The organism is Bacillus sp. 005/A4HT-01/001 (assembly GCF_004634445.1).
GTDB classification, from domain to species: Bacteria; Bacillota; Bacilli; order Bacillales; family Bacillaceae; genus Bacillus; species Bacillus altitudinis.
In genome coordinates, this window is record NZ_SEIZ01000003.1 from 57672 (window position 1) to 115342 (window position 57671).

Consider the following 57671-nt stretch of genomic DNA (forward strand, 5'->3'; position numbering starts at 1 on the left):
GATTTGCTGTGTTTGCTTTTGAATGATGCCATACATTTGTGAAGCGCTGTTTTGATAGTCATACATATGCATACACCTCCGGGGATTGCAGATGAACTTATGTTGTTGGTGACTGAAGCGGTACAAAAGGTGCCGTGCTTGCGCCTTGAGACTCTTCAATTCCTTGTGTGCCTGCTGCGGCAGGTGCTGCTTCTACGTAGCTACCAGTGTTATACAGATTGGAGAGTGCTTTGATTGATCCAGCACTGCCGATTTGCAGAACGGATGAGTTACTCACAGACTCCACACGTAAGTAATTAATTTGTATCGCTTGATTAATATAGAAGTTCAACGGATTCTCACTCCTTACAAGTTACCAACAAGCGGTTGATCAATGACATCACTATCATACGTATTTGTCACACTTTTATAGTTGCTAATGCGTAATTGATCACCAGTGTTAAAACTGCCTGCGCCAGCAAACGTTTTAACCTGACTATTTGGAGAAATGGTGATGCAATCTCCAACATGAACGACTCCGCTCGTTCCGACGGCATTTACTTTAAAGGCTCCAACAATAGCCGGCATAGCGGTGCACATCCTTTAGAAAAATAGGGCACTTCGTTTTTGGGCGTTTCACCATAGCTTATGATGGGTCTTTTAATATGTGATTGTCTTTTTGAAGAACTTTGATGAGAGGAATGAAGTGTATGGTTTACCCTTTATTCGAGCATTCTTTAGAGGTGGTTTTGATGCCTTTATTTAAGAGTGTGTCAAGCTCTTGACTGCACCTGATGGTTTCTTCGGCATTCATTCCGAATTTTTTTGCGGTCTCAATTAAATGTAATCTTTTTTGTTCAATTTCATAATTGATCATAACGGACGCCAACTCTCACATTTTTTATCAAATAGAAGGATATGGTTAGTATACCCTATTTTTCTATAAAAAAAGCTCTTTCGTCAATATGAGAACTAAAGTGACAAAATTCGAAAGTGTCTTTACAGGCGCGATGTCTCTTTTTTAATCTCAGTTTGTAAATAACGTCGTCTTTTGTTGATATACTGTCGGATTAATTCTCGCTCTGAACGCAGCATGTCTTGTCGGTTTTTCGTATATGGATCATCTCCAATTCGCTGATCAATCGAAGCATGCCATGTCTCAATGATGGGGAGAAGCCGGTTTTCTAAAAAATGTGTATCTAGTACGTGCTGGAAAAGGGCATAATAGTCTCTTTTAAATGCAGGGATGTCTAGTAATCTAGCGGTTAATGTATTGAAACCGCTGACTGGAATATAATCAAACGCCATTTCTTCTCCGTGAATATCACGACCCCAAGTCGCATCATAATCCCAAGGCATTACTTGAAACCTTCCTTGATCATTCACATAAAGCGCATAGTTATGAACAAAGCCATCAAAATTTTGGGTACACACGACACCAATGAGCCAGCGAAAATATTGTGTCACATCAAGGTACTGCTCAATCTTATTTGCAAACGTGTCGTCCCTTGCGGTGTTCAAAAAGTAAATAAATTCACTCAGCTGCTTGTCGTGTTCAGGAGTTCCCGTTTTTTTCTCATAACCGAGAAGAAGATGTTTTTTTGGCTTTTTATCAAATGAACTTAAAAGAGAGAAGTTGGCGTCATCATCTACAGCATAATAAATGCCGCCTCCATGCAGCTGTCGTTTTTGGAGGAACAGCTCATCTACAGATTCTATTTTTAAATAAATGCCTTCTTTTCTTCCATTAATGGTCAGAAACACATGAGAAGCGGAGGGGCTGAAGACACCCATTTGTTCAAAGAAATAAAAAGACAGCCTGTTGCGAATGAAAGAAGGATCATTGTACTCTGCATTTAAGTGAAAAAGGGATTCGCCCTGTCTTTGCTTTGGTTTTCGATATTCAATTTGATATGATTTTTTCTTGAGCTTTCGAATGTGTGATCCTCGGTATGAGGCATAAATATGTGACTTGGTTTGGCCGGTTTTCAGAATGGCCTCAACGGGTTCATCGTTCCATACGTCCTTTTTTAATTCCATGAGATCTTTTGGATGAATCCAGATATCCAGTTGTTTTAAAGGTTCTGTGTCCATGCGTTCATCACCCTCCTATATCTCCTCCACTATATGAAAATGAAGGAATGTCCTGTACCTGCTGATAGGTATTCATGGAGTTTTATAAGAAAGAGGCATTCGCCAAGAACACTTGTCTATCGAGTCTCGTAACATAAAGCAGAGAAGATAAACAGCTTTGTCTGTTTGTTTTGTCAGCACAGATTGGGAGGGGAATTGTTCGTGAGCACATTTGATCATTCTCATATTGAGCATGCAGTTGATTCACTTCGAAGTGAGGGGCGTGATCATCACTTAGATCGTGAACCTGAATCGGGACATTCGCACAAATCATCTCGTTCTCGTCATTCAAATCGCCGTCACTGGTTCTTTGGTGGAGGCGGCTGCCGTAAGTCACATCGCAGCAAAAAAAGCCATAAAAGCTATCGTTCTAAAAAAAGTCGCTGCTCAAAGAAAAGTGTAAAGAGCGAGAAACCATGCAAAAGTAAAAAGTCGTATAAAAGCAAAAAGTCTTGCCGTAGCAAAAAGAGTGAACCAAAAAAATCATGCCGCAGCAAACACAGATCACATCATAAGAAAAGCTGCCGCAAATCACACCGTAGCCATCGATCTAAACGTTCTCATCACAAACGGAGTCACTCTTGCCGAAGATGCGGGAAGAAAAAACATCATTCCCGCCATCAAGGAAATGTTGATCGTAAATGGGATCAAGGGAATATGTGGGAGTATCGACGCTACCGCTAAATGTCAGGTCTTCATTTTTGAAACCCTTTTTAAAAGAGAGTATGATAAAAAAGGGTTTTTTTTATTTCGTAGAGAAATAAAAATGAGACATCATAATGTATTGAAATGAAGATTGTGAGGGGAAAACATGAAGTTTTTTACAGGTGAGATACATAACAGATTGTTTATCGGGGTCGTCATTGATGATGAATGGGTGATGGACGTCAAAAAGGCAGAAGCAAAACTATTTGAGCTAGAAACATTGCCAAACTCTTTATCTGAATGCATCAACATGGGGGACAAGTTTGTCGAACACGTCAAACAGCTTCTTGATTGGGCGGAGAAAAAAGAAGAAGACCGCGGCTCTTATGTCTATCCGCTTTCGGACGTGACACTCCATGCACCGATTCCAAAACCAACGAAAAACATCATGTGTGTTGGGAAAAACTATCAAGATCACGTCATGGAAATGGGAAGTGCGGCAGATATTCCTAAAGACGTGATGATCTTTACAAAGGCGCCTACCTCTGTTGTAGGGCATGAAGCGGACATTCTTCTCCATGAAGATGTGACAAGTGAATTGGATTACGAAGGGGAGCTTGCCATTGTCATTGGCAAAACAGGAAAGAATATTGCTCCAGAAGAGGTCCAAGATTACATTTTCGGTTACACCATTTTAAATGATATAACGGCAAGAGATTTGCAGAAAAAACACAAACAATTTTTCATCGGAAAAAGCTTAGATACAACTTGTCCAATGGGACCTTATATCGTTCACAAGTCAGTGATCGAGGATCATGGAGCACTCCATGTGGAAACAAAGGTAAACGGAGAGGTTCGTCAGTCTGCCAGTACGGAATTAATGATCTTCCCAATTGAAGACATTGTGTCAACTCTTTCAAAAGGGATGACGCTGGAAGCGGGAGACATCATTGCAACAGGTACACCCTCTGGAGTCGGCAAAGGTTTTGAACCGCCAAAATTTTTAGCCTCAGGCGATCAGATTGAAGTAACAATTGAACCAATTGGGACGTTATCAAATCGCGTCAAATAAAGGCGTGTTGACACAGGATTGTCGCTTTGTGTTCGACTTATTTCGTGGTACGATGAGAAGGTAATTGTTCTGATAAAGGGGGAAATCACAAATGGGAACACATTTACATATTACAGCGTGGGTGCTAGGTATTATTTTATTTTTCGTTGCCTTTGCATTAGCAGGTAAAAACGATAAAGGCGCTAAAATTGTGCATATGATCGTACGCCTATTTTACTTGATTATTATTGCAACGGGTGTAGAGTTGTATGTTCGCACAGGAATGAAAATCCCGGGTTACGGGGGCGAGTATGTTGGAAAAATGATACTTGGTATTCTTGTGATTGGTTTCATGGAAATGGTCCTGGTACGCAAGAAAAAAGGAAAATCGGTGACGGGTGTATTCATTGGTTTTATCGTGGTTGCCATTGTGACCATTCTTCTCGGCTTACGTCTGCCGATCGGTTTCCATATCTTTTAAGATAAAAAGGGCATTGCTTATCAAAAGCAGTGCCCTTTTTATGTGAGATCAAACTGAGACATCAGCCGGTGACCGTCAGATGTCGTCCATTCCAAGTGAACTTGATTTGCGTCCGAATGATGGTGGCATTGAAGGGCAAGTGATTGCATGTCTCCTGAAAACTGAAAAAAAGACACGCGATGAGAAGGATGGAAGGAAGAGAAGACACAATCATAGACGGAAAAGCCAAGCTGTTCTACATGGTCAATGATCTGATAAAAGACGCTTTCTGGTACGAACATGAGCAAATCAAGCCACCCTTTAGAAAGAGACGCTGGATATTGAATGCGTTCACCGCCTTTTACCTCCATCAACTTCCCATTCTCACAAAGAACGACAGACCCGAGCAATTCTCCTTTTGTCCATCGATCCTTTTCTTTCAAACAGATCATAGAACTTTGAAGGCTTTCAGGCAGCATGATATCTCCTTCTTCGTCTTCAATCAGACAATGACCGTTTTCCATCAGTAAGTACCCGTTACACCATTTTGGGTGGTTTTGCTGAAGATAGGTCATGCGGTTCTCCATTCGCAAAACCTCCTTTCCTCTTTCTTTTCTTACCAAATGAAGCTTGTCCTATACACAGGCGGAAAAAAGGACAAATCAACTATCAAGGAGACGATGCATAAACTAAGAAAGGCTAAATGAGAACACTTGATGAAAAACGGATGGGAGCTGATGATGATGTGTGGAATAACAGGCTGGGCAGACTTTAAAAAGCAGCTCATCCAACAGGATCATGTAATCAATCAAATGACAGATACATTATCTAAACGAGGGCCGGATGATACAAATACGTGGAAAAGTGAGCACGTTCTTTTCGGCCATAAACGGTTAGCCGTTGTCGATGTTGAAGGCGGAAAGCAGCCGATGACATATACCCATCAACACCATGATTATACGGTGGTATACAATGGAGAACTCTATAACACGGAGGATATACGAAAAGAATTATTCAAAAGGGGGCACCGCTTTCTTGGGCATTCTGATACAGAGGTTCTTCTTCACGCCTATACAGAATGGAAGGAAGAGTGTGTGACCCATTTTAATGGAATTTTTGCATTTGTCATTTGGGATAGTGAGCGTGAATTATTATTTGCAGCGAGAGACCGGCTGGGTGTCAAGCCATTTTTCTATACAGAACGTCATCATTCCTTTTTGTTTGGCTCAGAAATCAAAGCACTTCTGGCTCATCCTGAAATGAAAGCCAAAGTGGATCATGAAGGGTTATCAGAAATCTTTGGTTTAGGGCCGTCTAGAACACCAGGGCAAGGCGTATTTAAAGGGGTGAAAGAACTGAGACCTGCTCATGCTTTAACCTTCTCAAAAGATGGTTTGCGTGTGTGGAGGTACTGGAATGTCAAAAGCAAGCAGCATACAGACTCGCTTGATGACACCGCTCAGCACGTGAAGGAACTCTTTACGGATGCCGTTACAAGACAGCTCGTCTCTGATGTGCCTGTATGTACGTTTTTATCGGGCGGCGTGGATTCTAGTGCCATTACGGCCATTGCCGCCAAGCACTTTGAGAAAATAGGGAAAGCCCCGCTGCATACGTATTCCGTTGATTACGACGGAAATGATCAATTCTTTGAAGCAAGTCAATTTCAGCCCAATGCTGACGGGCCGTGGATTGATCGAATGACCAAAGCGTTTCAAACGAATCATCACAGCTGTATCATCGGGCAAAAAGAGCTGGCTTCTTATTTGAAAGAAGCGGTTGAAGTGCGAGATTTGCCGGGGATGGCAGATATTGATTCTTCCTTACTATGGTTCTGCCGAGAAATTAAAAAGGATTTTGTTGTTGGTTTATCAGGTGAATGTGCAGATGAAATTTTTGGAGGTTACCCATGGTTTCACATGGCAAGCGAAACCAATGGATTTCCGTGGATGAGATCAACGGAAGCACGCATTCAGCTTCTTCAAGACTCATGGCAAAAGAAATTATCACTGAAGGAATATGCGCAAAGCAAATATGAAGAAACCGTGGCAGAAACCCCTCTTTTAGATGGGGAAACTGGAGTAGATAAAGCCCGAAGAGAACTTTTTTACTTAAATATGATTTGGTTTATGACAACACTGCTGGATCGAAAAGATCGTATGAGCATGGGGGCGAGCCTTGAGGTACGTGTACCATTCGCAGATCATCGTCTTGTTGAGTATGTATGGAATATTCCTTGGGAAATGAAAATGTATGGAAATCGAGAAAAAGGGGTTTTGAGAAAAGCATTAGAGGGAATTTTACCGAATGAAGTGCTTTATCGCAAGAAGAGCCCTTATCCGAAAACACATCATCCTGCTTATACTCAGGCGGTAAAAGAGATGTTAACAGATTGTCTCGCGCAAAAAGATTCTGTGCTTCATGAATTTTTAGATCCACATCAATTAAAACAGCTGATTGAAACAGAAGGGGCTTCTTTCCAGGTTCCTTGGTATGGTCAGTTAATGAAAGGCCCACAGCTCATTGCCCATTTGGCACAGATTCATCATTGGTTTGAAACATATCGAATTGATATAGAAGCATAACAAAGGGTCGGCTTTCTTGCACTTGTTGAAAGGAAGTCGGCTTTTTTGATACATAACATGAGACTTTTAGAGCACATCAAAAGTTGATCTAACCGCTCCAATTTGTATAATTAACTTAAAGTGAATTAATTTGGAGGAAAAAGGATAATGAAAATCATTGTGATCGGAGCAGGACCAGGGGGACTTGCAGCAGCTATGATGTTGCAAAGCAAAGGACATGATGTTCATATATATGAAAAACAGTCCTTTGTTGGCGGACGTAACTCTAAGTTTCAACTTGGTGATTTCACGTTTGATACAGGTCCTACTTTTCTCAGTATGATTCATATTGCAGAGGAACTATTCACCTTTGCCGGTAAAAATCTCTATGATTATATAGATGTGATTGAATTAAAAGAAATGTATAGGTTAATCTTTCAAGATGAGAAGCTTGATATGATTCGAGATCGAGACGAAATGTACAAACGACTAGAAGCCTTTGCACCTGGTGAGGGCGAGGGGTATGTACGTTTTATGAATGATACAAAACGAAAAATGGACCGCCTAACGCCGATTCTACAAAGTAAAATGGATCGTTTCCATCATTATTTGCGTCCAAAAGTCATCAAAGCACTTCCTCAGCTCTCATTAAATAAAAGCTTATATGATGTGCTGTCGGATTATTTCTCAAATGAATCAGTGAAATATGCCTTTACATTCCAATCAAAATATTTAGGGATGTCACCTTGGGAATGCCCAGGAGCGTTCTCAATTCTTTCCTTTATGGAGCATGACACAGGCGTTTATCATCCGAAAGGCGGAGTGAATCAGCTGTCAGAAGCGATGGCAAAGGCAGCTGTTGAATCTGGGGCTACCCTTCATCTATCAACTGGAGTTGAGAAGTTGCTGACGGAGGGCAGGAAAGTGAAGGGCATTCGCTTAGAAACTGGTGAAGAAATACAGGCAGATGAGGTCGTCGTAAATGGTGATTTTGCACACGTGATGACAAAGCTTGTAGAGCCGGGTCTTTTAAAGAAATATAGCGAGAAGAAACTGAAAAAGAAAAAATTCTCATGCTCCACCTTTATGCTGTACCTAGGTTTAGATACGATATATGATGAGCCGCATCATACCATCGTTTTTTCCGATGACTATGCGAAGTTCGTCAAAGAGATTACGAAAACCTTTGAGCTGCCGGATGATCCGTCCATTTATATTCAAAATGCAAGTGTGACAGATGATTCGCTTGCGCCAAAAGGCAAGTCCGCTCTTTATGTGTTAGCACCCGTTGCCAATAATCAAAGCGGTATTGACTGGGAAGCGTATCAAGAAGAATTTAGAGAGCTTGTGCTGGATACACTGGAGCGGAAAACGGGCTTTAAGAATATCAGGCAGCATATTGAAGTCGAGCGGATGATCACGCCGAAGCATTGGGAAGAAGAGCTGTACGTGTATGAAGGAGCTACATTTAATCTTGGTCATCAGTTGACGCAGATGATGGTACTCAGGCCGCATAATGAATTTGATGAGTTGAAACACTGCTGGCTCGTTGGTGGAGGAACCCACCCGGGCAGCGGATTGCCAACCATTTTAGAATCAGCGCGTATTACGACAAATGCGATTTTGTCAAAAGAGAAACATACGCATAAAAGAGTGCCACATCAAGAAAAGGGGAGCGCCTCATGAAAAAACATATATTGATTGCTGGCGGCGGTATTGGCGGAATGATCTCAGCCCTCTATTTAAAAAAAGCTGGACATGATGTCACCCTTGTTGAAAAAAATGAACGGCTCGGCGGGAGACTTGCTTTTGTACGTGAGAAAGGATATAAAGTAGATGAAGGTCCGACCATTGTCCTACTTCCTGATATGTTAAAAGGCATTTTACATGACGTAGGCATTGATGAAACATCTCTTGATCTCTTGCAGCTCGATCCGCTGTATACGATCCACTATCAAGATGGAACCTCCTATACGAAATACTCTGATACACTGCGACAACTAGAAGAAATCAAACGTGTATTTCCAAAGGAAGAACAGGGATATTTAACATTTATGCAAGAAATGACGGATCGGTTTCAAGAAGGGCAGGAAGCTTTTCTAGAAAAATCATTTCATGAAAAACGAACCTTTTTTACAAAAGCGAACATGAAGATTTTAATGAAATTAAAAGCATATCGAACCGTTCAAAGTTCTCTCAAAAAATATTTTTCAGATGAGCGCCTCCGAGATGCATATGCACTTCAAACCCTCTATGTCGGAGGAAATCCGTATGAAGCATCCGCCATTTATTCGCTTGTTTCATATAGTGAGCACGCACACGGAATTTACTATTTAAAAGGCGGATATGCGAGTTTAGTAGATATATTGGAGAGACAGCTCTTAAAGACGGGTGTACGCATAAGAAAAAGTGAAGAAGTCGCACAATTTGAGTTTGAGGGGAAACGTGTGGTCAAGGCAAAAATAAATGATGAACACATAGCAGCTGATGCATTTGTGATGAACGGAGATTATCCAGCGGCGTTAAAACAGCTTGGTTTAGGTGAACAAGACCGGCGTAAATACGTTCCATCCTCCGGCTGCGTGATGGTGTATCTAGGGTTAAACAAAGTATACGATGAAGCACCTGTTCATCAATTTTTCATGGGAGAACACTTTGATCAGCATATGAGAGAGGTGTTCCAAACGAAAACGATACCTCAAGATCCATCATTTTATACTTTTAATCCATCGACCATCGATCCATCCCTTGCCCCAGAAGGCAGCAGTGTCCTATATATGCTCATTCCTGTTCCATCAGGAGATCACATCAATTGGGAACAAGAGACAGACTTTGTGGATAAAATGGTGGAGCGTCTTGAGAAAAGAGGCTTTCCACAGCTGCGAGAGGCGGTTGTCTGGAAAAAGGTGAGAACACCGAATGATTCAATGCGAGAAGGATTGTTTGAAGGCGGCAGCTTTGGCCTCGCTCCTAATTTGTTTCAATCAGGTGTGTTTCGCCCACAAGTAAAGGTTGCAGATGTAGACAATCTATATGCGGTAGGTGCATCCATCCATCCCGGCGGCGGGGTACCGATCGTGATGCAAAGTGCAAAGCTCATGGCTTCTGTACTGCTTAAAGAGCTGAACAACAGAAAGGAAGTGAAGCTAAGTGGTTGATGTGCAAACAGCATTGAAAATATGTGAAGAGACCATTCAAACCCATTCAAAAACGTTTTATCGTGCCTTTTCCATGCTGCCTAAAAAGAAAAGACAGGCTGTTTGGGCCGTATATTCTTTTTGTAGGAGAGCGGATGACATTGTAGATGAGTCTCCTTCACCAAAGGAAGAACTGGCGTCTTTTCAGGAGGCATTTAATCGTTTCTTGCAAGGAGAAGTAGATCGTGATGATCCAATGTGGGTGGCGCTGGAGTATACATTTCAACAGTTTCGTATGGATGAATCCCCATTCCGTGACCTGCTGCGAGGACAGGAGATGGATTTAGAGCAACATCGATATGAAACGTTAGATGAACTGCTCATCTATTCCTATCATGTCGCAAGTACAGTTGGATTAATGCTGCTTCCGATCATTGCACCGCGTAAAAAAGAACAGCTAAAAGAAGCAGCGATTTCCCTTGGGATTGGCATGCAGTTGACCAATATTCTTCGAGACATTGGTGAGGATAAGGCGGAAAGGAACCGCATTTATTTGCCAAAACAAGTCATGGATCAATTTGGGTATACAGAGCAAGAATTACAAGAAGGGATCGTCAATCAAGCCTTCCAGCATGTATGGGAATATATTGCTTTTGAGGCAGAGGCGTACTATGAGGAATTTTTTGACCATCTCCATGAATTCCCACTTTATTCAAGGATATCAGTGAAAGCAGCTGCTCACTTTTATAAGGCTATTTTAGATAAAACTAGAGAAAACGAATACTGCGTCTTTACGAAGCGGTCATATATTTCAACACAAGAAAAAGCACTTATTTTAGAAGATATTACGTAATGAGAAGAAGACAAAGGGGTAAAATAAAGTTCATTTTAGCCCTTTGTCAACAATATGAAAGGACTGCACCCGCAGTCTTTTTTATGTGGAAGTAAATCGATACTCCGTCCACACCCTTGAACGCCACCGCCTATACATGAAGATACCTCTTACCCATTCATCCACGATAAAAGAAATCCAAACCCCGATAAGGCCCATTTCAAGTTGAATGCCTAATAAATAAGCGATCGGAAGGCCGATGCCCCACATTGAAATCATCGCCATATAGACTGGAAACTTCGCGTCACCAGCTGCCCGCAAGGAGTTGATGATGACCATATTAAAAGAACGTCCAGGCTCTAAAATAATCGTCAATATGAGGAGGAGACTCGCTATTTGAATGATCTCACTGTTGCTAGTGAAAAAAGTAAGTAAATGCGTCGATGATAAAGATAAAGCAGTAGAAGAAAGAAGCGAGATGGCAATGGCCCAGTATAAGCTTTTCATGCATCTTCGATAGGCCGCATCAAATTCTTTCGCCCCGATCAGGCGCCCAATTAAGATTTGTGTTCCTTGGCTAATGGCAGCACCAAATAACATAATGAACATCATCAAATTCTGGGTATAGACTTTTGCTGCCAGTGCTTGCGTGCCCATAAATGTGATAAACAGCGTAATAATCATTTGCGAGCCATTATAAGAAAGTTGTTCTCCAGCAGAAGGAATGCCGATTTTTAGCAGTTTTTTTAAATGCGTTCGCTGGATGTAAAACATTCGCTTGAATGAAAACCGCAATCCAATGCGGTGTCGAACAATGAGTATCATGGCTGTAAGACCGATCAACCGTGCAAATGATGTGGAAAGAGCGACACCCATGACACCTAATACAGGGAAGCCAAATGGTCCGAAGATCACCAAATAATTACCAGCAACATTTAACAGGTTCATACCGATGGTGACATACATCGTATCTCTCGTGAATCCATAGCTTTTTAAAATAGCACTATAGGTCATAATGAGCGCCTGAATAAAAGAAAGCAGGCCGACAATCTGTAAAAAGACGGTTGCATCTGGCATGAGCTCGCTTGATAATCCCATCATATGCAGGATAGGCACAGCTAACACAAACATAAGAAGACTGATCACAAAGCTAATGAGGAAGTTGGTGCCTAGTGATACATAGGCAACTTGGGTCGCTTCCTGCTTGCGGCTCGCTCCTAAAAGCTGCGCAATGACAATCGTCGTCCCAGTCGTAATGAAGCTGAACATCACAATCAATAGATTTAATAGCTGATTGCTTACCCCTACTGCGGCAACACTATTGTCAGAATACTGGCTGAGCATCAGTGTATCTGCGCTCCCCATCAGCATATATAAAGAGATTTCGATAAAAATAGGCCAAGTTAATGCAAATAATGAAGGGTGGGATTTTTCACTTTTGGCTTGAACCTTTTGTATTGTCAGTGCTTGTGGTTTCATCACATCACCTTCTTTCGTATAAATCCGATTTATAGTGTACCTTGCATCGACTATAATAAGAAGAGATGAAACCGAAACTTATTGGAGAAATCCGACTTCATAAGGGGATGAATATGGGTCCGTTTATTACATTTACTGTACCGCCATTTCCAGTCTATATTGCTTCAGGCAAAGGTGTATTCCACCCAGGAGAACGACATATCTCCAGAATTTTCACCGTATTTGATCTTCTTTATGTCACGAAAGGTGAACTGTGGATCACAGAAGACGAGGTGCCTCATCACGTAAAAGAAGGAGAATATATCATCTTATCACCGGGACTTGCCCATGGTGGACATCTGCCATGCAAAGAAGAAACACTTTATGAGTGGCTGCATTTTTCAATTGATTCATTTGAGTTTACAGATCGGCCGAGAGAACACTGGTTTGACATGAAGCAAAATCAAGCCACTTTTGAAAAAGCAGCAAGCTATGAATTTCGTCTGCCCCGAAAAGGAAAAGTGAAAGGGGAAAGCGTGCTACAGAAGCATCTTTCAGCGATGCGCGCTTTAAATGATGATGCGTCTGAACTTCAGCTCAAAAAGCAGCTTCAATTTGAGGAAATGCTCATTCATTTACAAAAAGAAGCATTTCATATTCCAAGTGCAAAGGAGACTGTCGCTTCAGAAGTGGTTCACTATCTTGAACGTCATTTTACACAAAAATTACAGATGGAGAAGCTGGCAGAGATTCTTCATTATCATCCTGATTACATGACAAGGTGCATGCAGACCGTGTACGGACTGACGCCGAGCCAGTACATCAATCGACTCAAAATTGAAAAAGCCAAAAGCCTGCTTGCTTCAACGAATGAAAAAATAGCTCTCATTGCAGAACATGTAGGCATTGATGACCCAACGTATTTTTCAAAGCTGTTTCGGCAAAATGAAGGCATGACGCCTATCGAGTATCGTCATCTTGCTAAAAGAACGACAAAGTAAAGGAACGTGAACAGATGAAAGGAAAAAAAGAAGAGATTGTGAGCATACGTCCATTAGACGAAACCGATTTAGAAGTGGTATGGCATTTAAGGTTTAAAGCACCAGACCAGGCCTATCGAAAGTGGAATGCACCGTATTTTATTGAACATGACATATCGCTTGCTGCATTTAAAAAACGCTATTTACAGGATGATTCTGTCCTGCCAAAACTATTTGGCATTGATGTCGGAGGTGAATTAAAGGGCACAGTTTCTTATTATTGGGAGAATGAGCGCACACGTTGGCTGGAGTGCGGGATTCTTATTTATGACTCACGTTTTTGGAATGGGGGCGTTGGAACGAAGGCATTGCGTCTATGGATCGATGAACTCTTTTCACACATTGATATTCCACGCATCGGTCTGACCACCTGGTCTGGAAATGAACGCATGATGCGTTGCGCAGAGAAATGCGGGTTTATCCTTGAGGGAAGACTGCGTAAGGTTCGTTACTATCAAGGGGAATATTATGATTCGATGCGGTATGGGATGCTGAGAGAAGAATGGCAAAGCCTTCCGAATCATTCATTTGAATAGTTGTTTTTAAGATTAGGAAAAAAGTATAGTAAGATTCAATAAATTGAAAAAGAAGGGTGGCGGATGAATGTGAAATGGATTACAGGTTGGTTTGTATCCATCTTAGTCGCAATCTACCTATTCGTTGATGCACCAAAACACGGGAAAAATAAATGGTTATGGGCTATCTTAGGTCTTTTACTCGGGCTCTTCACACTTGGAATATATCTCATTCAAACAGGAAGAAAAGGGTTGGGCTGGACAGTACTGATTGTGTCCATTTTCATCTATGCGATTGCCATCCTCGTCTTTGTCTTGTACTTTCTCATGCTGGTCTTCGGGTACTCCAACGCAAATTAGAGAGTACGGCTGTGGCGATTTGTTTCACTTCAAGTTGCTACCGATTGATGGTTTGATTGCGCCAAAGCATCTTAGGATAAATGGTGATGGGGCTCGGGCAGGATGATCCTCATGTTTATCCATCTTATTTTATCTCATGTGGCTCACTGCTTTGGTCAAGTAAGTCCTTCATAAAGAAGGGCTTTTTTCTTTTATTTTTTGAGCAGGGACACCTGCAATGACAATCCGCTCTTCATGAAAGGAGCGATTCACTACTGCATTTGCTCCGATGGAAATATGATTCGCAATATAAATATTTCCAAACAGTTTAGCGCCAGGGCCGATCCATACATGATCTCCAATGACGGGCACATCTTTTTCATGATGGTTTTGACCGATATTCACGCCTTGATGAATATCACAAAACGATCCGATTTTGGCGTGCTTGTTCACAATCAACAGCCCAGTATGGTTGATTCTGAGCCCAGGTCCAAATACACCAATTGGGATATCAAAGCCAAGCTGCATGCCTTTCTTTTTATGTAAGTAACGATAAAACCATTTGCGTAACGTAGCACCGCTATTCGTATAGTACTCATATTTTCGTAAATATCTTTGATATTTCCAAATATCATCCCCAAGCCACTTTGGTCTTTTTCGATTGATGGCAAGTGCTTTCTGATCTTGTGCCAAGTAGTGGTGAAGGTCATGCTTCGTTAAAATCATCAGATCTCCCTCGATTCCCTTTCGTTTCAGAGAAATTATACCATCATAACCATTTATATCAAGATAAAATAACGTTCATTTTTTGTTTTACTGCATTCATTTCATTCGGCCGTCGCGTATCAAGCAAGGGAGCTACAACGCATAGAGCAAAAGAACCAGGAGAATTGTTTTGTAATTTTTTTCAATATTTTTCATACTCAAACGTTACATCGCCCTTATGGCTGTAGATGTTTGTAAAAAATACACGAAATTACTCGTTAAAAAGAGAATATAGCATTCATATGCTTTTAGAATCATCTTTTTGAATACAATTGACTTTCGTATCTTACATCCTCTAGGCTAGTAAATGAAAATGATAATCTTTATCAATTGGAGGAGTGTTTTATTATGTCCATCAAAACCGTTTCTAAAAATCAGCAATTTTTAGAGCAACAAAGTCAAAGAGAATCTAATGCAAGGTCTTACCCGAGACGGTTCCCATTAGCCATGCAAAAAGCCGAAGGTATGATCGTGACAGATGCAGATGGTAGAGAATTTTATGACTGCCTAGCAGGTGCAGGAACACTTGCCCTTGGTCACAATCACCCGGTTGTTATAGATGCTATTGAACGTATGCTTCATGAAAAAAGACCGTTGCATACGCTGGACATCACTTCAGAGATTAAAGAAGAATTTGTGAATGAGATTTTTTCTCACTTGCCAGAAGAGTTTGCAAAAAGAGCAAAAATTCAATTTTGTGGACCAACTGGTGGTGATGCTATAGAAGCAGCAATTAAATTAGTCAAGACAGCGACGGGAAATCGTTCCATTCTATCATTCCACGGAGCATATCATGGTGCTACACATGGCACGATGTCATTAAGCGGCAACTTATCGCCAAAAGAAAAAGTACAAGGATTAATGCCAGATGTTCACTTCCTGCCTTATCCATATGAATACCGCTGCCCATTTGGAATCGGCGGTAAAGACTCACATCGCATTTCCAGTTCTTATATTGAGCGTGTATTAAATGATCCTGAGAGTGGAATTCTCCCGCCAGCAGGCATGATCTTTGAAGCGGTGCAAGGGGAGGGCGGCTCCATCCCGGCATCAATTGAATGGATACAAGAAATGAGACGAATCACAAAAGAAAAAGGAATTCCACTTATTATTGATGAGGTTCAATCAGGCATCGGCCGAACTGGTAAGATGTTTGCCTTTGAACATGCTGGTATTGTGCCAGATGTCATTGTGTTATCAAAAGCAATTGGGGGAAGCCTGCCACTATCCGTTGTGATTTATGACAAAGACTTAGATCAATGGAATCCAGGTGCACACATTGGCACGTTTAGAGGAAATCAAATGGCGATGGCAGCTGGAACTGCTACGCTTAAATATATAAAAGAAACCAATCTGCTTGATCATGTAGAAGCGCTTGGTCAGCGTATGCAGGCCAATCTAAAAGACATTCAAAAACAAGTGCCTGCTCTCGGTGATGTGCGAGGAAGAGGATTAATGATTGGTGTTGAAGTTGTGAATCCAGATGAGAAACAGGATGTGGACGGCAGTTATCCAGCAAATCCAGAGCTAGCCAGTCTCATTCAAAAGAATTGTTTTGATAAAGGCTTAATTGTGGAGACAGGAGGCCGTTTTGGAAGTGTGATTCGATTCTTACCGCCTTTGACCATGACAGAAGAACAGCTTGAAAAAGTCATCACGATTTTTAAAGAGGCAGTTTACGATGCAGTCAACTAAACCATCTGTCGATTCATTATTTATTCAACAAAGCCAGCTTGGGAGGGAGTCCTTCCAAGCGGCTCTCTACACATCCATCGACAGCTTACTGGCAGAGTGGCAAACAAGCAGAGGACCGTATAGCGGAATATTGCCTGGGAAATTAGCGACTCATGTCGAATCGTTATTCCAGATTCAACCGGCTGGTGAATCCATTGAGTCTGTTTTTCAAGATATAAAAAATCACCTTTTACCGCATTTGGTTGATGTGTCACATCCTAAATGCCTGGCACATTTGCATTGCCCACCTCTTATCCCTGCTCTGGCAGCAGAGGTGATCGTAAGTTCCTTTAACCAATCAATGGATTCCTTTGATCAAAGCGGCATTGCATCTTTGGTTGAGGAGGAAATCCTCAAGTGGTTATGTGAAAAGTTTTCTTATGGAGAACGAGCAGATGGGACCTTTACGAGCGGTGGAACCCAATCTAACTACATGGGACTGCTTTTAGCAAGAGATGCATTTTGTGAAAACACTTGGCAATGGAATGTACAGCAGAAAGGGTTGCCGAGCGAGGCAAATCGTATGCGGATTCTTTGCTCCAAGAATGCCCACTTCACTGTAAAAAAATCAGCATCTCAGCTAGGTTTAGGTGAACAGGCTGTTGTGTTAGTTGAGACAGACGAACATCACCGAATGGACCTGCATGATTTGCAGAAGAAGCTTATGGAGCTTAAGGAGCAGGATTTGCTTCCATTTGCAGTCGTGGCGACTTGCGGGACAACTGATTTTGGCAGTATTGATCCTGTATGTGACATATATGACATGGTGAAGCCTTTTGGTTTGTGGATTCATGCAGATGCTGCTTATGGAGGAGCGCTTGTATTAAGCAAAACCTTCCGAGGAAAATTAGATGGCATCGAGCTTGCTGATTCGATCACAATCGACTTTCATAAGCAATTTTATCAGCCGATCTCCTGCGGGGCATTTCTACTAAAGGATAAAAGACATTTTGGTTTGATTGATTACCATGCAGATTATCTCAATCCAAAGGAAGATGAACTGGAAGGCATTCTGCATCTCGTGAATAAATCTGTTCAGACGACGCGCCGGTTTGATGCGCTAAAACTCCTTCTCTCTCTGCGTATGATTGGAGAAGAAGGATTTGCAAGTATCATTGACCATACCATCCATTTTGCGAAAGATGTGGCTACGTTGATTGAGAAAAATGATCATCTTGAGGTGATCAATCCTGATCCAGAAATCAATGCAGTCGTGTTTCGTTTTATAGATGATCATCAAGCAGAGGACATCAATAAAATCATTCATCGCACACTTTTCCAAACAGGAACGGCTGTCGTAGCAAAAACAGTAGCCGATGGTCAAACTTGCTTAAAATTCACTTTGTTAAATCCGAGAACGACTATTACACATATTGAGGAAATCCTTTCTGACATTGTTGATATCGGGATCGCTCATATTCAATCCGGGAGGGTACTACGTTGAGTCAATATAAACAAATGGCTGAAAATGCAACGATGCAAAGCTTTTTAAACTGTTTTTTACGTGAAACAGGAATTGATCGATCTGCAAAGAAAGAGACAAAAGCAGACGGCTCACTTGTATTTGTAGCAGCATTAGCAAAACAAGATCTTGAGCTTGTCATTCCGATTCGATATTTTTCGCCTGTAGGCCGTCATCTCTTTGATTTTCCCGTTCGCTTTCGCCCGCAAGGCAGTGAGCAACAGGGAACGATCGTCGATTACACCACACTTGTTGCTTTATGTTCAAAGGAACTTCTCATTGAATACGGCCGCACAGATGCAGAGGATGAGTTCATGCTTCGCATCATTTTAAGCTGCCGGAATATTGAACGATTCATCAGAGAGAGAGAAAGTGATCGAGCAGCTCTTTCTTCAGCTGATTTTGAATATATCGAAGCGGAGCAGTCACTTCTTCTTGGGCATTTAACGCATCCTACACCAAAAAGCAGACAAGGAATGACAGAAGAGGAGGAAGCGATTTATTCTCCTGAGCTGAAAGGCTCTTTCCAGCTTCATTACTTTAAAGCGCATCCGTCAATTGTGCTTCAGGATTCTTCTCTTTCAGAATCTGCGGCAAGTCTCATGTTTGAGGAGCTCATGCGCCAGATGCCGGAAGAAAAAGAGAGACTGACGACGTTAACAGAAGGCGGTGAATATGTCCTGATTCCGATTCATCCGCTACAAGTCCAAGTGGTCATGGAGAAAGCGTTCGTCAAGCGTTATATAGAGGACGGGATGCTGACGTATTTAGGGCCACTAGGGTCTGAATACACAGCGACATCTTCCTTTAGAACGGTCTATCAAAAAGACTCTGCGTACATGCTCAAATTCTCTGTCCCTGTAAAGATCACAAACTCTTTACGCGTTAACAAACAAAAGGAACTTGATCGCGGAGTTGAGATGTCTCGTATCTTAAAAACAGAATTAGGCGTTTCTTTATATGACAAATTCTCTGGATTCCGTGTGATTGAAGATCCTGCGTATCTATCTATTCAAGGGGATGAGACGGAATCTGGCTTTGAAGTCGTCATTCGTCAAAATCCATTTTTGCATCATGAAAAAGGGGCAAGCTTAATTGCAGGGCTATGTCAGGATCATGCATATGGAGAAAAATCACGCCTTTCAGGCATTATTCATGAACTAGCAGACGCTGAAGGCAGATCAACAGAAGATGTCAGCCGTGATTGGTTCACACAATATTTATCGATTGCGTTAGAGCCGATGCTTTGGCTGTTTGAAACGTATGGTCTTGCCCTTGAAGCCCATCAGCAAAATGCTGTCGTACAGCTAAAGAATGGATATCCGCACACATTCTATTATCGTGACAATCAAGGCTACTATTATAGTGAATCGAAAAAGGATCAGCTTGCGAAGCTTGTTCAAAACTTAAGCGTCAGAAGTGAAACCATTTGTGCAGACGATGTAGCAGTTGAGAGACTGCGTTACTATTTCTTCTTTAATCATTTGTTTGGTCTTGTGAATGGTTTTGGTACAGAGGGGCTTGCACAAGAAGAAGATTTATTAGCCCTGATTAGAGACACACTGCTTGCGCATGAAGAGACATATGGTGCATCTGAGCTGACGAACAGTCTTCTCCGGTCACAGGAGCTGCCTTCAAAAGCGAACTTACTCACTCGGTTTGAAGATATGGATGAGCTGACGGGTTCTTTAGAAACGCAATCCAGGTACACGCCTGTATTGAATCCCCTCTTTTTACATAAGGAGGCGCTGATTGGATGAGGCATCGAATTGGGTTCATTCGCGCTGAATATGAACGGGACGTCCAGCTTGTCCACAAGTGGATGCAAGAAGAGTATGTCCACCCATTTTGGCATTTGAATATTCCATTTCCTGCTTTTGAAAAGCACTTTTATCAGGCCATTCATGATCCGCATCAAACCCTTTATTTAGGAACCATTGATGGCACGCCGATGAGCTATTTTGAAGCATACAATGTGAAAGGGGATATCATTGAATCGTACTATGAGCCTTCTCCGCATGATCAAGGCATTCACCTGTTAATTGGAGAGCCAGATTATGTAGGGAAAGGATTTGCGGCTCCGCTGCTTCAAGCCATGACAGCATTTCAGTTTGAGCAGAACAAACGAACAGAAAAAATCGTGGCTGAGCCAGATATTCGGAACGAAAAAATGATTCATGTCTTTGAAAAGTGTGGATTCGAACGTGTGAAACCAGTCACTTTACCAGATAAAACAGGTCTTTTGATGTTTTGTCATCGAGATCGATTTGAAAGGAAGTATAACCATGACGCGGTTCAACAAGCAAAATAATGTAGTGGATGTCATTGGGATTGGCATTGGACCATTTAACCTAGGGCTTGCTGCATTATCTGAAGAAGTAGATGAAATTGACGCTTTGTTTTTTGAAAGAAGTGAAGCGTTCCACTGGCATCCAGGTATGCTCATTGAAGGGACAACACTTCAAGTCCCCTTTTTAGCGGATCTTGTCAGTATGGCAGATGTGAAAAGCAAATATAGCTTTCTCAACTATTTGCAGGAACAAAACCGTTTGTATTCATTTTACTTTCTAGAAGACTTCCATATCCCGCGCAAGGAATATAGTCATTATTGCCGCTGGGTCGCGGATCAATTAGATTCTTGCCGATTTGGCATGAATGTCGAATCTGTCTCCATCGTTGAAAAAGCTGGAGAAAAACGATATGAAGTGCATGTCCGTCATGTGAAAGATCAAACGGTAGAGGTGTTTGAAAGTAAGCATCTTGTTTTAGGTATCGGTACACAGCCTGCGGTACCAGCATCTCTTCAGCCAGCTTTAGGGGATCGGGTGTTTCATTCTGCTGATTACTTGAAACGAAAGAAAGAAGGCTGTTTTAAAGGAAAATCCGTGACGGTCATCGGTTCTGGTCAAAGTGCGGCAGAAGTATTCTATGACATTTTATCAGACGATGAGGCGAAGGATATTCATTGGTTTACACGCTCTAAAGGGTTTTTCCCAATGGAATATTCAAATTTGGGTCTTGAGTATTTCTCTCCAGACTATATTGATTTCTTTTATGAGCTTCCGCAGCCTAAAAAAGATGCGCTATTAAAGCAGCAAGATTTGCTGTATAAAGGCATCAGCTCAGCGATGATCCGAGATATTTATCACTTGCTTTATGAACGTTCTGCTTGCGGAGAGCAGCTGAACACCGTGCTGCAGGCGATGACGGAAGTCAATTTGATTGAGGAAACGAGGGACGGCTTATCGCTTTCATGCAATCAATGGGTCAAAGAGGAATCCTTTACGCATGAGACAGACATTGTCGTCTTGGCAACGGGCTATCAATCTGTATTACCGCCATTTATTGATCCGATTTCCCATCATATTCAGTGGGATCATCAAGGACGCTTCCAGGTTGAACGTGAATATCGATTGAAAACAAACACATTAGGTGAAAATGATATTTTTGTACAAAATGCAGAGCTTCATACACATGGAGTAGGCGCACCAGATTTAGGGCTAGGGGCGTACCGAAACAGTGTCATTATCAATGAACTGGCTCGTCGACCTGTGTATCCACTTTATCAAAAGCATGTTTTCCAGACATTCGGTACACATAAACACGCAAATACATTTGAAGAAATCAAAGGGTAAGGAGGATGAACCGATGAGTGTACAAGATGAATTGAAAAAAGCGGTCAATCCTGCTGCTTGGAAAAAAGCAAACCAACGAATGGTGGCAAAAATGCTGTCCGAATATATGTATGAGGATATGCTTCATCCCGTTCAGCTAGATCATCAGGATGGCATCGCCCAATATGAATTAATCATTCACGAACAGAAGAAATATCGTTATCTCGCAAAACCTCGTTTGTTTGATAGTTTTGATACGATTGCTGAATCGATCGAGTGCTGTCAAGACGGAACATGGACAAAGGATGTTAGTGCCATTGTGTTTTTACTAGACATTCAGCCAATCATCCCAATGTCTTCTGAAACAACTGGCCATCTGATCAAAGAGCTTCACCATACCTTGTTAGCGGATGTTCATTTGCTGTCGAAAAAAGCACTTCGTGCAGATGAGCTGACGGATACAGATTACGCATGGATTGAAGGCGAGATGACTGGTCATCCGTGGATCGTCTATAACAAAGGCCGTATTGGGTTCAGCTACGAAGATTACTTAGCCTATGCACCTGAAAGGCAGGAAAGTGTGCAGCTGTCTTGGATTGCTGTTCACCGAGAACTTGCGACATTCCATGCGGTCGATCATGAGAACTATGAGCACATCATTGCCAAAGAATTAGACGAAGTCACGATTCGTCAATTCCAACGTGTGTTAAAAGATGAAGGGCTGAATGCGGCTGATTATTATATGATGCCTGTTCATAAATGGCAGTGGACGCATATGATCATCCAGCATTTCCCCGAAGATTTGGCCATGCGCCGTATTGTGTATTTAGGAGAAGGGCTGGATCAATATATTCCACAGCAATCGATCAGAACCTTTACAAACATCTCAAATAAAGGCAAGCATCATATTAAACTGCCAATGAGTATTTTAAATACGCTAGTGTACCGGGGACTCCCATCAGAACGTACGGTGATTGCACCTCGTATTACAGCACATATTAAAGGAATCGCCGATCAAGACGCCTTTTTATCCGATGTATGCCGTTTGATTTTACCAGGTGAGAATGCGAGTATCAATGTTGATCATCCTTATTACAGCAAGCTACCTGGTGCGCCATATCAATACCTTGAAATGCTTGGGGTCATTTTTAGAGAAAGCATTTATACGTATTTAGATGAAGGGGAGAGCCCTGTTACGCTGGCGGCACTGACGTATGAAGATCATGAAGGCGAGCCTTATCTGAAGCAGCTCATTGAAAAATCGGGTCTGTCAGCAAAAGAATGGATGGCGTCATTCTTCCATGTTGTCATGCCGCCGCTTCTGCACTTTATGTATCAATATGGCACGGTGTTTTCACCGCACGGACAAAATACAATTCTTGTATTAAAAGATCACAAGCCGCATCGTTTGGCCATCAAAGATTTTGTTGATGATGTGAACATTAGTGATCAACCGCTGCCTGAATTGGCTTCATTAGAAGAAGATCTAAAGGAAGTGCTGCGTAGTGAGCCGCCTGAGGGTCTTGTACAATTTATTTTTACGGGTCTGTTTATTTGCAATCTTCGTTACGTGTCAAATGTGTTAGACAATCACAATCTGTTAGATGAAACGACGCTTTGGCGCTTGCTTGCAGAAGAAATTCAGCAGTATCAAAAGCAATTTCCACAGCTAAAAGATCGTTTTGCTTTATTTGATCTATTCCAGCCTCAGCTGACAAAGCTTTGCTTAAACCGTAATCGCATGATTGATTATGGCTATGGAGATGGAGATGACCGGCCGCATGCATCAGAGCATGGCAAGGTCACAAATGCACTCGCTCAAGTTCTTTCATCCGTAGGCGAAAAATAAAAAAGAAAAGCTGTAGACAACATCTGTCTACAGCTTTTTAATTTTTTATGAAAATGCTTGTGAGGCCAGGAAATAGAGAAGCGCCGGATCATTCTGCTTTTCGTTCCCGCGAATCATCATAAAATGTGCGACGTTTGTTTTCGTAAATCCTGCTTCTACAAGTGATGCATGCAGGCGTTCAGCTGTTTCTTCCTGCATATCTATACGAAAGGCGCCAGAATAAGACGTGAGAAGTGATTGAATGAGTGATAGCGCCGTTTGTTCATCGTTTGCTGCAAGCGGGCCAATCATCAGATTAGCTGGTGTTTCCACACCAAACGCGAAGCCGGTGATTTCGTGGTGTTCATCCTTTGCGATCAGTTTAAATGCTGCTCGCTCCATTCGTTTTATTAAGAAGTTTGATCGATTGGTTCCTGCGCCTTTTTCATCCAGTCTTTCAATAGACGGGAGGTGCGTTTCATCAGCGGGAAAAAGATGAATCTGATGTGACACGTGAAGCGCACTAGGATTTGTTTTTTGTGCTTTGTATGTATGAATATAACCGGCTGTCTGAAAGCCGATTTTTTCATAGACTGGCTGTCCTTGTACAGTAGCCGTTAAAACGACAGGGACACTTGGATCACTATGACGAAGCAGTGTGTCAATCATTTGACGGGCAAGACCGAGGCCTCGATGTGTCTCAGATACAATGACCGCTCCAATTGATGCCACACTGTCATACTGAAAAAGTCCAGCGCATGAAATGACTTGTCCGTCAGTTGTTGTAAAACCGGTAAAATGTCCATTTGTTAAAAGAGATGTGAGCTCTTCCGCATTGTAATCAGGCCAATCGACCTCTTTTGACAATGCGACAAGGTCTGGTATGTCATCAAGGGTTAAAGATCGTTGAATAACGTTTGGCAATACACGCAACTCCTTCTTAGCTGATTTCTCTCTATGTATCGTACCATAAGAACGCATAAGAAAAAGGAAAAGGGGATACCTTTTCCTTTTGTCTAGTTTAATAATTGAGGTCACGGTTGTATTCATATTCAAAGGTGAGCTGTAAGTTCTTAATTGAGACAACGCCTACTTTGATTAACCGTCCACCGATCAATTGAGGAACCTCGGTTGCATTAAAAGAAACAAAAAAGCGGTCTTTTGCTGGCACTTGACTTGTTTTATAAGAAGAGATGTCAACTTTTTGACCGTTCCAAGGTACGTTCACTGTTCCGCCTTTTAAGGAAGAGACGGTGAATACATAATTATATGCATTTGTACTACCTTTTTCAGCTTCTAATGACAGTCCAGTGACAACGGCATCCTGCGGCAAGCTGCTTAAATCAAAAGAAGAGTTGGGAGATCCGGCTTCATTGAAACTATTCAATGTGGCAGGTGATCCATATCGTTTCGTTGTGCCTTTTTCAATACTTTTATCAAAGACAATACGATACATGTTGTCCTCTTCATTTAATAATTGCTTTGGTTTGACGGCTAAATAGTAGTCAGTACTGGCGGCAATTTTCGGCATATGGATGATTTCATTTTGGTTGTTTGTCCGCACAGAGGAAGACACGAGTGACCCGCTCTGATTGTAAAGATAAAGATCGAAATCATTTCCAGCTTTCACATTGACGAGTTTGATAGAAAAGCGGCCATCTGCTCCATCAAATTTAGAGCTGGTGAACCGATAAAAATCAATGTCATTCATAGAAGAGATACTGCCTTCGTGATATAAATAGGTCTTGTTTAGATGAAGAGAGTGCTGTAAAAATTGAGCTTTTTCCATCGTATCATTGTTTGCATAATCACTGTCTGGATACAGATGCTCCAATTCTTCTGTATAATATTTTGTTTGTTTCGTAGACGTTTCACTTGCTTGAGCAGGTGATTGGAAAAGAGGGCTAGCGATAAAGAGGCCTGTAAGCAATAAAACCCCGATCTTCTTTTTGAACATGACAAACATCTCCTTTTAAGTAAATGACTTTCATTTATAATATCGGTAAATAAACGTATTTTTTCATATATATTCCATTTTTATTTATAAAAAGAACCTCCAATTCAGGAGGTTTTTTTAGTGAACGTTAAAATATCGAGCTTCAGGATGAGAAACGACAATGGCTGAAACGGATGCTTCAGGCTCCATCATAAACCCTTCTGTGAGATGAATCCCGATTTTTTCTGGCTGCAGCAGGTGGAATAGTTTTTCTTGGTCTTCTAGATTAGGGCACGCTGGATAACCAAAGGAATAGCGCTGACCTTGATATTTGGCTTGGAATCGTTTCTCCATCGTGAAATCGACTGGGTCTGGGAATCCCCATTTATCACGAATTACTTGGTGCGTTCGTTCAGCCAATCCTTCTGCAAGCTCAAGTGCTAAAGCTTGGACAGCATGCATTTTCAAATAGTCACCCTCTTGTTTAAATTGCTGCGCAACTTCTCGTATGCGGGCACCAGCCGTCACTGCAAATAAGGCGATATAATCTTTCTCGTTCTCTCCGGTTTTCCGCACATAATCAGAAATAGACCGGTACGGAAGTTTTTCCTGTCTTGGAAATTGGAATGTCTCAATGACGCGGTCAGGCGCTTCTGGATCATAGATATGCAGGTCATTCCCATTTGAACTGGCAGGGAAGAATTGATAGACAAATGCAGGTGCAAACCAGTTTTTCTCTCTGCCTTCTTGAAGAAGATCTGTGATCAGCTGTTTTAATTCCAATGCTTTTGGATGCTGTTCAGCCAATAGCTTTTTGACCTTTCCTTTTAAACCGAGATGATGGCCAATCAGCATTTGCTCATTGACATAGGGCATTATGTGGTGCAAATCAATATCCCGTACATAATGGCGTTTCGTATTTTCTGGCGTGAATATCGCTGCCTCCGGAAGTGTCGCGCGTTTTTCTAGTAATTCAATCACAGCTTTTGGCTGCGTTGTTTCTTTTTCCTTATGGAGCGTTTCTTGATCCTCTAAGGGTTTTGTTTGAAATTGAAGAGGGTTCGTTCTTAATTCATTCGCTAAAGACAGACCGTCCATTGCATCTTTGGCGTAAAGGACGGGGCCATCATATTGAGGCGAAATTTTCATCTTCGTAAACTTCCGTGAAAGCGCCGCGCCGCCCACCAAAATGGGAACAGAGATGTTTGCTTTTTGTAAATCTTGAGCGGTCAAGACCATTTGCTGTGCTGATTTGACAAGTAAACCTGATAGTCCAATCATATCTGGCTTTTCTTTTTGCACCGCTTCAATCAATGTTTGTGGGGTTACTTTGATTCCGAGATCGACGACTTGAAAGCCATTATTGCTCAAAATGATGTCGACCAGGTTTTTCCCTATATCATGGACATCTCCTTTGACGGTGGCGAGGAGAATCTTCCCTTTGCCGCTTGCGTCCTTTTTCTCCATAAATTGCTCAAGGTATGAAACAGATGCTTTCATGACCTCAGCGGATTGAAGCACTTCAGCTACAATCAATTCGTTTTGATTAAAAAGGCGCCCAACCTCTGACATTCCCTGCATTAATGGTCCATTGATGATATGAAGAGGTGATTCAAATTTCTCCAAAGCAAGGGCAAGGTCATCAATCAGGCCTTCTTTCGTCCCTTCGACGACATAGAGTGCCAGTCTTTCATCAAGCGATAAGGAGATCTTTGGTTTTTTCTCTGTTTTCTTTTTCCCGCGATAAAATTGTGTGAACTCAGCAAGGGTTTGATCATTTGTTTCATAAAGTAAAGTTTCAGCCAGCTTGATTTCTTCCTTTGGAATTGAAGCGAAGCGTTCAAGCTTTTCAGTATTCACGATCGCATAATCAAGCCCTGCTTTGACGCAGTGATACAAATAAACGGCATTCAATATTTCTCTACCAACTGGCGGGAGTCCGAAAGACACGTTACTAATGCCTAAAATGGTGAGACATTCAGGCAGTACTGCTTTGATTCGCTCAATGCCTTTAATCGTCTCTTCAGCAGCACCAATATACTGTTCGTCTCCAGTACCTACTGGAAAGACAAGCGGGTCAAAAATGATATCACTCGCAGGGATTCCATATTTTTTCGTGAGCAGGTCATGGGATCTTACGGCAATTTCAAGTTTTCGATCTGCTGTGACGGCCATCCCTGTTTCATCGATTGTTCCAACAACAAGTGCGCCGCCATATAGCTTGACAAGCGGAAGAATCTCTTCAAAGCGCTCTTCTCCATCCTCTAAATTAATAGAATTAATAATGGCTTTTCCTTGAGAATACATGAGTGCTTTTTCGATGACATGTTTATCGGTTGAATCAATGACAAAAGGAGCTTTCACTTTTTTCATGGCTTCTTTTAAAAAGCCTTCCATGTCTGCTATCTCATCACGATCAGGGTCTGCTAAACACACATCAATGACGTGAGCGCCATTTTTCACTTGAGCACGGGCAATTTCTGCTGCCTCTTCAAACTTTTGTTCTGCGATGAGCCGTTTGAATTTGCGTGAACCAATGACATTTGTGCGCTCACCAACAAAGAGGGGGCGCATCGCTTCTTCATAAATGAGGGGCTCGATTCCTGATACGGTATGCGGTGATGACTCATGCGACATGCTGCGGGGCTGAAGCGGACGTACTTCATCTGATAATGCCTGAATATGTGCAGGCGTTGTACCGCAGCAGCCGCCAACGATATTTAACCAGCCTTCTTTTGCAAAAGCGGCGATTTTTTTAGCAAGCGAAGCAGGGGATTCGTGATATTGTCCTTCTTCATCAGGGAGACCAGCGTTTGGATAGCAGCTGACAGCCGACTTTGAGATGGAGGAAAGTGTACGGATATGGTCTGTCATAAATTCTGGACCAGTTGCACAGTTTAGTCCGACGCTGATTGGTTTCATATGCTCAAGTGAGATATAAAAGGCTTCAATATCTTGACCGGCAAGGGTGGTGCCCATTGGTTCGATCGTCCCTGACACCATCAGTGGTAGCTCAATACCGGTTGCGTGAAAGGCTTCTTGAATGCCTTTAAATCCAGCTTTGACATTCAGCATGTCTTGACTCGTTTCTAAAAGAAGAGCATCACATTTCCCATCAATCAGGGCGCGGGCTTGTTCTTCATAATTTGCAACGAGCTCTTCAAACGTTGTGCCGCCTGTCACGGATAATGTTTTTGTAGTGGGCCCCATTGCGCCTACTACAAAGCGGGGCCAGTCTGGCGTCGACAAACGGTCTGCTTCACGCTTTGCCAGCTGAGCTGCTTTTACGTTCAATTCATAGGCGAGATGGCCAAGTCCATATTCATCGAGAACGAGCTTCGTCGCACCGAATGTATTTGTTTCAATGAGGTCAGCACTTGCCTCTAGGTATTGCCGGTGAATCGTGGAGATAATGTGAGGGGCTGTGACGTTTAAATATTCGTTACAGCCCTCATACTCTTCTCCGCCGAAATCCTCTGCTGTGAGATCGGCGTTTTGAATCATTGTGCCCATTGCACCGTCAAGGACGAGGATGCGTTTTTTGAGCTGTTCAGTGATAGTTGGCATGGATGTTTGGCTCCTTTTCTTTCTGATGGATGTAAGTTGTCAGTTCTGCTGTTAAATCTGATCGAAGGAAAGGGGTAATTAAATAGATACCATTAAACAATTCGCAAGCTGTATCTAATAAAGAGCGGGCAATCGCTAACCCTTCTGTCCGCTGCTTTTCTTTATTTTCGCCTGCCTTGGCCATAATCTCACGAATCGAGTCAGACAATTTAATGCCGGGAATTTCATGATGAATAAACTCTGCGTTTCGGCTGCTTGTTAGCGGCATAATACCGATGTAAATCGGTTTATCCAAATGTCGGCTTTCTTCATGAATCTTCACAAGCTGTTCCTCAGAGTATACAGGTTGTGAAATAAAATAATCGGCACCGTATTCGATTTTCTTCTCGAGGCGTTTGACTGCTTTATCAATATGACGGACATTTGGATTAAACGCGCCAGCCACTGAAAAATTAGTCTTTTTCCCGAGCGGCTTCCCGGAGAAAGATAGTCCCTCGTTAAATTGTTTGATCAGACGGATCAAATCAAAGGAGGTTAAATCATACACAGATGTCGCACCTGGGAAGTCTCCAATTTTAGACGGATCGCCTGTGATGGCTAAAATATCGGTTAGTCCAAGTGTGTCCAGCCCCATTAAGTGGGATTGGAGTCCAATCAAATTGCGATCACGACATGTGATATGGACAAGTGAACGCATATCAAGCTGCTGTTTTAATAAAGCGCCGCATGCCACATTGCTAATACGCGGGGTAGCTAGAGAGTTATCGGCCAGTGTGAGGGCATCAATGCCTGCACTTTTTAATTCGTTCGCTGCGACGAGGAATTTTTCAAAGTTCAGCTTCTTCGGCGGGTCTAGCTCGACGATAATCGAACGTTTTTTCACAGCCAGCTCGTCAAGACCTGGTTCTGTCCGTTGATCTTGGATGGAAATGATTTCTTCTTTTAATATTTTCACTTCTTTTTCGGTGATAGGTGCTAAATCTTTGACCGCCTCAGCCATGGCGCTAATATGCTGAGGGGTTGTTCCGCAGCAGCCTCCAATGATTCGTGCGCCCTGATTTCTAAACTCAAGTGCACTTTTTCGGAAATAATCATTATCTGTATCATAGACGAGTCTGCCTTCTTCAAGGGAGGGGAGACTGCTGTTTGGATAGACAGATAAATGAGAATTTTGCAAAAGTGGAACGCCTTCAAGTGCCTGAATCATATGATAAGGGCCCAGCCGGCAGTTAATGCCGACGACATCAGCGCCAAGTGAGGATAATTCAGATAAACCGTCTTTTAGCGGTGTCCCGTCCTGCAATACACCTTGCTCATGCATGGAGACGTTCATGACAATCGGAAGCGCTGTTTCTTTGCGAGCAATCTCAAGAACGGCTTTTGCTTCTTCAATATCGTAATATGTTTCAAGCAGTAATCCATCAGGCTCTTCATTTAAAAGGATATAGAGCTGTTCTCTAAAGCTCCGTTTAATCTCGTCTAAAGAGTAGGCATTTTTGTTAAATGTTCGAATGCCACCGATCGTTCCGAGGACATAAGCTGAGCCAGCGGCTGCTTTGGCAATTTGTACAGCTTTTGTGTTAATGCGTTTTGTTTCTTCTTCTAAACCGTAGCGGGATAGTTTAATATAATTCGCACCGTATGTGTTCGTTTGAATAATGTCCGCTCCAGCTTGCACATATGCCTCGTGCACTCTTTTGACTTCATCTTCTTTTGATAAATTTAATTCTTCAAAGCAACGGTCAATGCCATAAGAGTATAAAAGTGTTCCCATTGCTCCATCAGCAATCAGTACGCGATTTTGTAAGTCTTGTAATAGGCCCATTGGTTTCCTCCTTATTTCTATATAACAAAAAAAGCCTTCTGATAAGAAGAAGACTTTTTGGCTGTATTGAAATTCTTCTCCTTATCTTCCAAGCAGTTGCTTGCTGGATTTAGCACCTTGGTCATAGAAAATAGATTTCTACTACACCGGTTGCTGAGGCTTCACAGGGCCAGTCCCTCTGCCTCTCTTGATAAGAAAGCGATATGAACATGTCAATGAATTGAACTTCCATCAACTGTATCGAAAAAATCGGAAATAATCAATGGAAAATTTGAAATTTATCGAAAATTTATAAATTGGACGTCAATCGGTAAATCTGCCTTGCGCATGAGCGCAATCACTTCTTGTAAATCATCTTTATTTTTTCCTGTCACACGCACTTGGTCATCTTGAAATTGCGACTTTACTTTTATACCAGACTGTTTGATCAAGGCATTGATCTTTTTGGCATTGTCCTTATCAATCCCGCTAATCAGCTTTGCACGCTGGCGAACGGTTCCACCTAGGGCATGTTCTGTTTTTCCGTAGTCAATGTTTTTAGTCGGTACGTTTCGTTTAATCAGTTTTGTCACAAGGACATCCTTTAGCTGCTCCAGCTTGAAGTCATCATCAGAAATGAGAACGAGTTCTTCTTTTTCTAGTGAAATATTACTTTTACTTCCTTTAAAATCATAACGGTTTTTAATTTCTTTCAGTGCTGCTTGAATGGCGTTTTGCACCTCTGGCAGCTCCACCTTCGATACAATATCAAATGAACTTTCTTTTGCCATCACATATGACCTCCAACTATAGATATTGCGTCTATTTTATCATGCCAATAGGGGAAGAAGAAACTTTATCGAAAAGAGTTCAGATGCATGCGGTATAATTCAAGTGCAGGTTGTCCACTTTAGCTAACAGAACTAGAGATGTTCATGATGACAGAAGTATAGTAGAATAAAGTGAATCAAAAGATGAACGAACGCTCTTTTAAGGGCAGATAGGAAGGAAGAGAACATGAGACCAGGTGAGCAACTGACCTTGCAAATAGATAACGAGATGGAATACGGCTACTTTTTAACAGATGGCGAAGATTCTGTCCTCCTACATCGCAGTGAGATGACAGAGGATATTGGAGATCGTGATGAAGTAGAGGTCTACTTATATGTAGATCATGAGGAAAGACTGGCAGCGACGATGAAAATTCCTAAAATCAATGCACATACATACGACTGGGTAGAAGTCGTAGACGTTGTAGAAGATATGGGTGCTTTTGTCGATATAGGTTTGTCAAAGGATGCACTTGTTGCAACTGAACACCTCCCGCCTTTTGAGGAAGCGTGGCCGAAAAAAGGCGACAAACTATACTGTATGCTCAAAGTGACAAGTTACGGGAGAATGTTCGCAAAACCAGCCACTGAAGATGTGATCAGTGAATTGTTTACTGAGGCGCCAGAAACGTTAATGAACAAAGAAATCACGGGGACAATTTATCGCTTAATTGCGACAGGTTCCTTTATGCTGACTGATACAGGGATTAGAGGATTTATCCATCGTACTGAGCGGAAAGAAGAACCAAGACTCGGATCGACCGTGACAGGACGCGTGATTGCAGTGAAAGAGGATGGAACTGTCAATGTGTCACTGCTTCCGAGAAAGCAGGATGCGTTATCAGTCGATGCAGAAGAAATCTTAACCTATATGAGAACGAGAAACGGTGCAATGCCTTACGGGGATAAAAGTGATCCAGAAGATATCCGGGAAAGATTTCAAATGAGCAAAGCAGCCTTCAAACGAGCATTAGGTCATCTGATGAAAAATGATCTTGTTTACCAAAAAGAAGGATGGACATACGAGAAAAAGTGAGCATTTGCTCACTTTCAGCGTGTAGACAAACCCTCGCATTCTTTGTCAGTCCTGCGCGCTGGTGCTCACGAATGCCAAATTCGCTCCGCTCCAGTGCTCGTCCTTCCTAGACTGCAAAGGTTTTCTATCACGCTGAAAAAGAAGACAAAGAGCTAAAATAAAGTTCATTTTAGCCCTTTGTCAACAATCTGAAGTGAGCATTTGCTCACTTTTTTTATTTTTGTCATAAATAATGGTTTTTTTCAGTGAAAAAAGTCATGAAAAAAGCTGAAAATCCTTCACTTTATCATTGAAACAATGACTCTCAAATCCGATAAATAAGGGGTAAGGATGATAAAAGGAGTGTGTTTTTGGATGAAAGTGAAGATTTCATTACTTCTGATGGCAGCTATGATCATGGTACTCGCCTCATGCAGCAATCAGCAGGGAGGACCACCGATATCAAATGCGAAGCATATTGGTGTCATGCTGACGGATGATGGTCTTGGTGATCAATCATTTAACGATTCATCATTTAAAGGATTAGAAAAAGCACGAGATGAGCTTGGCATTGAATTCGATTATAGAGAAATTGCAGAAACCGATACATATGAAAAAGGGCTGACCGAGCTTGTGAAAGATGGAAATGACCTGATCATCGGTGTAGGTTTCAGTATGCAAGAAGACTTAGAAAAGGTAGCGAAAAAATATCCGAAAAAGCAATTTTTACTCATTGATGCTGTGTCTGAACTGAAAAATGTCACATCAGTGACTTTTAAAGAAGAGCAGGGCAGCTATTTAGCGGGAGCACTTGCTGCCATGACAACAAAAAGTGATGTCATTGGTTTTGTTGGCGGAGTCGATGCAGATGTTATCCACCGATTTGAACAAGGCTATCAAAAAGGTGCAAAATCAGTGAATCCGAACATCAAGATTGTATCCACGTATGCTGGCACATTTAGTGATGCAGGCAAAGGCAGTAAAATAGCGAAAGACATGATCAAAAAGAAAGCAGATGTTTTATATGCCGCAGCCGGTTATACGGGTGTTGGTGTATTAAAAGAAGCGCAAACGCAAGGCAAATATGCAATCGGTGTGGACAGCGATCAGTATTATACAGCTGAAAAAGCCGTTATTTCGTCTATGGTCAAAAAAGTCGATGAAGTCGTCTATCAATTCAGCGAACAGCTCGTCAAAAGCAGCAAAATCAAAAGCGGGCATATCGTTTATGACTTAAGTAATGACGGAATCGATATGGCAAGAATCCGGGTGCTTAAAGATGCTGAGAAATTGACCAAAAAATTAAATGGACTGAAGCAGACACTTCTGAAAGAAGAGGGGGCAGCATCATGAGCTTACGCATCAAAATTTTGCTCAACTCACTCATTTCACTTCTTTTAGCGGTTGGCGTAATTGCCTATATTATTGTGAGTATGACAAAGATTCAGTCATCAAGCGAAACAGAAGTTCAAACCTTACTGAACGTACAAAAAACGAAGGCAAGCTTTGAAAGTGTCGAACAAGCCATGACCAATTATTCCATGACCCTTTCAGATGAACAGCTAGAGGTCGTTCAAACCGATATATCAACAGCGAAAAAACAGCTGCAAATGTTAAACAAAAACGCAGGAAATATGAACAAAGAAGCCCTAACACGGTTAAATTCAAAGTTTGACACATGGACGCAAGAAGCAAACAATGCCATTGGTGAAAAAAATGCCTCTGATGCCAGACGAGTGGCTGCCAGAATTGACGGTGTTTTAAACGACGTGCATACGATGAATAAAAGAGCACAAGAAGCGTATGAATACCATTTAGAGGAGGCGGCAGACAATGTGCAATGGATCATCACAAGCGCATCTGTCGCAGCCCTCACACTGATTGTCATCGCCGTCTTTTTAAATATTGGTTTAACGAGATCCATTGTGACACCAATCAAATCCCTTTCTTACCGGGCAAAACAGATTGCCGAAGGAAACCTCGCTGTGGAGCGGATGAACATCAAGCGTAAAGATGAAATCGGCGGATTAAATGAGTCGTTCAATCAAATGACGGATCAGCTGATTAGCTTGATTCAAGAAATCAGCCATGTCTCAAGCCAAGTAGAATCATTTTCGATTCAGTTAGATGATGAAAACAAAAAGCTTATGGAATCAGCCAATCAAGTGTCTGTATCGACAGACGAAATGGCAAATGGTTCACAAGCGATTTCAGAAGACCTTCAGCATGGCGTTAGTTTGATTGAGAAAATGGATTCACATGGCCGTAAGAATTCCGAAAGATCACATACAGTCATTCGTAGTACAGAGGATGCCATTGAAGCGGTAGAAAGCGGAAAGCACACGTTAACAGAAACAAAAGCAGCCATTGAAAAAAATACACGTGCGACGAGACAAATTGAAGAGTCTGCAGGAGAATTCACTCAGTACGCAAGCGGAATCTCCGCAATGGCCAAAACGGTTTCTGATATTGCGGACCAGACAAACCTCCTCTCGCTCAATGCGGCGATTGAAGCGGCAAGAGCAGGAGAAGCAGGCAAAGGGTTTGCCGTCGTAGCGGACGAAATTCGTAAGCTGGCAGATGAATCGTCTCGTGCAACAAGACAAATTTTTGACATGGTGAGTCATATTGAAAAAGGCATTCAATCCATTAGCCAAACTGTACAAGAAGGGGTCAAGCTATCACTTCAGCAGCAAGATGCAATGGACAAAACCTCACACTCCTTTGAAGATATAGAAACAAAAGCACAACATATTAAGCAAGAAATGGCGATCTTAAATGATCAAATTATTCAATCAACAGAGCTTGGCGGACAAGTGCTGCACTCGATTGAAAATATTAGTGCCGTTGTAGAAGAAACGGCAGCGGGCAGCGAAGAAATTTCTGCCTCGGCAAACGAACAACTGCAATCTTTCCATCAAATGAACAAACAAGTAGAAGAACTGATGAGTATGACGGCAAGGTTAAACGAAACCGTTCACCGATTTAAGCTATCATAAGAAAAGCACCCTTCCCGTGATGATTCAGGGAAGGGTGCTTTTTATGATGGGCTGCCTGTAAAGAAAATGGCAAGTGTGCTAGGGCCTGAGTGGGACCCGACAGCTGCGCCGATGACCTGGATGTCGATTTCTTTTGGATGAAATTCCGCTTCGATTAATTGTCTCATTTCTTCTGCAAGTGCAGGGTCATCTCCATGACTAATGCCAACAGTTTGGCTGGACCAGTCAGATCCGCGTTCTTTCATCAGCTCGATTATGCGTTTCAATAATTTTTTACGGCCACGAATTTTTTCAAGGGGTATCAGTTTTCCATCCTCAACGTGTAAAATGGGTTTAATACTTAACAATCCGCCAACAAATGCGGACGCTTTACTGATTCTTCCGCCTCTTGCTAAATACGATAAATCGTCTACAGTAAAAATATGTTGTAAAGATTCACAAAAATGCTTTACAGACGTTTCAATTTCTTGTATTGTATTTCCGTCAATGGCAAGTGATTGAGCGTGTTTGACAGCTAGTCCATAACCAAGTGAAGCACATTTAGAATCAATGATTCGTAAATCGAAATCAGGGTATTCTTCCTTCACTTCGTTTGCCATCATCACAGCGGTTTGGTATGTACCTGAAAGCTCTGATGAAAAGGCAACATAAATAGCCGATGTATGGGTTTGTGCTGCAGAAACAAAGGCTTCCTTTATCCGGTTCGGTGAAGCTTGTGATGTTTTTGGACTTGCACCTTGTCTCATCGCATCAAATACTTGTTTTGGTTCAATGGTAATCAAATCCTCAAATTCCTGCTCGCCGAGTAACACACGCAGCGGAATGAGTGTCATGTTTTGTTCATCATAATAAGAAAGAGGCAGATCAGCAGCACTGTCTGCTATGATATGAACGGTCATCAAAATCCCTTCTTTCTAAAAAAATCAACCATATTTTACATCTTTTTAGCCTAACTATATCATAGAAAATCATCTTTTCGTGTTCAAATTCTAAATTTTAGGGAAAACCATAGAGAGAATGGTAAGTGGAGGAATGACAACATGTTCATTGGAGAAGCAAAAAAATTCATCGTCGTCGTCATTGGTGCCTTACTCAATGCGATTGGACTGAATTTATTTTTAATCCCTGCTGACGTATATGCAAGTGGTTTTACAGGGGTTGCCCAGCTGTTATCTAGTTTAATCGATCAATATGCACCGTTTTATTTATCAACAGGGATCCTATTATTTATTTTAAACATTCCGGTCGGCATTTTAGGCTGGATGAAGGTTGGTCGTTCCTTTACTTTGTATAGCATTATTAGTGTGGCACTGACAACGATTTTCCTCGGCATTTTACCAGAGACAAGTGTTTCTGAAGATATTTTATTAAATGCTGTATTTGGCGGAGTCATTTCTGCACTTGGCATTGGGATTACACTGAAATATGGGGCATCTACAGGCGGCCTTGACATTATTGCGATGATTTTAGCGAAATGGAAAGACAAACCAGTTGGCACGTATTTCTTCATTTTAAACGGAATTATCATTTTTACAGCAGGATTGTTACAAGGTTGGGAGAAAGCTTTATATACCCTTGTCACATTATATGTGACGACTAGGGTAATTGATGCCATCCATACGAGACATGAAAAGCTGACCGCCATGATTGTGACAAAGAAAGCAGATGAAATCAAAGAAGCCATTTATGGAAAAATGGTCAGAGGGATTACGACTGTTCCGGCAAAAGGGGCATTTACCAATGAACAAAAAGAAATGATGGTCATTGTCATTACAAGGTATGAGCTGTATGAACTTGAACAAATTATAAAGGAAGTCGATCCAAAAGCCTTTACAAATATTGTTCAAACAACCAATATTCTTGGATTTTTCAGACGAGATTAAAAGGTGGGTAGAAGATGAAAAAAGGGTTAGTGCTTTTTCTCGTTCTATTGGTTTTAACAGCTTGTGGACAACAAAAAAAGGATGAACCAGACAAGGAGGTATCCGGTCAAATGGGAGAAAAAACCGTTGTGCTCACAGTAGACCCCGTCCAAAAAGGTTCTTCGGTTCAATTTCATATGTCACTCAAAAATGAATCAGATCGAGATATTGAATTCACGTTTAACACAAGCCAAAAATTCGAATTGAGTGTGTACGATGAAGACGGAAATGAAAAATACCGTTACTCGAAAGACCGTATGTTCACACAAGCCATCCAATCCTTTGTGCTGAAAGCAGATGAAACATATGACTTCCAAGATACGTGGTCAAACGGTGTGGAGCCGGGAACGTATGAAGCGGTCGTCACATTTAAAGGAAAAGCAGAAGGGCTAAAGCAAATCACTGAGAAGAAAACGTTCCAAGTGAAATAAGCATAAGAAAAGCTGTCCACAAAGCGGACAGCTTTTTTCGTTAAAGATCATCAAGCAGGTCTTGGAACGTATGCAACTGGTTTCTTTCTGCATCTGTCGAATTAGCAAATGCAGATGATACGGCGTTTTTAGCTCGCTGAACTGCTTGTTGACGCTCTAAACCAGATGGAAATGAAGAAGTAAGGGCTTCCTCAGTAAATGATTTGGCTTGATCAAAAAGTTCGTTTCTCACAATGAACCTCCAGAAGCATCAGTCTTCATATTTCCCCTGTCCTCCGCAGCTTCTTCAAGTGTGGAACGATACGGAAAACGTGCGTCATGCAGACTGACTGAATCTTTACCTTGTTGTATAAAGCGTTTCGATTTGCTTCTTTTACCCATTCTGAATCCGCCCCTTTACACAAGCTGACAGGACAACCTGTCTAATGGTAGTATGCCCGCTTTGACCTGCTATGTATGAATGGAAAAATTAAAGCGAGAAGTAATTCGTTAGGAATTTTGCAATCCCATCTTGTTCATTCGTATCTGTCACTTCATTAGAGACGCGTTTCACTGCATCAATCCCGTTGCCCATCGCAACCCCGCATCCAGCAAATTCAAGCATCTCTAAATCATTGTCTTCATCTCCGAATGCCACAATCCGCTCCTGAGGCACACCGTAATAATCACTAATTTTTTGCAGTCCAACGGCTTTGTTCATACCTGTTTTAATGATTTCAATGACATGCCACGGAGCAGCCCAGCGTCTGTGGTCAATCACTTCTGCATGAACATCTGTCAAATAGCTCCGAATCGCTCCGACGTCTTCTTCTTTTGCGTGAATTAAGACGCTTGTGACATTCTCTCCAAGATTGTCCCGAAGGTCACCAACGGTCACTTTGTTTGCATTCATATTAAATATATCAATGAGCTTTTCATCATGATAATGGAAATACAAATCGTCTAGCACTTCAGCTAACACATTGTGCACTTTATATTCCTCACTAATATCCACAAGCTGTTTCACGACTTGAAGATCAAGTGATGTGTGAAATCTGCCCCATTTTTCATCAAGAGGATGATGGACAAACGCTCCATTAAAGTTCACAATCGGTGAATCGAGCTGCAATTGCTGATAATAAGGAGAGCTGGAACGAAATGGCCGGCCAGTTGAAATACAGACATGATGCCCGCTGTCTTTCACTTTTTGAATGACATCAAGTGTGTGTGCAGAAATCGTTTTATCGTCTTTTAATAACGTGCCATCCAGGTCAAGTGCGATTAGATAAGGTTTAGTCTCCATAAAATCTCCTTTGATCTGTAAGTAATAGGAGGCATCTGGTGCGGGTGCCTCCACCTATAGTGTATCTTTATCACATCTTCGTTGTCTACATGTTAAAATAAACAAAGACGGGAATGATAAAGGAGGATTCATAGGCTGTGATCACCATTGATGAGCAAATGACACACGATATTCCATTTTTACATATCGTAAAAGCTGAAAATAAAGATAAACCGATGCCACTTGTATTTTTTATACATGGATTTACAAGTGCACGCGAGCACAACTTACACTTCGCCTTTCATTTGGCGGAAAAAGGCATGAGAGTCATTTTGCCTGACTGTGCTTATCATGGTGTAAGATCAGAAAACCTCAGCTTAGAGGAACTGGCATCAAAGTTTTGGGAAATCGTCCTGAACGAAATCCGTGAAATCGATATCTTAAAAACATATTTTCAAGAAAAACAATTGATTGAAGCCGATCTAATAGGTGTTGCAGGTACTTCCATGGGAGGCATCACGACCTTTGGTGCACTCGCAAAACATGATTGGATTAAAGCGGCAGTCAGCTTGATGGGCAGTCCGAAATATACGACATTCCTACAAGCACAAATTATGGACATGCGGCACAAAGGGTTGATGAAAGAGATTACAGATGAAGAGGTTCATCAGCAATTAGACGCGCTGCGTCCTTATGATTTAACGCTGCAAACAGATCGATTAAACAAAAGGCCATTGTTATTCTGGCATGCAGAAAACGATCCGGTTGTCCCTTACAGACATGCAAAAGCTCTTTATGACGAGTTAGCAGAAACCCAATATAAAGAAGATCCTCACCTGATTCGTTTTATCACAGATGGACAGGCTGGCCATAAGGTCTCAAGACAAGCGATGTTTGAAACCATTGACTGGTTTGTGACACACCTGAAAAGCACAAACGTTTAGCCAAAAGGAAAAGTACGTTATACTAGTTGAAAAAGGAGTGGATATCATGGATGAAGCATTGAAAGAAAATATTTTAGGCGCCCTAGAACAGGTGATTGACCCTGAGTTAAACGTAGACATCGTCAACCTTGGACTTGTCTATGATGTCGATCTTGATGAGAATGGAAAAGCGGATATCACGATGACTTTAACATCAATGGGGTGTCCCCTTGCACCAGTTATCGTGGATGAAGTGAAAAAAGCATTAAGTGACTTGCCTGAAGTGAAAGAAACAGAAGTTCACATCGTATGGAATCCACCTTGGACACGTGACAAAATGTCAAGATACGCTAAAATTGCGCTTGGTATTCAATAAGTAAATACGACCTGGTATGAGTTGAACTCGTACCAGGTTTTTTTATGAAAAATTAAGGTAGAGGAGGAGTATGGCTTGATATAATGGATGTAATTTTATAGAACGGAGTACCTATAATGAAACGAAAGTGGATATGGATCGTTCTTTTGATGGGATATGGCGCTGCCTTTTTTGCATCAGTCTCTATACGTGAAGGTCAAGCACACAAAAGACAAGGACTTGATGCGTTTACAGATGTGAGTCACCTTATGCCGGTCAAAATAAAAAAAGTCGTGCAAGGAAAAGAAATAGAATCTTTAAAAGAAGTATTAGAAGAAGCAAAAGAGAAGAATCTGCCGATTTCAATCGCCGGAAAGCAGCATAGTATGGGCGGCCACACGTATTATGAAAATGGCATTGTACTAGACATGACGAAATTTCGCCGAATCGTATCATTTAATGAAAAAAAGAAGACCATTCGGGTCCAGAGCGGCGCCACATGGGATGATATTCAAAAATATGTGAACCCATATGGTCTTGCAGTAAAGGTGATGCAATCTCAAAACATCTTTACGATTGGTGGCTCGTTAAGTGCAAATGCACATGGACGTGACATTCGCTACGGCTCACTCATTGACACCGTGCGCTCTTTCACACTGTTAAAAGCAGATGGAGAGATCATCACAGTAAAGCCTAGCGATGATTTATTTACTGCCGTGATTGGAGGATACGGCTTATTCGGTGTCATTTTAGATGTTGAGCTTTCCTTAACAAAGGATGAATTATATAAAATGGAGACAACCTCTCTACACTTCGATGAATACACTGATTATTTTCAAAAGCATGTAAAGAACAATAAAGAAGTGCGCATGCATCTCGCAAGAATCTCTACAGCGAAAACAAATTTTTTGAAAGAGATGTATGTGACGAATTATTCACTTACTTCTGATCAACAGATCGATCCATACCGCGAGCTCAAAGAAGATCAGCTCGTCATCCCTTTAAAATTTATGCTCGGCCTTTCGAGAAGATTTGATATGGGGAAAGATTTGCTATGGAACTTGCAAAAGAAGTATTTTCAAAGTCAAAATGACCAGCTGATCACAAGAAATAACGTGATGCGGTCTGATTCTGCTTTTTTAGAATATGAAAATGAGTCAGATACCGATGTGCTTCAAGAATACTTTGTTCCAGTTGATCATTTTCGTGCGTATATCGATGACATGAGAGGGTTTTTACAACAGGAAGAATTGAATTTAATGAACATCACGATCCGCTACGTACAAAAAAATGAAAAAGCGGATCTCTCATATGCGAAAGAAGATATGTTTGCACTTGTTTTGTTAGTGAATTATGGTTTTGAGAAAGAAGAGAAGGCAGAAGCAGAGCGGGTCATCCGGCAAATGACAGATATCACCTTGCGGCACCATGGAAGCTATTACTTACCATACATGCCTTATCAAACGAAAGCACAAATGAAACAAGCGTATCCAAAAACCGATCTATTCTTTCAAAAGAAAAAGCAAGCAGATCCAGATGGCAGATTTATCAACTACTTTTATGAAAGGTACAATACACAATGAATGCTAAAGCAATGAAATGGTTCGTCTATTCACAAAGTCTACTGTTTTTCGCCAGTAGTCTCATTTTCCCTTTTTATATTCTTTTTATTAAAAATGTTGGGTCGAGCTATTCTCAATTTGGTCTTGCTTATGGTCTGTTTGGTTTGAGCGGTGCGTTCATTCATTTATTATTAGGAAAACTTCCTGAAACGACCGACAGGCGTCTCTTTTTAATCATTCATTCGTTTGGTATGGCGTTTCTTCTTCTCCTTTTTCCACATATCACAGAAGTAGAGCAAGTTTATATGATTCAGATTGCCTTAGGTGTGCTAGGTGGTGTTCAGAAGCACGGAGAGAAACTGCTCGTCACCGAACTCACAAATGAGAAGAAGCGAATGAAAGAAGTTGGGCACTATCATTTTTGGACAGCGCTTTTTTCATCTATCGCCATCATGCTTGGCGGCCTGTTTGCTGATTTTTTCACCATTCATTTGATTTTTTATGCAAGTTCCCTATTATATTTATGCAGTGCGCTTTTGGTTCTCAATATGAAGAACAATAGATAAAATCCGCATGTCTCACGAAGATATGTGGATTTTTTTATGAAAAAAAATGAAAACAAATATTAAATATACAATTGAATTAATTTTTATACATGTTATAATGTTAAATAATTTCACAAAGATCAAGAGGGTGTATTGACGTTGAAAATAGGTATTATAGGTGCTACAGGGTACGGTGGTGCGGAATTAGTTCGTATCTTTAAGCAGCATCCACATGTGGAGGAATGTATATTGTATTCATCAAGTGGTGATGGGCAATTATACAGTCAATCTTATCCGCATCTGACAACGATTACTGACCAAACATTAAAAGCCATTGATCCGGCTACCATTGTGCAAGAAACAGATGCTGTGTTTTTAGCGACACCAGCAGGCGTTTCAAGTGAACTCACACCGAAGCTCATGAATCAAGGGGTGCCAATTATTGATTTATCAGGTGACTTGCGCATTCAAGATGGAACTGTTTATGAAGCGTGGTATAAACGAAGGGCAGCGGATGAAGCATCGGTTCAACAAGCTGTATACGGATTATCTGAATTGAATCGTGAAACCATTAAGCAAGCGGAAGTCATTGCAAACCCAGGCTGCTTTCCTACTTCAGTTCTTCTAGGATTAGCACCGCTGATGAAACAGAATTTAATCGATGAATCTATGATCATAATAGATGCAAAAACCGGGGTGTCCGGTGCAGGACGATCAGCCTCACTTGGCACACATTTTTCAGAGCTGAACGATAACTTTAAAATTTATAAGGTGAATGAACATCAGCACACACCTGAAATAGAACAAGTACTTAGAGAATGGAACCCGCAAACGGCGAACATCACATTTTCAACACATCTTGTCCCGATGACAAGAGGGATTATGGCGACGATGTATACACAATTGAAATCAGATGTCACAAAAGAAGAATTAATGAAACGGATGAAGGACTTTTATGAAGATTCCTATTTTGTAAGAGTGAGAGATCACGGGATATATCCGCAAACAAAAGAAGTATACGGCAGTAACTTCTGTGACATTGGTTTTCATTTAGATGAGCGAACAGGCAGACTGACGATTGTATCTGTCATAGATAATCTCATGAAAGGCGCAGCCGGCCAAGCGGTTCAAAACTTCAATATCATCAAAGGCTTACATGAAGAGGCGGGCCTCACAATGACACCTCTCTATCCATAAGAACAGGGGAGACAACAAACATGATCGAATTGAATGAAAAAAGTATTGTCAAAATTGACGGGGACGTATCATCACCAAAAGGTTTTGAAGCAAAGGGGATTCATATAGGATTACGCTATTCAAAAAAAGACCTTGGCTTGATCATCAGTGAAGTACCAGCAGCGAGTGCAGCGGTATACACTCAAAGTCACTTTCAAGCTGCGCCTCTTCAAGTCACACAAAAAAGCTTGAAAAAGACGGGCAAACTAAAAGGTGTCATTGTCAATAGTGCCATCGCCAACGCATGTACAGGTGAGCAGGGATTAAAAGATGCATACGACATGCAGGCAGCCTGTGCAGACATGTTAGGCACAGAGCCTGATTACATTGCTGTTTCTTCTACTGGTGTCATTGGAGAGTGTCTGGATATGGATAAAATAAAAACAGGCATCGCTCAGCTAAAAGAAGCAAAAGCAGGAAATGGCCACTTTGAAGAAGCGATTTTAACAACAGATACAGTCATTAAAAATACGACATACTCCTTGACGATAGACGGGAAAGAGATTCTCATTTCTGGTGCAGCAAAGGGCTCTGGTATGATTCATCCGAACATGGCCACAATGCTCGGGTTTGTCACAACCGATGCAAATGTCGAACAAGAAGCTTTGCAAAATGCTCTTCGTGACATTACAGATGTGACGTTTAATCAAATTACCGTCGATGGAGAAACATCAACTAACGATATGGTGCTTGTGATGGCAAATGGAATGGCAGAAAACCAGGCACTGAATGAAGAACATCCAGAATGGCCATTGTTTAAAGAAGGATTAAAACTAGCCTGCGAAGATCTAGCAAAAGAGATTGCAAGAGACGGAGAAGGCGCAACTAAATTAATCGAAGCGAAAGTTGTTGGTGCAAAAAACAACTTAGAAGCTGGTATTATTGCAAAAAAAATCGTAGGTTCAAGTCTTGTGAAAACAGCCGTATACGGTACGGACGCCAACTGGGGCCGGATTGTCGGAGCAATCGGTCATAGCGCAGCTTCTGTCACGCCAGAAGAGGTGGAAGTTTACTTAGGCGGGCAATGTCTGTTTAAACATAATGAACCCCAGTCTTTCTCAGAAGAGGAAGCAAAAGCGTATCTAGAGCAGGATGAGATTACGATTTTCATTCAAATGAATGAAGGAAATGGTGAAGCGGCCGCATGGGGCTGTGACCTTACCTATGATTATGTGAAAATTAACGCGAGCTATCGCACATAATGAAGGAGATAGACATGGATAAAACGATCGTGTTCAAGTGTGGAGGCAGTGTCATTCGAGAACTTTCCGATACCTTTTATGAAAATGTCCGCTCACTTCAAGCTGCTGGATTTAAACTGGCTATCGTACATGGCGGAGGTCCTGAAATCACGAGCATGCTGCAAAAATTAGAAGTGAAAACGGAATTTGTAGATGGACAGCGCAAAACAACAAAGCCGGTGTTAGAGGTAGCCGAAATGGTCCTTTCAGGAACGGTGAATAAATACTTTGTTTCAGAGCTGGCAAAGCATGATATATCATCTGTCGGTGTATCTGGTAAAGATGGACAGATGCTTGTCGCCGATTTTCTCGATCAAGATGTATATGGGTACGTTGGCGAAATCAAAGAAGTCAATCCAGAGATGGCAGAAGCACTAATGGAGAAACAATTCATTCCCGTCATTGCGCCGCTATCTATGACCGAAGAATGCCAAACGTTAAATGTAAATGCTGATCTTGCAGCATCAGCAGTCGCAGGAGCTATGAAAGCTGATAAGCTCATGTTTGTCACAGATGTGGAAGGAATTTTAAAAAATGGTGAGCTGTTAGACGTTGTCACCGAACAAGAAGCTCTCAAGCTCATCGATGAAGGCATTATTTCCGGGGGAATGATTCCAAAAGTGCAATCTGCGCTAAGTGCTTTATCAGGAGATGTGGATGAAGTCATGATTGTGAATGGAAAAGGCAGTATTTTTACAGGAGATACCTTTAAAGGAACTCGAATTGTAAAACAAAAGGAGGCGGTCCTGTGAGTCATCTTTTTCAAACATACGGACGGTGGAATGTTGAAATTAAAGAGGCAGAAGGTTCTTGGGCAGTGGATACAACTGGGAAAAAATATTTAGACTTTATACAAGGCATTGCGGTCACGAATTTAGGTCACAATCATCCAAAGGTCAATCAAGCCATCAAGAAGCAGCTTGACGAGGTCTGGCACGTATCAAATCTATTTGAAAATGGACTGCAAGAAAAAGCAGCGGAAAAGCTGGCAGCAAACAGTTCAGGAGATCTCGTATTTTTCTGCAACAGCGGGGCTGAAGCGAATGAAGGGGCTATCAAATTGGCCCGAAAAGCAACAGGGAAAACAAATATTGTGACGTTTTTGCACTCTTTCCATGGGCGCACGTATGCTGGTATGGCTGCCACAGGTCAAGATAAAATCAAAACTGGTTTTGGACCGATGCTGGAAGGCTTTCATTATGTACCGTTTAATGACCCTGAAGCGATCACAGCGTGTGAAATCGATGATGTCGCAGCGGTCATGCTGGAAGTGGTGCAAGGTGAAGGTGGAGTGAATCCAGCTACAGCTGAATTTCTAGAAGCCGTTCAAACGTTTTGCAAAAAACATCAAGCACTGCTGATTGTAGATGAAATCCAAACGGGTATTGGGCGAACAGGGACAGCATTTGCCTATGAGCAATCGGGACTTGATCCTGATATTATTTCAGCCGCAAAAGGTTTAGGAAATGGATTTCCAGTCGGTGCAGTGATAGGGAAAAAAGCTTTAGGGGATGCATTTTCTCCAGGCTCTCATGGCACAACATTTGGTGGCAACATGCTCGCTATGTCAGCTGTGAACGCAACTCTTGATGTGATATTCAAAGAAGACTTTCTTTCAGAAGTGAAAGAAAAGGGTGCGTATCTCTTAAAGAGACTGCAAGAAGTCAAACAGCTGAATATCGTGAAAGAAGTAAGGGGCAAAGGATTAATGGCAGGAATTGAGTGTCATCAGCCAGTAGGTGATTACATCACAGCCCTTCGAGAGCAAGGTTTGCTGGTGCTTCCAGCTGGTCCGAATGTCATTCGTTTATTACCTCCACTGAATGTCAAAAAAGTTGAATTGGATCAAGCAATAGAAGCGATCATTCAAGTGTTAGCAAATGAAACAGTAACGGTCTAAATTTTTTTACACCAGAACGCATAAAAATGCATTTATATTATTAATTATTCAATATGGGGTGACACAAGCATGAAAGGTTATTTAAATTTAGAAGATGGAGCCTCTTTTGAAGGAGATCTGACAGGAGAAGCTGGCGTGACAGGTGAAGTGGTCTTTTTTACAGGGATGACAGGTTATCAAGAGGTGCTCACAGATCCTTCTTATAAAGGACAAATCATTGTCTTCACATATCCGCTCATCGGAAATTACGGCATCAATCATGAAGACTTTGAGAGCAAAAAACCACAAGTGAAGGCGGTTGTTGTCTATGAAGCAGCTGACCATTTTTCTCATCACCTTGCAGCCGTAAGCTTAAAAGATTATTTACAGAAGTGGAACATTCCGCTTCTTACACATACAGATACTCGCGCAGTCGTGCAGAACATTCGAGCAAATGGAACGATGAATGCAGTGCTTAGTTTAGACGAAAATGAAACGCCGCCTGCAATGAAGCAAGACAATGTGGTTGAGCAGGTCACAGAAGATGAAGTATACACACAAGGCAGCGGTGAGGAACATGTAGCGCTCATTGATTTTGGCTTTAAAAAATCAATTGCGGACTCACTCGAAGCGCGCGGCTGTAAAGTCACAGTGATTCCGTACAAACAAATGGAAAAGGTATTTGATATCAAGCCAGATGCGATCCTTTTGTCAAATGGACCTGGAGACCCAAAAACAATGAAGCCATATTTAAAAACCATTCATGACATCATGATGACCTTCCCGACACTAGGCATTTGCTTAGGTCATCAATTAATTGCTCTTGCGCTTGGCGGGGATACGTATAAGCTTCCTTTTGGCCACCGCGGGGCGAATCATCCGGTACAAGATACAGAATCAAAACGTGTCTTTATGACAAGCCAAAATCATAGCTATGTGGTCAATGAAAAAAGCATGAATGACAAAGAAGTGGACGTCAAATTCCTCCACGTGAATGACGGATCTGTTGAAGGATTCATTCATAAAGAGAAGCTGATAATGTCCGTTCAATTTCATCCAGAAGCACATCCAGGCCCTGCAGAAAGTGAATGGGTATTCGATGATTTTATTGAGAAAGTGAAACAAGCAAGGAGAGAAGTCGCACATGCCTAAAGATCAAAGCATACAAACCATTCTAGTCATCGGGTCCGGTCCAATCATCATTGGTCAGGCAGCAGAATTTGATTACTCAGGAACACAAGGTTGTATGGCCTTAAAAGAAGAAGGCTACAACGTCATCTTAGTGAATAACAACCCAGCAACCATTATGACAGACGAGTCATTTGCTGATGAAATTTATTTTGAACCGCTTTCAGTTGATTCAGTGACAAGAATCATTGAAAAAGAGAAACCAGATGGTCTTTTAGCCAATCTTGGCGGACAGACGGCTTTAAACCTTGCTGTCGAGCTGGAAAAAGCCGGTGTGCTGAAAAAGCATGGGGTAAAACTGCTCGGAACGTCAGTTGAAACAATTGAAAACGGTGAAGATCGTGAGAAATTCCGTGCTCTCATGAAGCATTTGAATGAACCTGTACCAGAAAGTGAAATTGTAGATAATGCGAAAGACGCCCTTCAATTTGCAAAAGAAGTGGGCTTTCCCGTCATTCTTCGACCAGCCTACACACTTGGTGGTAAAGGGGGAGGCATCGCTTTAACTGAAGAGGCTTTTAAACCGCTGATTGAAGGTGCTCTTCTAGCGAGTCCGATTCATCAGTGCTTAGTTGAAAAAAGCATTGCTGGCTTTAAAGAAGTCGAGTATGAGGTCATGAGAGATCGTCAAAATACGTGTATCACTGTATGTAACATGGAAAATATCGATCCAGTTGGTGTGCATACAGGTGACTCGATTGTCGTTGCACCGTCACAGACATTAACGGATCAGGATTATCAAATGCTCCGTTCAGCGAGCTTAAAAATTATTTCAGCGCTTGATGTCGTTGGTGGATGTAATATCCAGTTCGCTCTTGATCCACTCAGCAAAGAATATTTTGTCATTGAGGTCAACCCTCGGGTCAGCCGATCTTCTGCTCTTGCATCGAAAGCAACAGGCTATCCGATTGCCAAAATGGCGGCAAAACTTGCGGTCGGTTATACACTAGATGAATTGAAAAATCCGCTTACAGGAACAACGTATGCTAGCTTTGAGCCGGCACTCGATTATGTCGTGGTGAAATTCCCGCGTTGGCCGTTCGATAAATTTAAACAGGCAGACCGGAAATTAGGCACAAAAATGAAGGCGACTGGTGAAGTCATGGCGATTGACCGTAATTTAGAATCTGCCATTCAAAAAGCCGTCGCATCACTTGAAATTAAAACAAAGGGCTTCCACTTGCCTGAACTGAAAGAACATTCAACTGAACAGTTATTTGAATTAATCAAAACACCGGACGATCGCCGTTTCTTCGCTGTCATGGAGCTGCTTTCCAGACAAGAAACCGTTGAAACGATTCATGAAACGACGAAGATTGATCTGTTTTTCTTACATGTTTTCAAGAATATGATTACACTCGAACAAGAATTGAAGAATCATCAGGGGACGCTATCCAAAGACACCTTAAGAAAGGTGAAGGAAAAAGGCTTCCTTGATGAAACAATCGCTTCTCTGACGGATCGCAGTGAACAAGATATCAGACAGCTTCGCCAAGAGTATGGCATTGCCGCTTCATTTAAAATTGTCGATACATGTGCGGCTGAATTCGATGCAAAAACGAATTACTTCTATTCTACGTACTTTGGCAAAAGTGATGGAGAGCATCAAGAGAAAACAAAGCAGCGTGCACTCATCATTGGTTCCGGTCCGATTCGAATTGGGCAGGGAGTCGAGTTTGATTATAGTGCCGTTCATGGCGTTCTTACTCTACAAAAGCTTGGATTTGAAACCATCATGATGAACAACAATCCAGAAACGGTTAGTACCGATTATGAGATTGCAGATCGTTTATACTTTGAGCCTATCACGTTAGAACATATTTTAAACGTAGTTGAAGCGGAGCAAATTGATTTTGTCATCGTTCAATTTGGCGGGCAGACAGCAATCAATGTGGCGGAAGGTTTAGAAAAAGCCGGCGTTACCTTGTTAGGCACGTCCTTTGACACATTAGATGCATTAGAAGATCGCGATTTATTCTATCAGCTTCTTGATGAACTGAATCTTCCTCATGCAAAAGGAGATACAGCTCATTCAAAAGAAGAAGCACTGGGGCATGCTGCAAGCATCGGGTACCCTGTTCTTATTCGTCCATCATATGTCATTGGGGGAATGGGCATGATCGTTGTCCATACAGAAGCTCAATTGGCAGCAATACTTGATCAGCCAGATCATTTACCTTATCCGATCTTAATTGATGAGTACGTCACTGGAAAAGAAGTGGAAGTGGATCTTATTTCAGACGGAAAGAAGACATTCATTCCAACAATCGTTGAGCATATTGAAAAAGCGGGCGTACACTCAGGTGACAGCTTTGCCATCTTGCCAAGTGTCTCTATTAGTGAAGACATCAAAGAGCAGGTGTATAACGCTTCTGAACAAATCGCAAAGAAATTAGCTTTTAAAGGCATTATGAATATTCAATTTGTGATGAAAGGGAACCAGGCGCTCGTATTAGAGGTGAATCCTCGGGCAAGCCGGACTGTTCCAGTTGTAAGTAAAGTCATGGGTGTTGACATGATCCCAATGGCGACTCAGCTGTTAGCTGGTGCAACGCTTGAAGAATTGAATCCTGTAACGAAGAATAAGGGGGGCACAGCTGTTAAATTCCCAGTCTTCTCCTCACATGCCATTCAAGATATCGATTTAAAGCTGACACCTGAAATGAAAGCGACGGGTGAAGGAATGTGTGTTGGAAAGAACGTCGAAAGCGCTTTGAAAAAAGTGTTTGCGCCGATCTGGCAACAGAAAGGGACCCTCTATATTCATGGCAGTGAATTACTCATAGATGAAGCTACACGAGCAGGCTTTAACGTCTGGACTGGCAGCTTTGAATCGTGGCTGCAACAAGACGATAAATCGCTTCACATTCATTTAGGTGATGATGAAGAGGCAAAAGAACAGCGTGTAAAAGCACTCACACATGGTGTTCAAGTTCTAACCGAATATGAAACAGCGCAAGCGTTCCTGCAAGGAAAAGATGGAGATGTATCACCAGTATCTCTCCACGAATTATATAAAAAGGAAGTGACGGCATGAGCCAAGTCGACGTGCAACCGGCATTATACGGAAAAGACTTTTTATCGTTAAAAGACTTTTCGATCAATGATATTGCGTACTTAATTGAAAAAGCAGAAGAAATGAAACAACATCCATATCAAGATTTATTCAAAGGAAAAACATTAGCGATGATCTTTGAAAAATCTTCAACTAGAACCCGTGTCTCGTTTGAAGCGGGCATGACGCAGCTAGGCGGACATGCGCTCTTCCTCAGCTCAAATGATCTGCAAATTGGCAGAGGAGAAACGATTGGTGATACAGCGCAGGTGCTGTCTGGGTATGTAGATGGCATTATGATTCGAACCTTTGAACATGAGAAGGTAGAAGAACTTGCAAAATACGCCTCTATTCCAGTGATCAACGGACTAACGGACTACTCTCATCCATGTCAGGCACTGGCTGATTTACTGACGATTAAAGAAGCGAAAGGCACACTAAAAGGTGTGAAAGTGGCGTACATCGGTGATGGGAATAATGTGGCTCATTCCTTAATGGTCGGCTGCGCGCAGTTAGGCTGTGACATTGCCGTTGCATCACCAAAAGGCTATGAACCTCTTCAAGAGGTGACAGACACTGCCCGGGAGTTTGCAAAACAATCAGGCGCAGAAGTCATCGTCACAACAGATGCAGTAGCTGCTGTTCAGGATGCAGATGTCATTTATTCAGACGTATTTACAAGCATGGGGCAGGAAGCTGAAACAGAGAAACGTCTAGCTGAATTTAAAGAATATCAAGTCAATGAGGAACTCATGCAACATGCAGCAGCAGATTATATCTTCCTTCATTGTCTGCCGGCACACCGCGGAGAAGAAGTGACGGCTGATATCATTGATGGACCACACTCTAAAGTATTCCAGCAGGCAGAAAATCGCCTGCATGTGCAAAAAGCGTTAATCAAAGAGCTCATGTATCAACAACCTAAATAAATCGCAAGTGTCCCTGTCTCGACTGAGCAGGGACTTTTTACATATTGGATTGGAGAGGCAATGGACGGGACATAATAACATCAATCGAGAAAGGAGGATGGAAATGGGTCAACAGCATCAGTTTAAATCTGGTAATAAGGCACCTAATAATGGTGTTTATATCGAAATCGGTGAGACCGGTAGTATGGTGAAGGATCCTTTAAAGATAAAGCTTAAAGCAGGAGACGTCTTTCCGGATAACTCGAACCATAACCGCGTTTGGACTTACCAAAGAAAGCCGTAAGCAATTGACTAAGAGTCCATATGAATAAGTCTTTAGAGGCATGTGTCATGCCTCTTTTTTCTTTATAATAAAAAACAATTAAGTTCCAATTTTCAAATAAATAGTATGAAAAAAAGAAAGATTAAGGTAAAATATGTAAAAATAGTATAAGGTTGAAAGGATTTGTGTGATGGAAAAGATGAATCTCAGTGAAAGTGTTTGGAATAAACGCTTCACCTCATTGTTCATATCAAGACTCATAAAAAATACAGGAGAAAGTTTTGCTTTTACATCCGTTCTTTGGTTATTGATTTTAAGAGGGGATGGAGCGCTCGGTACCGGACTTCTTCTAGCAGTGACAGTTCTTCCTTCATCATTGTTGGCCCCAATACTAGGACCTCTTATGAAAAGACATCATTTATCTAAATGGATGTTTGCTTCAGATGTCATTCGAGCAACCATTGTACTCATTATTCCACTACTGCATTTTTCGCACATATTGCCTCTATGGTTATTGATCTCATTAATGGTTATTCAATCGGCAACAGGTGCAGCATATAACCCGGCTTCTGTGGCCATCCTGCCTCAGATTGTTCCAAAGCATCTCATTCAAAAAGCAAATGCGATCCTGCAATCATCTTTTGAAATTGTCGCACTTGCTGCGGTGATGGTCGCTGGTCTTTTGGTCAAATTAATTGGCCCTGCAGATACGCTCCTGATCACCACTGCTTTATTTATCATATCGGGCTTGTTCATTATTGGCGTTAAACTCCAAAAGTCAGATGCAGAAAAAGCAGCAGACATTAAACAAGCAAAGAATACATATCTGTATAACTTAAAAAGAGGCTTTCTAGTCGTTAAAAATCATCATATTTTATTTGCACTAACCCTTTATTGTATTTTAATGAATGTCGCCGCAGCTCCGTGGCAGGCATTATCCGCTGTATATGTAGCAGAAGCGCTGCAAAGTGATTCAATGGTGTATTCCATTTTAAGAGGTGTCGCCGCAGTTGGTGCGTTTATGATGGGCTTTGCACTGGCGAAGGTGAAAATCAAAAGATTCGGCTTGTTCTTTATTGTCGCAGGCATGATTGAAGGAGCTGCATTCTTTATCACTGGAATGAGTACATGGCTTCCAGTCGTTCTTCTAGCTTCCTTTATTTTTGGTGCAGCCGTCAGTGCAATCAATGTCCCAGAGATGGTCATTATTCAAACGTCTGTTGACCAAGAAGATCAGCCGCAAGTATATGCCGTGATCAATGCGTCATCAAATGTCTTTCTCCCGCTTGCAGCCGTCATATCGGGCGTTCTGGCAGAACGCTTTGGAGCAGGACCTGTCATTGCGGGGGGTGGTGTGCTTGAAATTTTATCAGGCATCGCGATCTTCCTGTTCACAGGGCTAGCGAAAAGCCATTTGTCAGCAGACAAACAGAAGTCCGAAACGGTTGAGGTGTAACTCAAAAAACCCCCTGTAATTGACGGCAGGGGGTTTTAGCGTGCGCTCTCAACTTCTGGTCATCATTCTGAAAAAAAGAAAAAGAGCTAACCTCAAATCATTAGCTCTTTTCCAGCAATATTAAGAATGTTCTGTTGAACTTTCTGTTTCTTTCATTGGACTTACTTCAGCAAAGATGAATAAAATAACCGTAAACACTATGGCAAGAATGGAAGTTAACGTAAAATCATAAGCAGCTCCATTCATAGATGAAACGATGTAACCAGCCATATGTGTCAGCAGAAAAGTCCAAATGAGGGTGATAATGTAATGCATTATTCCACCGTCCTTTATGTAACAATCTATTGACTATCATACCATAGATACGAGTTCAGAGAAAAGACTGTTTTCCGCCTTTATGTGACCATTTTGAGACCTTCTACTATAAAAATAAAAAGAATTCTTCTGTCTTTAGGGGATTTCCTTATTCCTACAAGAGTTGTTGTTCATATCATAGAAAGCAGAATCACTGAAAGGAGGCTGGCCATATGGGTGTAAGCGAACGTTTTTTCCAGCTTGGTTCCCAGTGGAACGTCATTCACCTTCCTCAAAAACCAAATGGCTTTGGCATTCTAATCCTCGGTGACCGAAATCACTTTGTGCAGGAAAATACATCATTCTGGCTTCAGCATTACGGAAGAAACCAGCTTTTAACTGCTTTAAAGGATGAAGGATATACATTGTTTAATAGTCATCTTCATGGGAATCACTGGGGATGTGAAGATGCTGTTTTTAGTGCGAAACAGCTTGTTCATCACACATTAAAACAAGAAATATTAAACCGGGAAATTCATGTGCTTGCAGAGGGAATGGGCGCACTTGTCGCCATGAGTCTTGCCGAAGAAATGCCAGAAGTGCTAAGGTCTATAGCCATGATGAATCCATGTTTACACCTGCAAGCACAAAGAGAAAGAGAAAAGGAACACAAATTCTTCTACAAACAGTTCATGAAAGAACTCGCACAGAGCTATGGGTGCTCTGCAAAGGAAGCTGAAACGTATCCACTTCCTTCTTGCCCCGTTCATTCAGCTCATGTACCGATTCATATATGGCAGAGACTAAACGGCGCACCGTATGCCTATGAACTACACGCAAAGCCTTTTATTGATCAGCATATGATGAATCCAGACCATTGTCAGATGGACCTTACCTTGCATATGTTTGATCATCCAAGAAGAATCTTTCAGTCCATTCACAAGTTTTATAAATCGCATGAAAGAGAATTGTAATGAATAGGATGATAACAGCCCTTCATGGAAAGGGCTCTTCTTTTTATTCGATATGCTAAAAAAGGGGACATGAACATGGAAACAGGACTGATCATAGGTGCAGATGAATTTTTTGGCCTGACACTTTGTGAATATATGATGAAAGAGGGCATACAAGTGGATATCACATATCCTAAGGAGCAGTCAGAGGAGCAAAAAATGTTATTAGAAGAGCGGATGATGTGGCTCGGCCGCAATGATCTTGTCCGCGTTATTGATGGTCAAGATAGGAAAGAGGCATATGACCTGATCTTTTTTCAATCAGATGATTCAATGAACAGAGAGACAGACCTCGAAGCGAAGCATGGCAAATACCGCTTGTTTTACGAAGAACCCGAAAGCCATTCGCATGAACAAAGCGTTTCGGCTGTTATCCTTCCACGCATGTTTGGTCCGTGGACACTCTATGAAGAGAGACGAATAAAGGATGATCACACATTTTTTGTAGAAGATGTCGCAAAGGAGCTTTTAAAGTGGGCACGCACCGATCAAAGGCAGGAAATCATTCATCAATTGAAGGTAGAAAGACAAACAGGTGACAAACAAGCAGAAGAAATCATAGCAGAATGGAAAAGACAAAACTCAACATTTTTCGACAAAAAGCAAGAATGATCTTCCATCTTATCTTTTTTCAGTATAAAATAAACCTATATTTAACATACAGGTTCATGCCTGCGTGTTGCAAAGGGAGTTGAACATGGCATGAAGTACCAGCGGCTTGTCATGATCTTTTCGTTCCTTCTTCTTATGCTATCTGCCTGCTCGCAGGCGCCGTTAAAAGGACATATTGAGAAGGTGGGTTTACTCGTCCCCGATACGATTAATGATCAAGTTTGGGGAACGAAAGGTTATAAAGGCTTATTAAATATCCAATCAACATTTGGTGTAGATGTTTATTATAAGGAAGGGATGGTCGACAAGGAGAAAATCGTTGATGCCATTGAAGAATTTCATAAAAAAGGAGTCAATTTAATTATTGGCCATGGCAATGAATACAGCGAAATTTTCAACTTGATCAGTGAAGATTATCCGAAAACACAATTTATCACGGTCAATGGAGGCAAGCCTCAAGCTGATAATGTCACAAACGTCACGTTTAAAGGAGAAGCAATGGGCTTTTTCGGAGGCATGACAGCAGCACATATGTCCAAAACAAAAAAGATTGGTATTCTGGCTACATATGATTGGCAAAGTGAAGTAGACGGTTTTATCAAAGGTGCAAAATATCAGGATGAACATGTGCAAGTCCTAGCGGAATTTGTCGAAAACTGGGATGATGCTGACAAAGCGGTGAACCTCTATCAAAAATTGAAAAAACAAGGTGTAGATGTTGTGTATCCAGCAGGTGATGGTTATAATATCCCTGTCATTGAACAAATCAAAACCGACAATCTATCTGCGATCGGATATGTCACTGATCAATCCAACCTTGGAAGCCATACGGTGTTAACTAGCACTGTACAGCATGTCGATAAAGCGTACAGTATCATTGCGAAGAAGTTTAATGAAGGCAAGCTAAACGAACAAGGTGAGTACTCCTTTGACTTTAAAGAAGGAGTGATCGAAATGGGGAAATTTAGCTCAACCATAGACCGCGCTTTTGTGAAAGACATTGAGAAGGATATTGCGAATTACAAAAAAACAGGCAAATTGCCAAATGAAAAGTGAGGACGTTGAACATGCAACACGAAAAATCGATGGAGTTTTTACAAATTGCGATGAAGTATTTTCCACAAGCAAAAGAAGAATTAGATAAAGCAGGGATTCAGCTTGATCCAGAAGCACTTCAGCCGCTTCTCTCTTTGTTTACATCTGTCATGCAAGAGGCATATGAGCTTGGAAAAGCAGATGCAGCATCAGAAAAAGCCACAGAATAGTGGCTTTTTTTTATGATAATTTTTTCTTGAAGGCACTAATCATAGGACCAACATCTTTAAACACAGGCTTCAGCTCATCGATGGAGTTCATAATGTTTCCAATTTGATTCATGACATGCATGTAGTCAATGGAGTCATCACTTGAAGAAGTCTCTGCACGCTCCTCCTTTTTTTCTGTCTTGCTTTTCTCCTTTTCAAGTGGCTGACCAAACATCATTGCTGAGAAAATATCCTTTTGCGCCATATCACATGTTCCTTTCTACTATTGGTATATCATTAATCTATGAAAAAAGTGAGAGGAAAGGTTAGACGTTTGTATTGCCAAGGAGAAAAAAATAAGGTAAAATTAGTACCAGATACTAATATAAGATCACAATATCACATGCTCGTATGAGTAAAAGGAGTCTTATTCAATGAATGCTGGAATTATTGGCCTTGGCCGCTATATACCTGAAAAAGTATTAACAAATCGCGATTTAGAAAAAATGGTTGAAACTTCTGACGAGTGGATTCGTACTAGAACAGGTATAGAAGA

At 41.6% G+C, this 57671-nt stretch carries 58 protein-coding genes, 1 pseudogene and 1 riboswitch (2 of these 60 cut by a window edge); of the genes and pseudogenes, 40 read left to right on the forward strand and 19 right to left on the reverse strand.

Annotation, left to right across the window (positions count from 1 at the left end):
• From ES896_RS09935 to ES896_RS09955, 5 genes are all read right to left on the reverse strand, one after another.
• A protein-coding gene (locus tag ES896_RS09935) for a spore germination protein GerPC (protein ID WP_008348607.1) crosses the window boundary here: on the reverse strand, nucleotides 1-66 show its 5' end (the start). Its footprint begins 549 nt before the window's first position; the window shows 66 of its 615 coding nt (coding positions 1-66); it begins with the start codon at nucleotides 64-66; its stop codon lies beyond the left edge, outside the window.
• 31 nt (nucleotides 67-97) lie between these two features.
• Nucleotides 98-331, reverse strand: coding sequence for a spore germination protein GerPB (locus ES896_RS09940; RefSeq protein WP_003210877.1), 234 nt, complete (start codon nucleotides 329-331; stop codon nucleotides 98-100).
• A gap of 14 nt (nucleotides 332-345) precedes the next feature.
• Nucleotides 346-567, reverse strand: a complete 222-nt coding sequence (locus tag ES896_RS09945) for a spore germination protein (protein ID WP_003211745.1) — start codon at nucleotides 565-567, stop codon at nucleotides 346-348.
• A gap of 127 nt (nucleotides 568-694) precedes the next feature.
• Complete coding sequence (locus tag ES896_RS09950) at nucleotides 695-856, reverse strand: aspartyl-phosphate phosphatase Spo0E family protein (RefSeq protein WP_008348605.1); 162 nt, start codon at nucleotides 854-856, stop codon at nucleotides 695-697.
• Nucleotides 857-978: 122 nt separating this feature from the next.
• Nucleotides 979-2073 (reverse strand): CotH kinase family protein, encoded by a 1095-nt coding sequence (locus tag ES896_RS09955; protein WP_098680887.1) that lies wholly within the window; start codon nucleotides 2071-2073, stop codon nucleotides 979-981.
• A gap of 201 nt (nucleotides 2074-2274) precedes the next feature.
• Here ES896_RS09955 and ES896_RS20530 point away from each other — a divergent pair.
• The 4 genes and pseudogenes from ES896_RS20530 to ES896_RS09970 form a co-directional block, all read left to right on the forward strand.
• A pseudogene (locus ES896_RS20530) lies at nucleotides 2275-2325 on the forward strand (hypothetical protein); the annotation flags it as partial.
• Between the two features lie 256 nt (nucleotides 2326-2581).
• On the forward strand, nucleotides 2582-2905 hold the full coding sequence (locus tag ES896_RS20225; protein ID WP_113747615.1) for a hypothetical protein: 324 nt from the start codon (nucleotides 2582-2584) through the stop codon (nucleotides 2903-2905).
• Nucleotides 2906-2923: 18 nt separating this feature from the next.
• On the forward strand, nucleotides 2924-3829 hold the full coding sequence (locus ES896_RS09965; protein WP_099496425.1) for a fumarylacetoacetate hydrolase family protein: 906 nt from the start codon (nucleotides 2924-2926) through the stop codon (nucleotides 3827-3829).
• 91 nt (nucleotides 3830-3920) lie between these two features.
• Nucleotides 3921-4289: a YisL family protein gene (locus tag ES896_RS09970; RefSeq protein WP_007499115.1), complete on the forward strand. Its 369-nt coding sequence runs from the start codon at nucleotides 3921-3923 to the stop codon at nucleotides 4287-4289.
• A 38-nt stretch (nucleotides 4290-4327) separates the two neighbouring features.
• Here the strand turns inward: ES896_RS09970 and ES896_RS09975 are convergent, their stop codons facing one another.
• On the reverse strand, nucleotides 4328-4855 hold the full coding sequence (locus tag ES896_RS09975) for a DUF2777 family protein (protein ID WP_135226761.1): 528 nt from the start codon (nucleotides 4853-4855) through the stop codon (nucleotides 4328-4330).
• A 156-nt stretch (nucleotides 4856-5011) separates the two neighbouring features.
• On the opposite strand from ES896_RS09975, the gene asnB reads away from it, so the two are divergent.
• From asnB to ES896_RS09995, 4 genes are all read left to right on the forward strand, one after another.
• Nucleotides 5012-6853, forward strand: coding sequence for an asparagine synthase (glutamine-hydrolyzing) (gene asnB, locus ES896_RS09980; protein ID WP_024720029.1), 1842 nt, complete (start codon nucleotides 5012-5014; stop codon nucleotides 6851-6853).
• 147 nt (nucleotides 6854-7000) lie between these two features.
• The gene (locus ES896_RS09985) at nucleotides 7001-8518 is read left to right on the forward strand and encodes a phytoene desaturase family protein (RefSeq protein ID WP_135226762.1); all 1518 of its coding nucleotides are present in this window, start codon (nucleotides 7001-7003) and stop codon (nucleotides 8516-8518) included.
• Nucleotides 8515-9990, forward strand: a complete 1476-nt coding sequence (locus ES896_RS09990) for a phytoene desaturase family protein (protein ID WP_135226763.1) — start codon at nucleotides 8515-8517, stop codon at nucleotides 9988-9990. Before ES896_RS09985 ends, ES896_RS09990 begins: the two co-directional genes overlap by 4 nt.
• Complete coding sequence (locus tag ES896_RS09995; protein ID WP_135226764.1) at nucleotides 9983-10822, forward strand: phytoene/squalene synthase family protein; 840 nt, start codon at nucleotides 9983-9985, stop codon at nucleotides 10820-10822. Before ES896_RS09990 ends, ES896_RS09995 begins: the two co-directional genes overlap by 8 nt.
• An 81-nt stretch (nucleotides 10823-10903) precedes the next feature.
• Here the strand turns inward: ES896_RS09995 and ES896_RS10000 are convergent, their stop codons facing one another.
• Nucleotides 10904-12280, reverse strand: coding sequence for an MATE family efflux transporter (locus ES896_RS10000; RefSeq protein ID WP_019743129.1), 1377 nt, complete (start codon nucleotides 12278-12280; stop codon nucleotides 10904-10906).
• A gap of 113 nt (nucleotides 12281-12393) precedes the next feature.
• On the opposite strand from ES896_RS10000, the gene ES896_RS10005 reads away from it, so the two are divergent.
• From ES896_RS10005 to ES896_RS10015, 3 genes are all read left to right on the forward strand, one after another.
• Nucleotides 12394-13260, forward strand: a complete 867-nt coding sequence (locus ES896_RS10005; protein ID WP_035392474.1) for an AraC family transcriptional regulator — start codon at nucleotides 12394-12396, stop codon at nucleotides 13258-13260.
• A gap of 14 nt (nucleotides 13261-13274) precedes the next feature.
• Nucleotides 13275-13835, forward strand: coding sequence for a GNAT family N-acetyltransferase (locus ES896_RS10010; RefSeq protein WP_035392472.1), 561 nt, complete (start codon nucleotides 13275-13277; stop codon nucleotides 13833-13835).
• Nucleotides 13836-13898: 63 nt separating this feature from the next.
• Nucleotides 13899-14174 carry a hypothetical protein gene (locus tag ES896_RS10015; RefSeq protein ID WP_035392471.1) on the forward strand — a complete coding sequence of 92 codons (276 nt, stop codon included), beginning with the start codon at nucleotides 13899-13901 and terminating at the stop codon, nucleotides 14172-14174.
• A 168-nt stretch (nucleotides 14175-14342) separates the two neighbouring features.
• Here ES896_RS10015 and ES896_RS10020 read toward each other — a convergent pair whose 3' ends face one another.
• The gene (locus ES896_RS10020; protein ID WP_008348575.1) at nucleotides 14343-14879 is read right to left on the reverse strand and encodes a serine O-acetyltransferase; all 537 of its coding nucleotides are present in this window, start codon (nucleotides 14877-14879) and stop codon (nucleotides 14343-14345) included.
• Nucleotides 14880-15266: 387 nt separating this feature from the next.
• On the opposite strand from ES896_RS10020, the gene ES896_RS10025 reads away from it, so the two are divergent.
• The 6 genes from ES896_RS10025 to ES896_RS10050 are packed head-to-tail and all read left to right on the forward strand — an operon-like array spanning nucleotide 15267 to nucleotide 23577.
• The gene (locus ES896_RS10025; RefSeq protein WP_035392469.1) at nucleotides 15267-16613 is read left to right on the forward strand and encodes an aspartate aminotransferase family protein; all 1347 of its coding nucleotides are present in this window, start codon (nucleotides 15267-15269) and stop codon (nucleotides 16611-16613) included.
• Nucleotides 16600-18096, forward strand: a complete 1497-nt coding sequence (locus ES896_RS10030) for a pyridoxal phosphate-dependent decarboxylase family protein (RefSeq protein WP_035392468.1) — start codon at nucleotides 16600-16602, stop codon at nucleotides 18094-18096. The genes ES896_RS10025 and ES896_RS10030 overlap by 14 nt, the downstream gene beginning before the upstream one ends.
• On the forward strand, nucleotides 18093-19874 hold the full coding sequence (locus tag ES896_RS10035) for an IucA/IucC family protein (RefSeq protein WP_135226765.1): 1782 nt from the start codon (nucleotides 18093-18095) through the stop codon (nucleotides 19872-19874). Before ES896_RS10030 ends, ES896_RS10035 begins: the two co-directional genes overlap by 4 nt.
• Nucleotides 19871-20425: a GNAT family N-acetyltransferase gene (locus ES896_RS10040; protein ID WP_007499091.1), complete on the forward strand. Its 555-nt coding sequence runs from the start codon at nucleotides 19871-19873 to the stop codon at nucleotides 20423-20425. The genes ES896_RS10035 and ES896_RS10040 overlap by 4 nt, the downstream gene beginning before the upstream one ends.
• Nucleotides 20400-21749 carry a lysine N(6)-hydroxylase/L-ornithine N(5)-oxygenase family protein gene (locus tag ES896_RS10045; RefSeq protein ID WP_039167398.1) on the forward strand — a complete coding sequence of 450 codons (1350 nt, stop codon included), beginning with the start codon at nucleotides 20400-20402 and terminating at the stop codon, nucleotides 21747-21749. The genes ES896_RS10040 and ES896_RS10045 overlap by 26 nt, the downstream gene beginning before the upstream one ends.
• A gap of 13 nt (nucleotides 21750-21762) precedes the next feature.
• Entirely contained in the window at nucleotides 21763-23577 is a 1815-nt protein-coding gene (locus ES896_RS10050) for an IucA/IucC family protein (RefSeq protein WP_135226766.1), read from the forward strand.
• Between the two features lie 45 nt (nucleotides 23578-23622).
• On the opposite strand, the gene ES896_RS10055 is transcribed toward ES896_RS10050, so the two are convergent.
• The 5 genes from ES896_RS10055 to ES896_RS10075 form a co-directional block, all read right to left on the reverse strand.
• On the reverse strand, nucleotides 23623-24480 hold the full coding sequence (locus ES896_RS10055) for a GNAT family N-acetyltransferase (protein WP_135226767.1): 858 nt from the start codon (nucleotides 24478-24480) through the stop codon (nucleotides 23623-23625).
• Nucleotides 24481-24577: 97 nt separating this feature from the next.
• Nucleotides 24578-25513 (reverse strand): hypothetical protein, encoded by a 936-nt coding sequence (locus tag ES896_RS10060; RefSeq protein WP_041507476.1) that lies wholly within the window; start codon nucleotides 25511-25513, stop codon nucleotides 24578-24580.
• A 117-nt stretch (nucleotides 25514-25630) separates the two neighbouring features.
• Entirely contained in the window at nucleotides 25631-29059 is a 3429-nt protein-coding gene (gene metH, locus ES896_RS10065; RefSeq protein ID WP_135226768.1) for a methionine synthase, read from the reverse strand.
• Complete coding sequence (locus ES896_RS10070) at nucleotides 29043-30884, reverse strand: bifunctional homocysteine S-methyltransferase/methylenetetrahydrofolate reductase (protein ID WP_135226769.1); 1842 nt, start codon at nucleotides 30882-30884, stop codon at nucleotides 29043-29045. Before ES896_RS10070 ends, metH begins: the two co-directional genes overlap by 17 nt.
• Nucleotides 30885-30962: 78 nt before the next feature.
• A riboswitch (SAM riboswitch) is annotated at nucleotides 30963-31081 on the reverse strand.
• 81 nt (nucleotides 31082-31162) lie between these two features.
• Nucleotides 31163-31654, reverse strand: coding sequence for a YajQ family cyclic di-GMP-binding protein (locus ES896_RS10075; RefSeq protein ID WP_135226770.1), 492 nt, complete (start codon nucleotides 31652-31654; stop codon nucleotides 31163-31165).
• Between the two features lie 226 nt (nucleotides 31655-31880).
• On the opposite strand from ES896_RS10075, the gene ES896_RS10080 reads away from it, so the two are divergent.
• The 3 genes from ES896_RS10080 to ES896_RS10090 all read left to right on the forward strand — a co-directional run bounded on the left by ES896_RS10080 (nucleotide 31881) and on the right by ES896_RS10090 (nucleotide 35707).
• Nucleotides 31881-32729 (forward strand): CvfB family protein, encoded by an 849-nt coding sequence (locus ES896_RS10080; RefSeq protein WP_017366998.1) that lies wholly within the window; start codon nucleotides 31881-31883, stop codon nucleotides 32727-32729.
• A gap of 354 nt (nucleotides 32730-33083) precedes the next feature.
• Nucleotides 33084-34061: a BMP family lipoprotein gene (locus ES896_RS10085; RefSeq protein ID WP_017366999.1), complete on the forward strand. Its 978-nt coding sequence runs from the start codon at nucleotides 33084-33086 to the stop codon at nucleotides 34059-34061.
• The gene (locus ES896_RS10090) at nucleotides 34058-35707 is read left to right on the forward strand and encodes a methyl-accepting chemotaxis protein (RefSeq protein WP_017367000.1); all 1650 of its coding nucleotides are present in this window, start codon (nucleotides 34058-34060) and stop codon (nucleotides 35705-35707) included. Before ES896_RS10085 ends, ES896_RS10090 begins: the two co-directional genes overlap by 4 nt.
• Nucleotides 35708-35748: 41 nt before the next feature.
• Here the strand turns inward: ES896_RS10090 and ES896_RS10095 are convergent, their stop codons facing one another.
• Nucleotides 35749-36606: a DegV family protein gene (locus tag ES896_RS10095; protein WP_008348544.1), complete on the reverse strand. Its 858-nt coding sequence runs from the start codon at nucleotides 36604-36606 to the stop codon at nucleotides 35749-35751.
• A 141-nt stretch (nucleotides 36607-36747) separates the two neighbouring features.
• Between ES896_RS10095 and ES896_RS10100 the strand changes: the two genes are divergently transcribed.
• Complete coding sequence (locus tag ES896_RS10100; protein WP_007499067.1) at nucleotides 36748-37590, forward strand: YitT family protein; 843 nt, start codon at nucleotides 36748-36750, stop codon at nucleotides 37588-37590.
• A gap of 14 nt (nucleotides 37591-37604) precedes the next feature.
• Complete coding sequence (locus ES896_RS10105; protein WP_008348542.1) at nucleotides 37605-38060, forward strand: BsuPI-related putative proteinase inhibitor; 456 nt, start codon at nucleotides 37605-37607, stop codon at nucleotides 38058-38060.
• Nucleotides 38061-38100: 40 nt separating this feature from the next.
• Here ES896_RS10105 and ES896_RS10110 read toward each other — a convergent pair whose 3' ends face one another.
• From ES896_RS10110 to ES896_RS10120, 3 genes are all read right to left on the reverse strand, one after another.
• A complete protein-coding gene (locus ES896_RS10110) occupies nucleotides 38101-38292 on the reverse strand; it encodes a DUF3813 domain-containing protein (protein ID WP_008348541.1) in 192 nt (63 codons plus the stop codon).
• Entirely contained in the window at nucleotides 38289-38441 is a 153-nt protein-coding gene (locus ES896_RS10115; protein WP_008348539.1) for a hypothetical protein, read from the reverse strand. The genes ES896_RS10110 and ES896_RS10115 overlap by 4 nt, the downstream gene beginning before the upstream one ends.
• A gap of 88 nt (nucleotides 38442-38529) precedes the next feature.
• Entirely contained in the window at nucleotides 38530-39342 is an 813-nt protein-coding gene (locus ES896_RS10120; RefSeq protein WP_039167379.1) for a Cof-type HAD-IIB family hydrolase, read from the reverse strand.
• A gap of 137 nt (nucleotides 39343-39479) precedes the next feature.
• Here ES896_RS10120 and ES896_RS10125 point away from each other — a divergent pair, with 137 nt between their 5' ends.
• The 13 genes from ES896_RS10125 to ES896_RS10185 all read left to right on the forward strand — a co-directional run bounded on the left by ES896_RS10125 (nucleotide 39480) and on the right by ES896_RS10185 (nucleotide 53952).
• A complete protein-coding gene (locus ES896_RS10125) occupies nucleotides 39480-40265 on the forward strand; it encodes an alpha/beta fold hydrolase (RefSeq protein ID WP_041507472.1) in 786 nt (261 codons plus the stop codon).
• A gap of 46 nt (nucleotides 40266-40311) precedes the next feature.
• Nucleotides 40312-40620 carry a metal-sulfur cluster assembly factor gene (locus ES896_RS10130; protein ID WP_003211530.1) on the forward strand — a complete coding sequence of 103 codons (309 nt, stop codon included), beginning with the start codon at nucleotides 40312-40314 and terminating at the stop codon, nucleotides 40618-40620.
• Between the two features lie 116 nt (nucleotides 40621-40736).
• Nucleotides 40737-42182: an FAD-binding oxidoreductase gene (locus ES896_RS10135; RefSeq protein WP_135226771.1), complete on the forward strand. Its 1446-nt coding sequence runs from the start codon at nucleotides 40737-40739 to the stop codon at nucleotides 42180-42182.
• The gene (locus ES896_RS10140) at nucleotides 42179-42727 is read left to right on the forward strand and encodes an MFS transporter (protein ID WP_048001695.1); all 549 of its coding nucleotides are present in this window, start codon (nucleotides 42179-42181) and stop codon (nucleotides 42725-42727) included. The genes ES896_RS10135 and ES896_RS10140 overlap by 4 nt, the downstream gene beginning before the upstream one ends.
• A gap of 138 nt (nucleotides 42728-42865) precedes the next feature.
• Complete coding sequence (gene argC / locus ES896_RS10145) at nucleotides 42866-43903, forward strand: N-acetyl-gamma-glutamyl-phosphate reductase (protein WP_205687770.1); 1038 nt, start codon at nucleotides 42866-42868, stop codon at nucleotides 43901-43903.
• A 20-nt stretch (nucleotides 43904-43923) separates the two neighbouring features.
• Entirely contained in the window at nucleotides 43924-45144 is a 1221-nt protein-coding gene (gene argJ, locus ES896_RS10150) for a bifunctional ornithine acetyltransferase/N-acetylglutamate synthase (RefSeq protein WP_007499060.1), read from the forward strand.
• A 14-nt stretch (nucleotides 45145-45158) separates the two neighbouring features.
• A complete protein-coding gene (argB, locus tag ES896_RS10155) occupies nucleotides 45159-45935 on the forward strand; it encodes an acetylglutamate kinase (protein ID WP_017360181.1) in 777 nt (258 codons plus the stop codon).
• A complete protein-coding gene (locus ES896_RS10160) occupies nucleotides 45932-47083 on the forward strand; it encodes an acetylornithine transaminase (RefSeq protein ID WP_035700272.1) in 1152 nt (383 codons plus the stop codon). The genes argB and ES896_RS10160 overlap by 4 nt, the downstream gene beginning before the upstream one ends.
• Nucleotides 47084-47152: 69 nt before the next feature.
• Complete coding sequence (locus ES896_RS10165; RefSeq protein WP_135226773.1) at nucleotides 47153-48214, forward strand: carbamoyl phosphate synthase small subunit; 1062 nt, start codon at nucleotides 47153-47155, stop codon at nucleotides 48212-48214.
• Nucleotides 48207-51287 carry a carbamoyl phosphate synthase large subunit gene (locus ES896_RS10170; RefSeq protein ID WP_135226774.1) on the forward strand — a complete coding sequence of 1027 codons (3081 nt, stop codon included), beginning with the start codon at nucleotides 48207-48209 and terminating at the stop codon, nucleotides 51285-51287. The genes ES896_RS10165 and ES896_RS10170 overlap by 8 nt, the downstream gene beginning before the upstream one ends.
• Nucleotides 51284-52234 carry an ornithine carbamoyltransferase gene (gene argF, locus ES896_RS10175; RefSeq protein ID WP_008348520.1) on the forward strand — a complete coding sequence of 317 codons (951 nt, stop codon included), beginning with the start codon at nucleotides 51284-51286 and terminating at the stop codon, nucleotides 52232-52234. Before ES896_RS10170 ends, argF begins: the two co-directional genes overlap by 4 nt.
• A 103-nt stretch (nucleotides 52235-52337) precedes the next feature.
• Entirely contained in the window at nucleotides 52338-52517 is a 180-nt protein-coding gene (locus ES896_RS10180; RefSeq protein ID WP_008348517.1) for a YjzC family protein, read from the forward strand.
• Nucleotides 52518-52686: 169 nt separating this feature from the next.
• The gene (locus tag ES896_RS10185; RefSeq protein WP_007499050.1) at nucleotides 52687-53952 is read left to right on the forward strand and encodes an MFS transporter; all 1266 of its coding nucleotides are present in this window, start codon (nucleotides 52687-52689) and stop codon (nucleotides 53950-53952) included.
• Between the two features lie 120 nt (nucleotides 53953-54072).
• Here the strand turns inward: ES896_RS10185 and ES896_RS10190 are convergent, their stop codons facing one another.
• The gene (locus ES896_RS10190) at nucleotides 54073-54267 is read right to left on the reverse strand and encodes a YjzD family protein (RefSeq protein ID WP_024720055.1); all 195 of its coding nucleotides are present in this window, start codon (nucleotides 54265-54267) and stop codon (nucleotides 54073-54075) included.
• Between the two features lie 212 nt (nucleotides 54268-54479).
• Between ES896_RS10190 and ES896_RS10195 the strand changes: the two genes are divergently transcribed.
• From ES896_RS10195 to ES896_RS10210, 4 genes are all read left to right on the forward strand, one after another.
• The gene (locus ES896_RS10195) at nucleotides 54480-55220 is read left to right on the forward strand and encodes a hypothetical protein (RefSeq protein ID WP_007499048.1); all 741 of its coding nucleotides are present in this window, start codon (nucleotides 54480-54482) and stop codon (nucleotides 55218-55220) included.
• Between the two features lie 75 nt (nucleotides 55221-55295).
• Nucleotides 55296-55871: a nad binding enzyme gene (locus ES896_RS10200; RefSeq protein ID WP_135226775.1), complete on the forward strand. Its 576-nt coding sequence runs from the start codon at nucleotides 55296-55298 to the stop codon at nucleotides 55869-55871.
• A 90-nt stretch (nucleotides 55872-55961) separates the two neighbouring features.
• Complete coding sequence (locus ES896_RS10205; RefSeq protein ID WP_017360174.1) at nucleotides 55962-56927, forward strand: BMP family ABC transporter substrate-binding protein; 966 nt, start codon at nucleotides 55962-55964, stop codon at nucleotides 56925-56927.
• A gap of 11 nt (nucleotides 56928-56938) precedes the next feature.
• A complete protein-coding gene (locus ES896_RS10210) occupies nucleotides 56939-57136 on the forward strand; it encodes a ComZ family protein (protein WP_024720057.1) in 198 nt (65 codons plus the stop codon).
• Nucleotides 57137-57146: 10 nt separating this feature from the next.
• Here ES896_RS10210 and ES896_RS10215 read toward each other — a convergent pair whose 3' ends face one another.
• Entirely contained in the window at nucleotides 57147-57380 is a 234-nt protein-coding gene (locus ES896_RS10215) for a hypothetical protein (RefSeq protein WP_008348506.1), read from the reverse strand.
• A 169-nt stretch (nucleotides 57381-57549) separates the two neighbouring features.
• On the opposite strand from ES896_RS10215, the gene ES896_RS10220 reads away from it, so the two are divergent.
• On the forward strand, nucleotides 57550-57671 hold the start of the coding sequence (locus ES896_RS10220; protein ID WP_024720058.1) for a beta-ketoacyl-ACP synthase III. Its footprint extends 817 nt past the window's final position; the window shows 122 of its 939 coding nt (coding positions 1-122); its start codon is at nucleotides 57550-57552; the stop codon falls past the right edge of the window.

What these genes read in the sequence shown, in the direction of transcription:
- ES896_RS10195 (WP_007499048.1), top strand. Translation starts at nt 54,480, where the DNA reads ATGGGTGTAAGCGAACGTTTTTTCCAGCTTGGTTCCCAGTGGAACGTC.
- ES896_RS10180 (WP_008348517.1), top strand. Translation starts at nt 52,338, where the DNA reads ATGGGTCAACAGCATCAGTTTAAATCTGGTAATAAGGCACCTAATAAT.
- ES896_RS10100 (WP_007499067.1), top strand. Translation starts at nt 36,748, where the DNA reads ATGTTCATTGGAGAAGCAAAAAAATTCATCGTCGTCGTCATTGGTGCC.
- ES896_RS10135 (WP_135226771.1), top strand. Translation starts at nt 40,737, where the DNA reads ATGAAACGAAAGTGGATATGGATCGTTCTTTTGATGGGATATGGCGCT.
- ES896_RS09970 (WP_007499115.1), top strand. Translation starts at nt 3,921, where the DNA reads ATGGGAACACATTTACATATTACAGCGTGGGTGCTAGGTATTATTTTA.
- ES896_RS10105 (WP_008348542.1), top strand. Translation starts at nt 37,605, where the DNA reads ATGAAAAAAGGGTTAGTGCTTTTTCTCGTTCTATTGGTTTTAACAGCT.
- ES896_RS10115 (WP_008348539.1), bottom strand. Translation starts at nt 38,441, where the DNA reads ATGGGTAAAAGAAGCAAATCGAAACGCTTTATACAACAAGGTAAAGAT.
- ES896_RS10005 (WP_035392474.1), top strand. Translation starts at nt 12,394, where the DNA reads ATGGGTCCGTTTATTACATTTACTGTACCGCCATTTCCAGTCTATATT.
- ES896_RS10060 (WP_041507476.1), bottom strand. Translation starts at nt 25,513, where the DNA reads ATGTTCAAAAAGAAGATCGGGGTTTTATTGCTTACAGGCCTCTTTATC.
- ES896_RS10090 (WP_017367000.1), top strand. Translation starts at nt 34,058, where the DNA reads ATGAGCTTACGCATCAAAATTTTGCTCAACTCACTCATTTCACTTCTT.
- ES896_RS10165 (WP_135226773.1), top strand. Translation starts at nt 47,153, where the DNA reads ATGAAAGGTTATTTAAATTTAGAAGATGGAGCCTCTTTTGAAGGAGAT.
- ES896_RS10015 (WP_035392471.1), top strand. Translation starts at nt 13,899, where the DNA reads ATGAATGTGAAATGGATTACAGGTTGGTTTGTATCCATCTTAGTCGCA.
- ES896_RS10120 (WP_039167379.1), bottom strand. Translation starts at nt 39,342, where the DNA reads ATGGAGACTAAACCTTATCTAATCGCACTTGACCTGGATGGCACGTTA.
- ES896_RS10050 (WP_135226766.1), top strand. Translation starts at nt 21,763, where the DNA reads ATGAGTGTACAAGATGAATTGAAAAAAGCGGTCAATCCTGCTGCTTGG.
- ES896_RS09965 (WP_099496425.1), top strand. Translation starts at nt 2,924, where the DNA reads ATGAAGTTTTTTACAGGTGAGATACATAACAGATTGTTTATCGGGGTC.
- argF (WP_008348520.1), top strand. Translation starts at nt 51,284, where the DNA reads ATGAGCCAAGTCGACGTGCAACCGGCATTATACGGAAAAGACTTTTTA.
- ES896_RS10085 (WP_017366999.1), top strand. Translation starts at nt 33,084, where the DNA reads ATGAAAGTGAAGATTTCATTACTTCTGATGGCAGCTATGATCATGGTA.
- ES896_RS10075 (WP_135226770.1), bottom strand. Translation starts at nt 31,654, where the DNA reads ATGGCAAAAGAAAGTTCATTTGATATTGTATCGAAGGTGGAGCTGCCA.
- ES896_RS10130 (WP_003211530.1), top strand. Translation starts at nt 40,312, where the DNA reads ATGGATGAAGCATTGAAAGAAAATATTTTAGGCGCCCTAGAACAGGTG.
- ES896_RS10000 (WP_019743129.1), bottom strand. Translation starts at nt 12,280, where the DNA reads ATGAAACCACAAGCACTGACAATACAAAAGGTTCAAGCCAAAAGTGAA.
- metH (WP_135226768.1), bottom strand. Translation starts at nt 29,059, where the DNA reads ATGCCAACTATCACTGAACAGCTCAAAAAACGCATCCTCGTCCTTGAC.
- ES896_RS10185 (WP_007499050.1), top strand. Translation starts at nt 52,687, where the DNA reads ATGGAAAAGATGAATCTCAGTGAAAGTGTTTGGAATAAACGCTTCACC.
- ES896_RS10010 (WP_035392472.1), top strand. Translation starts at nt 13,275, where the DNA reads ATGAAAGGAAAAAAAGAAGAGATTGTGAGCATACGTCCATTAGACGAA.
- argB (WP_017360181.1), top strand. Translation starts at nt 45,159, where the DNA reads ATGGATAAAACGATCGTGTTCAAGTGTGGAGGCAGTGTCATTCGAGAA.
- ES896_RS10200 (WP_135226775.1), top strand. Translation starts at nt 55,296, where the DNA reads ATGGAAACAGGACTGATCATAGGTGCAGATGAATTTTTTGGCCTGACA.
- ES896_RS10215 (WP_008348506.1), bottom strand. Translation starts at nt 57,380, where the DNA reads ATGGCGCAAAAGGATATTTTCTCAGCAATGATGTTTGGTCAGCCACTT.
- ES896_RS09955 (WP_098680887.1), bottom strand. Translation starts at nt 2,073, where the DNA reads ATGGACACAGAACCTTTAAAACAACTGGATATCTGGATTCATCCAAAA.
- ES896_RS10020 (WP_008348575.1), bottom strand. Translation starts at nt 14,879, where the DNA reads ATGATTTTAACGAAGCATGACCTTCACCACTACTTGGCACAAGATCAG.
- ES896_RS10070 (WP_135226769.1), bottom strand. Translation starts at nt 30,884, where the DNA reads ATGGGCCTATTACAAGACTTACAAAATCGCGTACTGATTGCTGATGGA.
- ES896_RS10030 (WP_035392468.1), top strand. Translation starts at nt 16,600, where the DNA reads ATGCAGTCAACTAAACCATCTGTCGATTCATTATTTATTCAACAAAGC.
- ES896_RS10045 (WP_039167398.1), top strand. Translation starts at nt 20,400, where the DNA reads ATGACGCGGTTCAACAAGCAAAATAATGTAGTGGATGTCATTGGGATT.
- ES896_RS10095 (WP_008348544.1), bottom strand. Translation starts at nt 36,606, where the DNA reads ATGACCGTTCATATCATAGCAGACAGTGCTGCTGATCTGCCTCTTTCT.
- ES896_RS10210 (WP_024720057.1), top strand. Translation starts at nt 56,939, where the DNA reads ATGCAACACGAAAAATCGATGGAGTTTTTACAAATTGCGATGAAGTAT.
- ES896_RS10205 (WP_017360174.1), top strand. Translation starts at nt 55,962, where the DNA reads ATGAAGTACCAGCGGCTTGTCATGATCTTTTCGTTCCTTCTTCTTATG.
- ES896_RS09950 (WP_008348605.1), bottom strand. Translation starts at nt 856, where the DNA reads ATGATCAATTATGAAATTGAACAAAAAAGATTACATTTAATTGAGACC.
- ES896_RS09985 (WP_135226762.1), top strand. Translation starts at nt 7,001, where the DNA reads ATGAAAATCATTGTGATCGGAGCAGGACCAGGGGGACTTGCAGCAGCT.
- ES896_RS10080 (WP_017366998.1), top strand. Translation starts at nt 31,881, where the DNA reads ATGAGACCAGGTGAGCAACTGACCTTGCAAATAGATAACGAGATGGAA.
- ES896_RS10040 (WP_007499091.1), top strand. Translation starts at nt 19,871, where the DNA reads ATGAGGCATCGAATTGGGTTCATTCGCGCTGAATATGAACGGGACGTC.
- ES896_RS09945 (WP_003211745.1), bottom strand. Translation starts at nt 567, where the DNA reads ATGCCGGCTATTGTTGGAGCCTTTAAAGTAAATGCCGTCGGAACGAGC.
- ES896_RS10190 (WP_024720055.1), bottom strand. Translation starts at nt 54,267, where the DNA reads ATGCATTACATTATCACCCTCATTTGGACTTTTCTGCTGACACATATG.
- asnB (WP_024720029.1), top strand. Translation starts at nt 5,012, where the DNA reads ATGTGTGGAATAACAGGCTGGGCAGACTTTAAAAAGCAGCTCATCCAA.
- ES896_RS09975 (WP_135226761.1), bottom strand. Translation starts at nt 4,855, where the DNA reads ATGGAGAACCGCATGACCTATCTTCAGCAAAACCACCCAAAATGGTGT.
- ES896_RS10025 (WP_035392469.1), top strand. Translation starts at nt 15,267, where the DNA reads ATGTCCATCAAAACCGTTTCTAAAAATCAGCAATTTTTAGAGCAACAA.
- ES896_RS10140 (WP_048001695.1), top strand. Translation starts at nt 42,179, where the DNA reads ATGAATGCTAAAGCAATGAAATGGTTCGTCTATTCACAAAGTCTACTG.
- argJ (WP_007499060.1), top strand. Translation starts at nt 43,924, where the DNA reads ATGATCGAATTGAATGAAAAAAGTATTGTCAAAATTGACGGGGACGTA.
- ES896_RS10170 (WP_135226774.1), top strand. Translation starts at nt 48,207, where the DNA reads ATGCCTAAAGATCAAAGCATACAAACCATTCTAGTCATCGGGTCCGGT.
- ES896_RS09990 (WP_135226763.1), top strand. Translation starts at nt 8,515, where the DNA reads ATGAAAAAACATATATTGATTGCTGGCGGCGGTATTGGCGGAATGATC.